Origin of the sequence: Staphylococcus sp. HMSC069D12, assembly GCF_001810405.1 — a bacterium.
In the GTDB taxonomy this organism is placed as follows: Bacteria; Bacillota; Bacilli; order Staphylococcales; family Staphylococcaceae; genus Staphylococcus; species Staphylococcus haemolyticus.
In genome coordinates this window covers 39,747-97,417 of sequence record NZ_KV801114.1, presented here as the reverse complement: position 1 = coordinate 97,417, position 57,671 = coordinate 39,747, and the positions used below count along the sequence as shown (strand labels likewise).

General features: G+C 34.3%; 52 protein-coding genes, 1 pseudogene and 1 riboswitch (1 of these 54 only partly in view). Of the genes and pseudogenes, 22 read left to right on the top strand and 31 right to left on the bottom strand.

Features of this window, described 5'->3' with window-relative positions; translation table 11 throughout:
* The 4 genes from HMPREF2737_RS08955 to HMPREF2737_RS08940 all read right to left on the bottom strand — a co-directional run.
* A protein-coding gene (locus tag HMPREF2737_RS08955; RefSeq protein WP_037550345.1) for an NAD-dependent epimerase/dehydratase family protein crosses the window boundary here: on the bottom strand, positions 1–469 show its 5' portion. The gene continues 386 nt to the left of window position 1, outside the view; the window shows 469 of its 855 coding nt (coding positions 1–469); it begins with the start codon at positions 467–469; the stop codon falls past the left edge of the window.
* A gap of 52 nt (positions 470–521) precedes the next feature.
* Positions 522–995, bottom strand: a complete 474-nt coding sequence (locus tag HMPREF2737_RS08950) for a DUF1440 domain-containing protein (RefSeq protein WP_037550159.1) — start codon at positions 993–995, stop codon at positions 522–524.
* Between the two features lie 284 nt (positions 996–1,279).
* On the bottom strand, positions 1,280–2,212 hold the full coding sequence (locus tag HMPREF2737_RS08945) for a 2-dehydropantoate 2-reductase (RefSeq protein WP_037550162.1): 933 nt from the start codon (positions 2,210–2,212) through the stop codon (positions 1,280–1,282).
* A gap of 186 nt (positions 2,213–2,398) precedes the next feature.
* The gene (locus HMPREF2737_RS08940; RefSeq protein ID WP_037550165.1) at positions 2,399–3,793 is read right to left on the bottom strand and encodes an MFS transporter; all 1,395 of its coding nucleotides are present in this window, start codon (positions 3,791–3,793) and stop codon (positions 2,399–2,401) included.
* Between the two features lie 433 nt (positions 3,794–4,226).
* Here HMPREF2737_RS08940 and HMPREF2737_RS08935 point away from each other — a divergent pair, with 433 nt between their 5' ends.
* The 4 genes from HMPREF2737_RS08935 to lrgB all read left to right on the top strand — a co-directional run bounded on the left by HMPREF2737_RS08935 (position 4,227) and on the right by lrgB (position 8,176).
* Complete coding sequence (locus HMPREF2737_RS08935) at positions 4,227–5,981, top strand: sensor histidine kinase (RefSeq protein WP_037550169.1); 1,755 nt, start codon at positions 4,227–4,229, stop codon at positions 5,979–5,981.
* Positions 5,982–6,752, top strand: a complete 771-nt coding sequence (locus tag HMPREF2737_RS08930; RefSeq protein WP_037550171.1) for a response regulator transcription factor LytR — start codon at positions 5,982–5,984, stop codon at positions 6,750–6,752.
* Between the two features lie 267 nt (positions 6,753–7,019).
* The gene (gene lrgA, locus HMPREF2737_RS08925) at positions 7,020–7,475 is read left to right on the top strand and encodes an antiholin-like murein hydrolase modulator LrgA (protein ID WP_037550173.1); all 456 of its coding nucleotides are present in this window, start codon (positions 7,020–7,022) and stop codon (positions 7,473–7,475) included.
* Positions 7,475–8,176 carry an antiholin-like protein LrgB gene (lrgB, locus tag HMPREF2737_RS08920; RefSeq protein WP_037550175.1) on the top strand — a complete coding sequence of 234 codons (702 nt, stop codon included), beginning with the start codon at positions 7,475–7,477 and terminating at the stop codon, positions 8,174–8,176. Before lrgA ends, lrgB begins: the two co-directional genes overlap by 1 nt.
* Positions 8,177–8,235: 59 nt before the next feature.
* On the opposite strand, the gene HMPREF2737_RS08915 is transcribed toward lrgB, so the two are convergent.
* From HMPREF2737_RS08915 to HMPREF2737_RS08900, 4 genes are read right to left on the bottom strand one after another with little or no spacing between them, the layout of a single operon-like run.
* A complete protein-coding gene (locus HMPREF2737_RS08915; protein WP_037550177.1) occupies positions 8,236–8,922 on the bottom strand; it encodes an ABC transporter permease in 687 nt (228 codons plus the stop codon).
* Positions 8,922–9,869: an osmoprotectant ABC transporter substrate-binding protein gene (locus HMPREF2737_RS08910; protein WP_037550179.1), complete on the bottom strand. Its 948-nt coding sequence runs from the start codon at positions 9,867–9,869 to the stop codon at positions 8,922–8,924. Before HMPREF2737_RS08910 ends, HMPREF2737_RS08915 begins: the two co-directional genes overlap by 1 nt.
* 24 nt (positions 9,870–9,893) lie before the next feature.
* Positions 9,894–10,529: an ABC transporter permease gene (locus HMPREF2737_RS08905; RefSeq protein WP_037550181.1), complete on the bottom strand. Its 636-nt coding sequence runs from the start codon at positions 10,527–10,529 to the stop codon at positions 9,894–9,896.
* On the bottom strand, positions 10,529–11,836 hold the full coding sequence (locus HMPREF2737_RS08900) for a betaine/proline/choline family ABC transporter ATP-binding protein (RefSeq protein WP_037550184.1): 1,308 nt from the start codon (positions 11,834–11,836) through the stop codon (positions 10,529–10,531). The genes HMPREF2737_RS08905 and HMPREF2737_RS08900 overlap by 1 nt, the downstream gene beginning before the upstream one ends.
* Positions 11,837–12,266: 430 nt before the next feature.
* Here HMPREF2737_RS08900 and HMPREF2737_RS08895 point away from each other — a divergent pair, with 430 nt between their 5' ends.
* Positions 12,267–13,310 (top strand): 2,3-butanediol dehydrogenase, encoded by a 1,044-nt coding sequence (locus HMPREF2737_RS08895; RefSeq protein ID WP_037550187.1) that lies wholly within the window; start codon positions 12,267–12,269, stop codon positions 13,308–13,310.
* A 96-nt stretch (positions 13,311–13,406) separates the two neighbouring features.
* On the opposite strand, the gene HMPREF2737_RS08890 is transcribed toward HMPREF2737_RS08895, so the two are convergent.
* Positions 13,407–14,006 (bottom strand): YdeI/OmpD-associated family protein, encoded by a 600-nt coding sequence (locus HMPREF2737_RS08890; protein ID WP_037550192.1) that lies wholly within the window; start codon positions 14,004–14,006, stop codon positions 13,407–13,409.
* Positions 14,007–14,191: 185 nt separating this feature from the next.
* On the opposite strand from HMPREF2737_RS08890, the gene HMPREF2737_RS08885 reads away from it, so the two are divergent.
* Positions 14,192–15,856, top strand: a complete 1,665-nt coding sequence (locus HMPREF2737_RS08885) for an APC family permease (protein WP_037550195.1) — start codon at positions 14,192–14,194, stop codon at positions 15,854–15,856.
* 315 nt (positions 15,857–16,171) lie between these two features.
* On the top strand, positions 16,172–17,521 hold the full coding sequence (locus tag HMPREF2737_RS08880) for a carboxylesterase family protein (protein WP_037550198.1): 1,350 nt from the start codon (positions 16,172–16,174) through the stop codon (positions 17,519–17,521).
* 56 nt (positions 17,522–17,577) lie between these two features.
* Here the strand turns inward: HMPREF2737_RS08880 and HMPREF2737_RS08875 are convergent, their stop codons facing one another.
* Positions 17,578–18,753 (bottom strand): MFS transporter, encoded by a 1,176-nt coding sequence (locus HMPREF2737_RS08875; protein ID WP_037550202.1) that lies wholly within the window; start codon positions 18,751–18,753, stop codon positions 17,578–17,580.
* 117 nt (positions 18,754–18,870) lie between these two features.
* Entirely contained in the window at positions 18,871–19,101 is a 231-nt protein-coding gene (locus tag HMPREF2737_RS08870) for a hypothetical protein (RefSeq protein ID WP_052071612.1), read from the bottom strand.
* Positions 19,102–19,252: 151 nt separating this feature from the next.
* Between HMPREF2737_RS08870 and HMPREF2737_RS08865 the strand changes: the two genes are divergently transcribed.
* Together HMPREF2737_RS08865 and HMPREF2737_RS08860 are read left to right on the top strand one after the other, a co-directional pair.
* Positions 19,253–19,933, top strand: a complete 681-nt coding sequence (locus HMPREF2737_RS08865) for a response regulator transcription factor (protein ID WP_037550205.1) — start codon at positions 19,253–19,255, stop codon at positions 19,931–19,933.
* Positions 19,923–21,389, top strand: a complete 1,467-nt coding sequence (locus HMPREF2737_RS08860; protein ID WP_037550208.1) for a sensor histidine kinase — start codon at positions 19,923–19,925, stop codon at positions 21,387–21,389. Before HMPREF2737_RS08865 ends, HMPREF2737_RS08860 begins: the two co-directional genes overlap by 11 nt.
* Positions 21,390–21,443: 54 nt before the next feature.
* On the opposite strand, the gene fetB is transcribed toward HMPREF2737_RS08860, so the two are convergent.
* From fetB to lnsB, 4 genes are all read right to left on the bottom strand, one after another.
* Positions 21,444–22,238, bottom strand: coding sequence for an ABC transporter permease (gene fetB / locus HMPREF2737_RS08855; RefSeq protein WP_037550211.1), 795 nt, complete (start codon positions 22,236–22,238; stop codon positions 21,444–21,446).
* Positions 22,231–22,893 (bottom strand): ABC transporter ATP-binding protein, encoded by a 663-nt coding sequence (locus tag HMPREF2737_RS08850; protein ID WP_037550214.1) that lies wholly within the window; start codon positions 22,891–22,893, stop codon positions 22,231–22,233. Before HMPREF2737_RS08850 ends, fetB begins: the two co-directional genes overlap by 8 nt.
* A 175-nt stretch (positions 22,894–23,068) precedes the next feature.
* The gene (locus HMPREF2737_RS08845) at positions 23,069–23,869 is read right to left on the bottom strand and encodes a CPBP family intramembrane glutamic endopeptidase (protein ID WP_037550217.1); all 801 of its coding nucleotides are present in this window, start codon (positions 23,867–23,869) and stop codon (positions 23,069–23,071) included.
* Between the two features lie 55 nt (positions 23,870–23,924).
* On the bottom strand, positions 23,925–24,707 hold the full coding sequence (gene lnsB, locus HMPREF2737_RS08840) for a CPBP family lipoprotein N-acylation protein LnsB (protein ID WP_037550220.1): 783 nt from the start codon (positions 24,705–24,707) through the stop codon (positions 23,925–23,927).
* A 188-nt stretch (positions 24,708–24,895) separates the two neighbouring features.
* Here lnsB and HMPREF2737_RS08835 point away from each other — a divergent pair, with 188 nt between their 5' ends.
* Positions 24,896–26,473, top strand: a complete 1,578-nt coding sequence (locus HMPREF2737_RS08835; RefSeq protein WP_141745586.1) for an FMN-binding glutamate synthase family protein — start codon at positions 24,896–24,898, stop codon at positions 26,471–26,473.
* Between the two features lie 274 nt (positions 26,474–26,747).
* Positions 26,748–28,034: a homocysteine synthase gene (locus tag HMPREF2737_RS08830; RefSeq protein ID WP_037550226.1), complete on the top strand. Its 1,287-nt coding sequence runs from the start codon at positions 26,748–26,750 to the stop codon at positions 28,032–28,034.
* A 77-nt stretch (positions 28,035–28,111) separates the two neighbouring features.
* On the opposite strand, the gene HMPREF2737_RS08825 is transcribed toward HMPREF2737_RS08830, so the two are convergent.
* On the bottom strand, positions 28,112–28,573 hold the full coding sequence (locus tag HMPREF2737_RS08825) for a YehR family lipoprotein (protein ID WP_037550231.1): 462 nt from the start codon (positions 28,571–28,573) through the stop codon (positions 28,112–28,114).
* Between the two features lie 167 nt (positions 28,574–28,740).
* Here HMPREF2737_RS08825 and HMPREF2737_RS08820 point away from each other — a divergent pair, with 167 nt between their 5' ends.
* Positions 28,741–29,817 carry a M42 family metallopeptidase gene (locus tag HMPREF2737_RS08820; RefSeq protein WP_037550233.1) on the top strand — a complete coding sequence of 359 codons (1,077 nt, stop codon included), beginning with the start codon at positions 28,741–28,743 and terminating at the stop codon, positions 29,815–29,817.
* A gap of 193 nt (positions 29,818–30,010) precedes the next feature.
* Here the strand turns inward: HMPREF2737_RS08820 and HMPREF2737_RS08815 are convergent, their stop codons facing one another.
* Positions 30,011–30,829 (bottom strand): SDR family oxidoreductase, encoded by an 819-nt coding sequence (locus HMPREF2737_RS08815; protein ID WP_037550235.1) that lies wholly within the window; start codon positions 30,827–30,829, stop codon positions 30,011–30,013.
* Positions 30,830–31,097: 268 nt separating this feature from the next.
* On the opposite strand from HMPREF2737_RS08815, the gene HMPREF2737_RS08810 reads away from it, so the two are divergent.
* From HMPREF2737_RS08810 to HMPREF2737_RS08800, 3 genes are all read left to right on the top strand, one after another.
* The gene (locus HMPREF2737_RS08810; protein WP_037550237.1) at positions 31,098–32,642 is read left to right on the top strand and encodes an AbgT family transporter; all 1,545 of its coding nucleotides are present in this window, start codon (positions 31,098–31,100) and stop codon (positions 32,640–32,642) included.
* Positions 32,643–32,855: 213 nt separating this feature from the next.
* Positions 32,856–34,397, top strand: a complete 1,542-nt coding sequence (gene ppx, locus HMPREF2737_RS08805; RefSeq protein ID WP_037550239.1) for an exopolyphosphatase — start codon at positions 32,856–32,858, stop codon at positions 34,395–34,397.
* 96 nt (positions 34,398–34,493) lie between these two features.
* Positions 34,494–36,659, top strand: coding sequence for an RNA degradosome polyphosphate kinase (locus HMPREF2737_RS08800; RefSeq protein ID WP_037550241.1), 2,166 nt, complete (start codon positions 34,494–34,496; stop codon positions 36,657–36,659).
* A 56-nt stretch (positions 36,660–36,715) separates the two neighbouring features.
* On the opposite strand, the gene HMPREF2737_RS08795 is transcribed toward HMPREF2737_RS08800, so the two are convergent.
* Together HMPREF2737_RS08795 and HMPREF2737_RS08790 are read right to left on the bottom strand one after the other, a co-directional pair.
* Positions 36,716–37,948, bottom strand: a complete 1,233-nt coding sequence (locus HMPREF2737_RS08795; RefSeq protein ID WP_037550243.1) for an acetylornithine deacetylase — start codon at positions 37,946–37,948, stop codon at positions 36,716–36,718.
* A gap of 117 nt (positions 37,949–38,065) precedes the next feature.
* On the bottom strand, positions 38,066–38,761 hold the full coding sequence (locus tag HMPREF2737_RS08790) for an SDR family oxidoreductase (RefSeq protein ID WP_037550247.1): 696 nt from the start codon (positions 38,759–38,761) through the stop codon (positions 38,066–38,068).
* Between the two features lie 189 nt (positions 38,762–38,950).
* Here HMPREF2737_RS08790 and HMPREF2737_RS08785 point away from each other — a divergent pair, with 189 nt between their 5' ends.
* Positions 38,951–39,217 carry a DUF1413 domain-containing protein gene (locus HMPREF2737_RS08785; protein WP_037535652.1) on the top strand — a complete coding sequence of 89 codons (267 nt, stop codon included), beginning with the start codon at positions 38,951–38,953 and terminating at the stop codon, positions 39,215–39,217.
* A gap of 151 nt (positions 39,218–39,368) precedes the next feature.
* On the opposite strand, the gene HMPREF2737_RS08780 is transcribed toward HMPREF2737_RS08785, so the two are convergent.
* The 12 genes from HMPREF2737_RS08780 to HMPREF2737_RS08725 form a co-directional block, all read right to left on the bottom strand.
* On the bottom strand, positions 39,369–39,560 hold the full coding sequence (locus HMPREF2737_RS08780; protein ID WP_011274908.1) for a hypothetical protein: 192 nt from the start codon (positions 39,558–39,560) through the stop codon (positions 39,369–39,371).
* Between the two features lie 1,110 nt (positions 39,561–40,670).
* Positions 40,671–41,537, bottom strand: a complete 867-nt coding sequence (gene galU / locus HMPREF2737_RS08775) for a UTP--glucose-1-phosphate uridylyltransferase GalU (RefSeq protein WP_011274904.1) — start codon at positions 41,535–41,537, stop codon at positions 40,671–40,673.
* Between the two features lie 253 nt (positions 41,538–41,790).
* A complete protein-coding gene (locus HMPREF2737_RS08770; protein WP_037550250.1) occupies positions 41,791–43,149 on the bottom strand; it encodes a gluconate:H+ symporter in 1,359 nt (452 codons plus the stop codon).
* A gap of 40 nt (positions 43,150–43,189) precedes the next feature.
* Positions 43,190–44,728: a gluconokinase gene (gene gntK / locus HMPREF2737_RS08765; RefSeq protein WP_037550253.1), complete on the bottom strand. Its 1,539-nt coding sequence runs from the start codon at positions 44,726–44,728 to the stop codon at positions 43,190–43,192.
* A 21-nt stretch (positions 44,729–44,749) separates the two neighbouring features.
* Positions 44,750–45,430, bottom strand: coding sequence for a GntR family transcriptional regulator (locus HMPREF2737_RS08760; RefSeq protein WP_037550256.1), 681 nt, complete (start codon positions 45,428–45,430; stop codon positions 44,750–44,752).
* A 137-nt stretch (positions 45,431–45,567) separates the two neighbouring features.
* On the bottom strand, positions 45,568–46,290 hold the full coding sequence (locus HMPREF2737_RS08755) for a MerR family transcriptional regulator (RefSeq protein ID WP_037550259.1): 723 nt from the start codon (positions 46,288–46,290) through the stop codon (positions 45,568–45,570).
* A 92-nt stretch (positions 46,291–46,382) separates the two neighbouring features.
* Entirely contained in the window at positions 46,383–47,258 is an 876-nt protein-coding gene (locus HMPREF2737_RS08750) for an alpha/beta fold hydrolase (protein WP_037550261.1), read from the bottom strand.
* Positions 47,259–47,399: 141 nt separating this feature from the next.
* A complete protein-coding gene (locus tag HMPREF2737_RS08745) occupies positions 47,400–48,098 on the bottom strand; it encodes a GTP pyrophosphokinase (protein ID WP_037550264.1) in 699 nt (232 codons plus the stop codon).
* Between the two features lie 163 nt (positions 48,099–48,261).
* Entirely contained in the window at positions 48,262–48,681 is a 420-nt protein-coding gene (locus HMPREF2737_RS08740; RefSeq protein ID WP_037550267.1) for a DUF2188 domain-containing protein, read from the bottom strand.
* Between the two features lie 71 nt (positions 48,682–48,752).
* Positions 48,753–50,690: an FUSC family protein gene (locus HMPREF2737_RS08735; protein WP_037550269.1), complete on the bottom strand. Its 1,938-nt coding sequence runs from the start codon at positions 50,688–50,690 to the stop codon at positions 48,753–48,755.
* 168 nt (positions 50,691–50,858) lie between these two features.
* Positions 50,859–51,143, bottom strand: coding sequence for a putative quinol monooxygenase (locus tag HMPREF2737_RS08730; RefSeq protein WP_037550272.1), 285 nt, complete (start codon positions 51,141–51,143; stop codon positions 50,859–50,861).
* A 241-nt stretch (positions 51,144–51,384) separates the two neighbouring features.
* A complete protein-coding gene (locus HMPREF2737_RS08725; RefSeq protein ID WP_037550275.1) occupies positions 51,385–52,665 on the bottom strand; it encodes a pyruvate MFS transporter in 1,281 nt (426 codons plus the stop codon).
* Positions 52,666–53,004: 339 nt separating this feature from the next.
* A riboswitch (TPP riboswitch) is annotated at positions 53,005–53,114 on the top strand.
* 63 nt (positions 53,115–53,177) lie between these two features.
* On the opposite strand from HMPREF2737_RS08725, the gene HMPREF2737_RS08720 reads away from it, so the two are divergent.
* The 6 genes and pseudogenes from HMPREF2737_RS08720 to HMPREF2737_RS08695 all read left to right on the top strand — a co-directional run bounded on the left by HMPREF2737_RS08720 (position 53,178) and on the right by HMPREF2737_RS08695 (position 57,529).
* A complete protein-coding gene (locus HMPREF2737_RS08720; protein ID WP_037550350.1) occupies positions 53,178–53,768 on the top strand; it encodes a thiamine phosphate synthase in 591 nt (196 codons plus the stop codon).
* The gene (gene thiO / locus HMPREF2737_RS08715) at positions 53,761–54,876 is read left to right on the top strand and encodes a glycine oxidase ThiO (protein WP_037550278.1); all 1,116 of its coding nucleotides are present in this window, start codon (positions 53,761–53,763) and stop codon (positions 54,874–54,876) included. Before HMPREF2737_RS08720 ends, thiO begins: the two co-directional genes overlap by 8 nt.
* A complete protein-coding gene (thiS, locus tag HMPREF2737_RS08710) occupies positions 54,860–55,060 on the top strand; it encodes a sulfur carrier protein ThiS (RefSeq protein ID WP_037550281.1) in 201 nt (66 codons plus the stop codon). The genes thiO and thiS overlap by 17 nt, the downstream gene beginning before the upstream one ends.
* A gap of 1 nt (position 55,061) precedes the next feature.
* The gene (locus HMPREF2737_RS08705) at positions 55,062–55,829 is read left to right on the top strand and encodes a thiazole synthase (RefSeq protein WP_037550284.1); all 768 of its coding nucleotides are present in this window, start codon (positions 55,062–55,064) and stop codon (positions 55,827–55,829) included.
* A complete protein-coding gene (locus tag HMPREF2737_RS08700) occupies positions 55,829–56,827 on the top strand; it encodes a ThiF family adenylyltransferase (RefSeq protein WP_037550287.1) in 999 nt (332 codons plus the stop codon). The genes HMPREF2737_RS08705 and HMPREF2737_RS08700 overlap by 1 nt, the downstream gene beginning before the upstream one ends.
* Positions 56,828–56,940: 113 nt before the next feature.
* Positions 56,941–57,529 (top strand): annotated as a pseudogene (locus HMPREF2737_RS08695) (DedA family protein).
* The last annotated feature ends 142 nt before the right edge of the window (positions 57,530–57,671 follow it).

Genomic DNA, 57,671 nt, shown 5'->3' with positions numbered 1-57,671 from the left:
TACGAGCGGTTTCTTTTTCAAGTCCAATCACGCCATCTACCGTAATTTTTCTGTCACCATCTGAATGATTATCTAATGGTGTTTCTTCAGTAGCAAGTCCTTCTCCTGGTTCATACATGAAACCAATACTTTGAGCTACTACTTTTTTAACATCATATTTAAGTGCCGCATCAGTTAGGTTTTTACCGCCCTCTATACGCACTTTTGAGTTTGCTACCATATCAACATTTTTTAAATCTGTAATTTGATTAATGATAATTTCAGGACGAAAGTCATCAATTGCTGCATCAATAGTATCCGCTTTTAAGATATCGCCAATATACGCTTTAGCGTTTAGTCCTTCTAATTTCTCTTTACCTCTCTCAGATGTAGTAAATCCGGCAACCTCGTGTCCTTCTTCAATCAAACGTTGTGTTAATCTTGTTCCGATTAATCCTGTTGCGCCTGTAATAAATATTTTAGTCTTTATTGTACTCACCTTTCTATTTCTCTTTTTCTGAAAATGAATATCTCAATCTAACCTACTTACTTGAATCTCTAATCATATCAATAGTATTCATCCAAACAATATGACCGAACAACTCTGAAAATCGTTCTTCATAAGGTAAGTCTTTAACCTGAGGTGTCAAATTCAACTTTGGCAATAAATATTCATGAAATGCAATATGTATAGCAACGCCAAATAATGATCCTTTCAATGCTGTGATTCTTGGGAATTTTTCAGCTAATAAGCCATATGCTAAAGCATTTGCTACAGAGAAGCCATAATGAATACCCATAACCGTTATTGGAATATCATTACCATTATAGTGATAGGTTGCTTTTTTGATCGAATCTGGTAAACCCACCTGATTCAATAATGTCATTGGAGGGGTTTCTTTCTCACGGTCAGGTGTTCTAGGCGGAACGATAGCTTCCCAACCAATCTTAACTGCACCACTTAGCAATCCACCTACAATACTCGTAATGATGACACGTTTCGTTGAACGATTCATTCTAATAACAGCTCCTTCAAATTCACTTAACTTTCTTCTACCCTTTTATGAAAAATTTAAAATCATTCATATTAAATTAAGGATTTAGCGTATCAATTTTAGTCACAAAGATATAATTATTCGACTCAAAATGGAGTGAGATGTTGAATTCAATTTGAATTCAACATCTCACTCCAAGCCTTATATATTAAATTGGTTTCATATTTGAATCTTAAGTCACAACTAACATACTTTGTATTAGCATATTAGATGAAAACATGTCCTTCACACCTTCTAAGTGGACATTATTTTGCATGTCGTTGTTGTTCTTTCGCATGTACCAGATTCGCTACAAATTGGTTAACTGGAGCATCTATATGATGTTCTTTACCTAATTGAGCAACTGCTCCATTAATATAATCAATTTCTGTAAGTCGATTATTGTTAATCAAATCTTGATACATTGATGGATAATGTGGGCCTACCTTTTCATTTAAATCGATGAGATAATTGTAAACTTCATCTCCATTTAAATGTACGCCATCTACCGTTGCTACTTGTACAATTTCCTGTGTAATCTTGTAAATAAGCTGTTTCGCATAATCACTCTCATTCAAATTTGATAAACGACATTCTAAAATCGTACAAAGTGCATTAGCAGTACCATTCACACAAATTTTCTTCCAAATTGATTGTTGCAACTGCTCACTTTTATATGGATTAAGACCAGATTGATCTAACAGTTCATACACGACATCAACATTAGCTTGACCTTCAGGTACAAGTGCACCAATTTCAACCGGACCTGCACCCATTAAATGCGTATGTCCAGGAGATTCTAATCCTGCAGTCCATGTAGTAACACCGCGCACAATTCGTGATTCATCAACATAATGTTGAATTAAACGCTCGTGTTTCAAACCATTCATAGTACAAACCATAATTGTATTGTCATGAATGTGTGCTTTAATATGTTCCAGCATATCTTGTAACTGCATCGCTTTAGTAAATAAAAAGATAACATCAAATTGAGCATCTTGAGGAATATCGTTATGTTGATACATCGTCATGGTAAGATGATGATTTTCACCATTGATGTCTATATGTAAACCTTCTTGTTTAACTGCTTTCGCTTGTGGCTCCCATCCATCAATTAACGTTACATCATAACCTTGACGGTATAACATCGCACCAAATCCGCTTCCTAACGCGCCAGAACCTGCAATTGCTATTTTCATAAATCACGACCCCTTTTTTCTAATGATGTTTTTAAAATACTACTTTAAATTTGTAGAGTCAATATTGTAAACGGAATATTCACAATTTTAAGATAATTAAATATAAATTGTTCTTTAATTTATTAAAAAAGATATCGAACTCTTATTGAATTCGATATCTCTATCTTTTAAAAACTAATATTTATATTAATCTGTTCTTAATTTCTTAGGAACTAAAATCAAGATAACTATAAATGCGGTTAAAGCAATTCCGGCATTGAATAATACACCAGCAGCGCCACCTAGTTGTAAATTCATTAATGATGCGCCAAAACCATAAATGGTACTAGACATCGCAACACCAAAGGCATTACCTAAAGATGATGCCATTTTATACAATCCAGATGCTACCCCTACTTTGTCGTCAGGCGCTTCCGCAACCGCTGTATCAGTAGAAGGTGTGGCATATGTACCTAAACCAATACCAAATAATAAGTAACCTATAATACTTGAAATAATATAAGCAACATTTGGTAAAAATGTTAAAGATAATAGTAATAATCCTAAGAATGCAAATCCACTACCTATTAGTAATGGCTTTTTAGCACCAAGTTTTTGTAACAATTTTTCACCAACACGAATCATGACTAGCACAGCTACAAGGTACGTAATTGAAATTAAACCTGCTTGTAGTGAACTAAAGCCTAATTGACTTTGATAATACGTATTAACAACAATAAGTGTACCACCGGCAACACCATTTAACATAAAGTTTGATAATGTCGCACCGCTGTAACCCTTATTTTTGAAAATATGAAAATCAACTAACGGGTTCTCTACTTTTAATTCTCTAATAATAAACAGGATACCCGCAACTAAGAATACAGCACCAAGTGATAAAATCATTGGTGAGAACAGTCCACGATCTGCAGCTTGCGTAACCATCACGTTAACACTCAATAGTGTAATAACTAATAGTATTAAACCAGTAATGTCAAATTTAGTTTTAGTTTCATTCGCATTCGGTTCAACTTTAGTCTCGGGTGTATGTTTAATTAAGAAAAAGGCTAAAATTGAAAGTGCAATTGAAACAATAAAAATCCACTGCCATCCGATCGTTGAGGCCATGAAACCACCAAATAATGAACAAATACCACTACCGCCCCAAGAACCTATAGACCAGTAACTGACAGCGCGTTGCCTTTCTTTTCCTATGTAATATTCATTTATTATTGCAAGTGTAGACGGCATAATTAAAGCACCAGATAAACCTTGTAACGCACGACCTACTAATAACAACCATGCGACAGGTGCGATGATTAAACATAATGATCCAATAATATTTAATGCTAAGCCGATATATGTCATTTTTACTCGGCCTAATTTGTCTGCAATATCTCCTGCCCCTACAATAAATAGTCCAGAGAACAATGCAGTTAAACTAATGGCAATATTAATCGTACCCATGTCTGTGTTAAATGAAGACTGTAACGTTGGAACAACGTTCACTAATGATTGTGCAAATAACCAGAACGTAAGTACCCCGATTATAATACCAATTAGTAATTTATTATCTCCCCTAAATTGTTTTGAAGACTCCATCTCGAAAAATTCCTCCTAAATTACCCTAAAACTAATCTACTCAAGTTGATATACGTCATAATGAAGCAACCATAATAAGTGTCATACCTTTTATGTCTATGACTTTAATCAATTAGTCCCTTATTTCTATAATTTATTAACATGTGCATCATGACTTACATTATTTGACGTTTGCTTATGTTTGATACGACACTCACTTAGAAATTCGTTTACATTGAAAACCTTATCATAATTAAGAAGAAATGACTTAATAATATACTCTAACTTTTTCAATAAATATTTTTAACAACATACTCAAAAGTGCAATAAATCAATAATTAGATACCTACAAATTATAAGTTTTAATTTTAAACTATTAAGTTAAAATTATCCATATTATAATTAAAGAAAGGATAATTATTTTAACTGAAACTACATTGAATAGGTGCTTACTATGTTTAATTTATTTATATTATTGCTTGAACGTGTAGGGTTAATCATTATTATCGCCTATATGTTAATGAATATTAATCACTTTAAAACGATGATGGGTGAACGCGAAAAATTGCGTTCTCAATGGCAATTAACAATTTTGTTCGCTCTATTTGCTATAACTTCAAATTTCACTGGAATTGAAATTGAAAATGGACATATTGTAACTAGTAACATTTATTACCACCTTAATGACGATGCATCTATGGCAAATACACGTGTATTAACAATAGGGATGTCTGGTTTAATTGGCGGACCTTTCGTCGCAATTATAGTAGGCATTGTATCAGGGTTGTCACGCCTTTATATTGGCGGTGCAAATGCATACACCTATCTCATTTCATCTATTTTCATCGCACTCATATCAGGGTTTTATGGTTATCGTACAATGCGTCTCTATACTTACCCAACCGTTTTAATGGGTGCCATTATTGGTGCACTTAATGAAGCAATTCAAATGGCATGCATTCTCTTCTTTGCCAACGATACAGCGTCTGCATGGTCGCTTGTTCAATTCATCGCTTTACCTATGATTTTAATCAATAGTATTGGGACAGCTATCTTCTTATCTATAATACTTTCAACATTAAAACAAGAAGAGCAAACCCGTGCTATTCAAACGCATGATGTTTTCGAAATAGCGAATAAAACGTTGCCGTATCTTAGGTCTGGTTTAACTGAACAGTCTGCACGTTCCGTTGCTGAAATCATTCTGAAATTGATGAACGTATCGGCAGTTGCTATCACAAACAGAACAGATATTTTAACGCATGTAGGTGCTGCAAGTGACCATCATGTTGCAAAAAAAGCGATCATTACTGATTTATCAAAAGATGTTATAAAAACTGGTCAATTAAAAGAGGCACACTCTAAAGAAGAAATCGGATGCAACAATCCAAATTGTACTTTAACATCTGCAATCGTCATTCCTTTAATGATTAATCAAGAAGTAGCCGGCACATTAAAATTTTATTTTACAAATGAATATGATAATACGACATCAACGAAACAACTCGCACGTGGCTTAGCAGATATCTTCTCAAGTCAATTAGAATTGGGTCAGGCCGAAATGCAAAGTAAACTTTTAAAAGATGCTGAAATCAAATCATTACAAGCACAAGTTAATCCGCACTTCTTCTTTAATGCGATTAATACCATTTCAGCCCTCGTACGTATTGATAGTGAAAAGGCAAGAAAGTTATTATTGCAGTTAAGCCAATTCTTTAGATCAAATCTGCAAGGTGCTCGAAATAACACCATTACTTTGGAGAAAGAGTTGCAACAAGTTGAGGCCTACTTAGCATTAGAACAAGCACGCTTCCCTGATCGATTCACAATTGAATATCATATTGATTCATCTTGTAAACATGTGCTCATCCCACCTTTCGTCATTCAAATCCTAGTTGAGAATGCTATTAAACACGCCTTTAAACATCGCCGTAAAGATAATATTATTGATGTGACTGCACATCATGACAACGAAGAATTAACACTAACCGTTCGTGATAATGGAAGTGGAATTGATGATGATAAGTTACCATTGATTGGACAAATGAGTGTTGATTCAGAGACAGGAACTGGTAGTGCCTTAGAAAATTTAAACAGACGGTTAATAGGACTTTACGGCACTAAGGCCGCTTTACATTTTGAATCAACAGAAATAGGAACGACGGTAAGTTGTCATATACCATCATATACAATAAAGGAGGATATTTAGGTGAAGACGTTAATCGTTGATGATGAACCATTAGCTCGAAATGAGCTTCATTACTTATTAAATGAGATCTCAGGATTTAACGTAATTGATGAGGCCGAAAACATTGAAGAAACGTTAGAAAGACTTTTATCAGAAACATATGATTTAGTCTTTTTAGATATCAATCTTATGGATGAAAGTGGTATAGATTTAGCACAAAAGATAAAGAAAATGAAACAGCCACCACATATTATTTTTGCCACTGCACACGATACATTTGCAGTTAAAGCCTTTGAACTTGATGCAATTGATTATATACTCAAGCCTTTTGAACTTGAGCGTATAGAGCAAGCAGTAAATAAAGTTAAGCATCAACTATCTAATAGTAATGAGATAGATCATGCACCAAGTGAATCATCTACTCAATCAATGCAACGAGATGAACGTCATGATAACGGAGACCAAACCGTACTGCCAATTGAAATGAATGAACGTATCTATGTAATCCAAAAAGACGACATCACGGCAGTTTCAGTCAACAATGGGATAACAACGATAAATACTATCAACCGCACTTACCAAACAAATGAACCACTTAACTATTATGAAAAGAAATTATCGAATAACACATTTATTAAAATCCATCGTGCGACTATTATTAATAAAACGCATATCGATAGCGTTGAACATTGGTTCAATTATACTTATCAAGTAACCATGACTTCTGGAGACAAATTTCAAGTCAGTCGTTCATTTATGAAAGCATTTAAACATGAAATTGGCCTTGCATAAACGAACGAATAATTAACTTATATATAATTTCATTAATGAGTATTTAGCCACTTGCTAATAACATTTTTCGTTATGCAAGTTTAGGTTAAATACTTTTTATTTATAGAAAAACGCCGTACCATTTGCTATTATTTTGTCTATTTGATTTTCAACTTGAATATATTGTAACTCACGTCCTAATTTTTGTAAGTCACAGACAAAACTCACAATAGTAAGCGTTTCCATAATATTCTATTTGTAAGGGAAAGAGAAAGGGAGCGTTAAAATATGGCAAATAAACAATCACAAAGTAATGCTCATAAAGGAAATCATAAGTTAGCAAAAACGTATAATTTCTTTCAGCAAGCATTAACGATTGCTATCGTACTATTTATATCTAAAATTATTGAAAGTTTCATACCATTTCCTATGCCAGCGTCAGTAATAGGACTCGTATTACTATTCATCCTATTATGTACTGGTGTTGTCAAATTGGGTCAAGTTGAAGGTGTCGGCACAGCATTAACGAATAATATTAGTTTCTTATTCGTACCGGCCGGAATTTCGGTTATCAATTCTTTACCAATATTAAGCCAACACCCAATTTTAATATTGTTATTAATTATTATTTCAACGTTATTACTACTTATCTGTGTAGGATTTGTCTCACAATTGTTCGTAACAAAAACATTATTCCCATCTAAAGAACAAAATGAACAAACTAAACTTGGGGAGGGTAACTAATGGTAGATCATTTAGGAATTACAACACCGTATTTTGGTATATTAGTCTCATTAATACCATTTGTCATTGCACAATATTTCTATAAAAAAACGAACGGTTTCTTCTTACTAGCACCACTTTTTGTAGCAATGATTGCGGGGATCGTATTTTTAAAAGTAACAGGTATTAGTTATGAAAATTACAAAATAGGTGGAGACATTATTAACTTCTTCTTAGAGCCAGCAACAATTAGTTTCGCCATCCCTTTATATAAAAAACGTGATGTACTCAAAAAATATTGGCTACAAATTTTTGGTGGTATCGCAATTGGAACGTTAATCGCACTTATCTTAATTTACTTAGTAGCTATTGTATTCCAATTAGGCAATCAAATTGGTGCTTCAATGCTACCACAAGCTGCTACAACTGCGATCGCCCTTCCAGTATCACAAGGTATTGGCGGCGTTAAAGAGTTAACGTCATTAGCCGTTATTCTAAATGCCGTTGTTATTTCTGCATTAGGCACTAAAATTGTTAAGTGGTTTAAAATTTCAAATCCAATTGCTCGTGGTTTAGCACTTGGTACGAGTGGACATACACTTGGCGTAGCTTCAGCCAAAGAACTTGGTGAAACTGAAGAGTCAATGGGTAGTATCGCCGTTGTTATCGTTGGCGTAATTATCGTTGCCATTGTTCCACCATTAGCTTCAATTTTATTCTAAACATTTTAAAAAGAACCTGAACACAATGTTGTGTTCAGGTTCTTTTCGGTTTGCAACCATTAATTGATGCTTTGAACTTTATTGTCTCGCTTCTTACTATTACTTGTTGGATCAAGTTTCTTTTCTAAGAAGCGTAATCCTAAATCTATAATAATCGCAATTAACGCAATAGGAATGGCACCAGCAAGTATATAAACCGTACCATCAGTAGAGTTTGTACCACGTATAATAATATCCCCTAGTGTTGAAGCTCCAATAAATGAGCCAATTGCCACGATACCAATCGCTACAACTAGAGCAATACGGATACCACCAATAATCACTGATAATGACAATGGCAATTCAATCATACGCATGACTTGATTCTTAGTCATTCCCATCCCCTTGCCTGCATCTTTAATATTGTAGTCTACTTCGGTAATGCCAGTGTACGTATTCTTAATAATTGGAAGTAACGCATATAAGAATACTGCAAACACTACAGTATTAGGACCTAACCCAAGTGCTAGCATAAGTATTGCTAACATTGCGATTGCTGGAACTGTCTGGATAATATTCGCGATAGTAATAATAGGCCATGATAACTTCGTATATCTTGAAATTAATATCCCTATCGGAATGCCAATAATACAAGCGAATAACACACCATAAATAGACATTAATAAATGTTTGAAAAAGAGTTCCATCAGATAGCCAAAGTTCAAGGTATAGTATTCATAAAGTGAGCTTAACAAGTTACCTTTCATTATTTTTGACCACCTTTCTTACTGTCATCTTCAAAATAATTATGTTTCTTCAAATATTCTTCTGCAATAACGGCAGGTTCTTTACCTTTTCCATCCGCTTCATAGTTTAATTTCTGCATTTCTTTAGTACTAATTTGTCCCTGTAATTTTTTCAGTGCTTTATCAATTTCAGGGTGATCTTTGATTAATTTTTCAGTGGCTAATGGACTTCCATCATATGGTGGGAAGAATTTACGATCATCTTTTAAGATTTTCAAATCGTAAGCAGCGATACGTCCATCTGTTGAATAACCAACAGCAACATCTAATTTTTTATTTTTCAAAGCATCGTACACCAAACCAATTTGCATTGGGCGTGCACTCGCAAATTTAAACCCATAGTCTTTTTGGAAAGCTGGATATCCATCACCAGCACGGTTCATCCATTGTGTATCCATACCTAAACGTAATTCATCTTTATATCTTTTTAAGTCTGAAACTTTTTCTAAATGATATTTCTCAGCTATTTCTTTAGTAACCATGAATGCATACGTATTTTCAAACCCAAATGAGTCATAATATTTCTGATTATATTTTTCTTTAAATAATCTTTGTGACTCTGACATTGCTTTTTTAGTATCTTTTGTTGGTGGGGCATCAAGTACACTCGTCAATTCTGTTCCAGTATATCTTACTGCTGACATATTCACATCTCCACGTTGTAATGCATTATGTTGAATAATACTGGAACCTAAATTACCAACAATAGTAGGTTTAATTTTGCCATTTGTATAATGTTCTATCATTAATTTTTCAATATTTGCCATAATTTTTGTTTCACTAGTTTCTGTGGCAGTAATTTTCACACTATCTTTACCGTCACCATCGCCTAAACCTGGTAAACTACATCCAGATAATACGATGAGAGACATAGCAAGAAGTATGAAAGTAAGTTTTAACTTTTTCATAATTTTAAAATCCTCCCGTTGTATTTATCTAGATACTTTAAGCCCTTTAGGCACGGCCCACTTTTCAATAAAAGAAAGTATGAAATCGACAAGTAAAGCTAGACACGTTACAAGAATTGCAGCACTAATAATCATTGGTGGCTGATATAAATTTAATCCGTTAAAGACTAAATCACCGAGTCCACCAGCGCCAACGTAACTAGCTAATGTAGCCCAGCTGATTACGTATACACTTGATAAACGTATACCACTAATTATAAGTGGTAAGGCTAATGGCAATTCGACATCTTTCATTAACTGCATCTTTGTCATACCCATACTTGTTCCAGCTTGGATGATATTCTTATCAATATTTTGTACTCCTAGAACTGTGTTGTTTAAAATTGGTAACAATACATAAATGAACAATGCGACAATCGCTGGCGTCTTACCTACACCAAAGATTGGAATCATAATGGCTAATACTGCTAACGTCGGAATCGTTTGAAGCACACCCGCTATCGTTAACACTACATTTGCAGTACGTTTCGTCTTAGATAATAAAATGCCTAACGGAACCGCAACTACAATCGCAATTAATAACGCGATAATTGATATGTAAAAGTGTTCTATCGTTTTCGATACAAGTTGGCTTCCATATTCTTGGAAAAATTGGCGCATTAACGATCAACTCCCGAATGATCAGAATTCTTCACATCATGCGTATCTAATCTATCTGTAACATCTTTTTGCTTTGTTATAGCGTCATTTGGACGGTCTTCGGCATGTTCATTTTTTTCGATGTTACCTAACTCATTTTCACATTCGACATCATTCATGTACGAATCAGACAATGTCATCTCATCATCTTCTTCACCCCAAATAGAGTCATAGACAATGTCGACAAGATTAGCACGTGTAATTAGACCTATAAGCGCGTTGTCATTATCAACGACTGGTACGTTTCTAACATTTCTCTTTAATATCGTACGTACGGAGTCTTGTAATTTAGAATCAATATGGACTTTGTAAACATCTCGTTGCATTGTATCGATTAATTCCTTACGTTGACGTAACCCTTGGTTAATATCTTCAATATCTAGGAATCCAAGTAAATGATGATGATTGTTAACAACAAATATTGTGTCGACACGTCTTTGTCGCATAACGTTGACTGCGTCATTGAGTGTGTCGTTGGCATTTACCGTAACAGGCTTAATCATCGCATCTTCAACCGTTCTCATATTCGGACGATCTTGAATCAATCTATTTTGTCCAATAAATTCTCTAACGAAATCATTGGCAGGATTTCTAAGAATATTATCCGGTGTATCGTATTGAACAACTTTCCCTTTAGACATGATACAAATTCGGTCTGCGAGCTTTATGGCTTCGTCCATATCATGTGTCACGAAAATAAATGTTTTTCCTAATTTCTTTTGAAGATCTTTAACTAAATCCTGTAAAGTGTCTCTCGTAATTGGATCCAATGCACCAAAAGGTTCATCCATTAAGATGATATCTTGCTCTGCAGCTAATGCACGCACAACACCAATACGTTGTTGTTGACCACCTGATAATTCTGATGGATAACGATCTAAATAGTCTTCAGGTAAGTCTACTAACTTGATTAATTCTTTTGCTTTAGCATCCTTCTTCTCTTTAGACCATTTAAGCAACTTTGGTACCAAGACAATATTTTCTCTAATGGTCATATGAGGCATCAATCCAATTTGTTGAATAACATAGCCAATACTTCTACGTAATTCAACTGGATTCATATTTCGAACATTCTTCCCATTCATTTCAATTGTGCCGTCAGTGGCTTCAATCATTCGGTTAATCATTCGTAAAGCTGTCGTTTTACCGCTACCGCTTGTCCCAATAAAGGCAATAAATTCACCAGATTCAATATCTAATGAAATGTTATCTACTGCTTTTTTATTGCCAGAGTATATTTTTGTTAAGTTTTTAATACTTAGCGTCATTAGATTGCTCCTTCCTATTGTTGCCAGATAAAAAAGCTCATAAAACAAAAAGGCCAGTAGCCCCATTGTTAAACAAATACGTAATAAGTTAAACAAGAGCCTCATGGCCTTTGCTTCATAAAATTTTAATAAATTCAATTTCAATATAATTCAAACTTTTTTCATCTTTTATATCTATATACCCTATATAATTTTTTGAAACATTTCTTATATAAAAAGATTAAAAAAATTCACAATTACAATTTTTTTAAGATGTTTCAAGCATGATCAAGTTAAAAACTGTCGAAAATAAAGTTGCTAACAATAAAATCCATGAAATTGTCAAACTTTTCTAAATAAATATTATAAAGCTGAATTCAAAATTGCATTACGAAATTAATAGTATTAGTCTATAGGTGTAATAAGTATTTATTGAAGGGGTGTTGTAATAATGAAAGCAGCAGTATGGTATGGTCAAAAAGATGTTCGCGTGGAAGATCGTGAACCTAAGCAATTAAAAGACAATGAAGTAAAAGTAAAAGTTTCATGGGCAGGTATTTGCGGAACTGATTTACATGAATACTTAGAAGGACCAGTCTTCATCTCTACAGATAAACCTGATCCACTACTTGGACAAAAAGCACCTGTTACTTTAGGTCATGAGTTTGCTGGTGTTGTTGAAGAAGTTGGTAAAGACGTTACTAAATATAAAAAAGGTGACCGTGTAGTTGTTAACCCAACTGTATCTAAACATGAGAAAGATGAAAGTGTTGACTTATATGATGGTTATTCATTTATCGGTTTAGGTTCTGATGGTGGCTTTGCAGAATTTACAAATGCACCAGAAGAAAATGTATATGCATTACCTGAAAGTGTATCCGATAAAGAAGGCGCTTTAGTAGAACCAACTGCAGTTGCGGTTCAAGCAGTTAAAGAAGGTAAATTATTATTTGGTGATACAGTAGCAGTATTTGGTGCTGGTCCAATTGGTTTATTAACAATTGTTGCAGCTAAAGCAGCTGGTGCAAGTAAAATCTTCGTATTTGATTTATCTGAAGAGCGTTTAGCTAAAGCTAAAGAAGTCGGCGCTACACATGTAGTTAACTCTGGTAATACAAATCCTGTAGACTTTATTAACGAACATACTGAAAATGGTGTAGATGTTACATTTGAAGTTGCTGGTGTTGGCGTAACATTATCTCAATCAGTACAAGTTACGCGTCCAAGAGGTACAGTTGTCATCGTATCAATCTTTGCTCATGCAGTAGATTTCGACCCAATGTTATTAACTAACTCAGGTGTTCAATTAACATCTACAATTGCATACTCACCTACTACATTCCAACAAACAATTGATTTAATTGCGAACAGTAGCTTAGATGTTAAGAGCGTAGTAACAGATGAAATTGAATTGGAAAACATTGTTGAATCTGGATTCGAACAATTAGTAAACGATAAATCTCAAGCTAAAATTTTAGTTAAATTAAATGGCTAATTTGAATTAACACATCGATACATTTTAACTTGATTTAAATAAAAGCTTTTAATCGACATCTCTACAGATGAAGATTAAAAGCTTTTTTCTTAACATTTATTTATCATACATGCCTTTACCATCAAGAATATGGTCAATATATTTTTCAACTCTGCTTTGTCTTGTTTGACTGCGCTTTGCTTGTGAAATGTGATATATGTACTGATGCTGTCTACCAGGTGTTAATTTGTAAAATGCCTCTTCTAACTTAGGATTATCATTGAATGCTTGCTGTAATTCTTCAGGTATTTCATAGTCCTCTGTCTTCTTCATTTCAACTTTCTTGCCGGCCTTTTCAACTTCAATGGCTTCATTAATATAATATAAAATTTCATCTCGACGCGCTTTAATTTCATCCAGTGTTTTAAAGCGTAATTGTCTTGCTGCTTGAACTCGCTCTGTTTGTTGAATTAGCGTTTTATATCTATCTTCTAAAATTGCACCTTTATGAAATAGTAACGCTACATAATGTTTAAAACCATGAATCGTTATAACATTTTTATCATTAATGGTATATGTTGGATGCATCCATTTATATACTTCTTCTAATTCTGACTCATCAAATATTAAATTTCTTAAATATTGATAAGATTCCTTCCATTGACTTTCTTTTTCTAAAAAAGCTAATACCTGTTTATCGGATTGTTTCTCTGGCACCTTGGTCACCTCATATCGTTAGTTTGATAACAATATAATCATTATATTATTTAAGTCAATAAATAACTATTAATTACACAATCATTTGTAAATTTACAAAAGCATAAATTGACTAATGAAATGATAAGCGTATAATTATAACGTATCATTTTTGATGAATATTAAAATAACATAAAGGAGTATTTATGGGACAAAATCATAACGAAGGTAAAATCAGTCTGGTACAACTTGTATTATTAGGACTAGGAAGTTTAATTGGTTCAGGTTGGTTATTTGGTGCATGGGAAGCTTCTTCTGCAGCTGGTCCTGCAGCCATTTTATCTTGGATTATCGGGTTTATAGTTATAGGAACGATTTCTTATAACTATATTGAAATAGGAACAATGTTTCCGCAATCTGGTGGTATGAGTAACTATGCTCAATACTCACACGGTTCATTGTTAGGGTTTATTGCCGCATGGGCAAACTGGGTATCATTAGTTACTATCATTCCAATTGAAGCAGTATCCGCTGTACAATACATCAGTTCATGGCCCTGGGATTGGGCCAAACCAACTTCTGCATTAATGCATAATGGTTCAATCAGTACGACAGGATTATTCGCTGTCTATGTCATTATCATTATTTTTTCTTTATTAAACTATTGGTCAGTTAAATTATTAACGTCTTTCACTAGTTTAATTTCGTTCTTTAAATTAGGTGTACCGTTACTAACAATCATCATGTTAATGCTTTCAGGTTTCGACACTAGTAACTACGGTTCATCTATTGGCGAATTTATGCCGTACGGTAGTGCACCAATCTTTGCAGCAACAACAACATCAGGAATCATCTTCTCATTTAATGCATTCCAAACAATCATTAATATGGGATCTGAAATTAAAAATCCTGAAAAGAATATTGCACGTGGCATTGCAATTTCATTAACGTTGAGCGCAATTCTGTACATCATACTACAAAGTACATTTATTACATCAATGCCACAATCAATGATTCATGAGCATGGTTGGAGTGGTATCAACTTCAATTCACCATTCGCAGACATGGCAATCTTATTAGGCATCAACTGGTTAGCTATTTTGCTATACATCGAAGCAGTTGTTTCACCATTTGGTACAGGCGTTTCATTTGTTGCGATTACTGGTCGTGTATTAAATGCAATGGAACGTAATGGTCATATTCCTAAGTTCTTAGGTAAAATTAATACAACTTATAACATTCCACGTGTAGCCATCGTATTTAATGCGATCATCAGTATGGTCATGGTGACGTTATTCCGTGATTGGGGTGTATTAGCCGCTGTTATTTCAACAGCAACATTAGTCGCATACCTAACAGGACCAACTACGGTAATGTCGTTACGTGAAATGGGACCTAAATTACACAGACCATTCCGAGGCACGATGTTAAAAGTAATGGCACCATTATCATTTGTACTTGCTTCATTAGCAATTTATTGGGCGATGTGGCCAACCACAGCTGAAGTTATATTGATTATTATTTTAGGATTACCAATTTATTTCTTCTATGAGTATAAAACGAATTGGAAAAACACTAAAAAACAAATTGGCGGAAGTATATGGATTATTGTCTACTTAATCTTATTAGCTTGTATGTCATTTATCGGTAGTAAAGAGTTTAAAGGTATTAACTTAATACACTACCCTTACGATTTCTTAGTTATAATTGTTTTAGCACTTGTCTTTTATAGAATTGGTATTACAAGTCACTTCAAGAGTGTATATTACAAACGCGCTAAGAAGATTAATAAACAAATGAAAGAAGATACAATGGAAGCAGAACAAGAGGAAGCTGATAGAAAAGAAGCAATCCAACAACATAATGATTAATATTTTAGGGAGTGGGACAGAAATAATATTTTCCAAAATTTATTTCGTTGTATCCCCAGCTTGCTTAGCTTGTAGAATTTCTTAATGAAATTCTCTTTGCTGGGGCCCCGCCCACCAGGCAAGGTTGACTAGAATTAAAAAAAGCTTGTTAAAAGTGCATTTTTAAATCATTCAACTACTGCCAATATATATTTGTAGCCTGAGTCATTGAATTATGTCACAGGCTCTTTTTAGAATAGAACAGCATTCAATATCTTTCAACTTATAAAATAATGCTATAGTTAAAGTAATTGATAAATGTTGGGTGATGATCTGATGGTAATAATTAATACGAAGTATGGTGCTTTTGAAGGTTTGACACATAAGAATTTAGATTTATTTCTAGGCATTCCTTATGCATATCCCCCTATTGGACATCGTCGTTTTAAACACGCTAGTCCTATCTATAGTTATGATACATTGGTTGATGCTACACAATTCAAAGCAATCCCTCTACAACCATTCAATAAATTAGAAACGTTCTTTTCAACTACGAAACAGAAATTTCAACTTAATGAAGATTGCCTACATTTAAACATTTGGCGTCAATCGACTGGCAAAGCAAAGAAACCTGTAATCATTTACTTTTATGGTGGTGGCTTTATAAATGGTCATGGTTCAGCAGAATTATATACTCCAGAACATATTGTTGAGCTACATGATGTCATTATGATTACGTTCAACTATCGATTAGGTGCATTAGGATTTCTAGATTGGTCTTACTTTAACACGCACTACGATAAAAATAACGGTCTATCTGATCAAATTGCGGTATTAAAGTGGGTTGCACATTTTATTGAGTATTTTGGTGGAGATTCTAACAATGTTACATTATGGGGTCAATCAGCAGGCAGTATGAGTATTCAAGCATTGATGCAGCAACCACAACTTGACCACTATTATAATCAAGTCATGTTATTAAGTGGCATATTGCAGTTAGATTCAGCAGAAACTGGCATGATGAAAGCACAACATTTTGATGATTTAATGCAACAACACTTTTCCGGAAAAAGTATAAACGATTTAGATAATCAAGCCATTCTACAATTAATGGCATATGACGAGAAAGCACGTGGCAAATCTAAAGGCTTAGAATTAATATATCAACCGATTAAAGATAGCAAGATGTATAGACCTCTATCTGAATTCAACAAACCGATTGTATTAAGCTATACGAAAGATGAAGGCGATTGTTATATCCGAAATGAATCACGTAAACTGAGTCCTCAACGTTTCGTTGATGTCATGAAATTAAATCATATCCACGTCGATTTCAGTCGTGTTCAAACTGGAAAACAACAAGCACATGTCGTGACGGAGTTATATTTTAAACAGCCAACATTTATGTTACTTCAACAAATGAGTAATAATTCTTATCGTTGGTTGTTACGCTTTGATTGGGCTCGACCTGAACATGTTCATTTTGCAAGTGCTTATCATATTTTAGATTTAGTCTTCTGGTTCGGTAAGATGGATATATTACAAGGTCACTCTATTAAAATTTCAAACAATGAGTTCGAATTAAGCAAACGTATGATAAGTGACTTAATTCATTACGCTAGAACAGGCACCATGCCCTACGAACCTTACTCGATAAATCGCATAGAACCACGTGTATATAAATAAGGAAAACCCGTGATAGATGCACGCATCCATCACGGGTTTAAAATGGTTATATGATATTAACTTTTAGCATAATGTACGTTCTTTAATGTAAGTACAATAATCAGTCCTAATAAACCTATAAAGGCACTTACAAACGTGACCGCTTCAACATTCATATTTGAAACAACAAGGCCTCCGATAATACCACCTAAACCAATACCTGCATTAAGACAAGACATATTCCAACTCATAACTTGACTTGTGTCACCTTCAACATGTTCGATAATACCACTTTGAATCGCAGGGTTCGTACTCCATTGCACGATATTCCAAATAAAGAGTCCAACTAATAATAGTATTGTTGTAGATAAAATTAAATTAATGGCTAACATAACTATAATAAATACTGTGAAAGCAATAATTAACCATCGCTTACTAGTCAACTTATCAGCTAGCACACCACCCATTGATGTACCAACAACACCGGCAACACCATTAACGAGTAGTGCTAATGATACATAGCCCATGGAGTGACCATTCTCTAAAATAAGTGGATTGATAAATACAAACGTCACTGAATTAGCGATTAGAATAAGCAATGTAATTGCTAAAAACTTAACGATCTCAACTGGTCGAACAATATGAGTTGTAACTTGATTATCATCGGAAACGTTATTATACATTCTATTGGCTTGATTGAGTTCCGTAGTGGTTGGAAGATATTTCAACATTAATAAGCCGGCAATAAGACTAATAACAATAATAAATACGAATGTGAAACGCCAACCAATCCAATCACCAATCATCGTACCGATTGGCACGCCAAAGACATTTGCACCACTAAATCCAGTATAGACAACGCCAATCATCTTACCTCTGTTCTTAGGTATCGTTAGCATTGCTGTTAGTGCTAAGACTTTGACGATAATTAATGATGCAGCGGCTGATGATAATATACGTCCGATGACTAAAATCGTAAAGTTAGGCGCTACGGCGATAATGCCATTCCCTACTATAAAGATGACTAAAGTCCATAGTAATACGGGACGTGCAGGGTATCGATTGGTTAATTTAACAAGTATAGGTCCACATATTGCAAAGGTTAATGCATAAAGCGTGACAAGTTGTCCAATAATCGCTTCTGAAACACCTAAGTCATCACTCATTAAATTCATGATACCAGCGACCATCATTTCAACCATACCTACAATAAATACGCTGATGATAAATGTGGCTATCCGCATAACAGACATCATTCATACCCCTTTCATTTAATCATTTTTACATAAAAAAACAGCTACGCACTGTTCTTCAAGTTTCGTAACTGTTCCATTATATAATATTCACTTATATTTTTCTTCCCCAATGTTTTAAAAGAGACTTTCATTATTGTTGTATTGATGTTCGATAAGTTCTTGTAGAAATGCTGAAAGAACAAGTAATGCAATTGCACCGTAAGTCACATAATTATTATGCAATACAAAATCAAAACCAAAATTCATATTAAAATAACTTTCAACTAGGCTTATTAAAAATCTAAGTATATTGAATAGTGCAAGTAGTGTAATCATAATTCCAAGCAGATGGGATATAACTTTCATATAATTTGCTCCTTCGTTCAATGATTTAGTTATATAGTAAAATTTTCAAATTAAATACTACTTAGTTTAATCTTAATTTTTCCTTAAATAATTATTATCGGAATAGTTAAATGTTAAAAAGTTATATAAGATAGATATTGAGGTGGTTTAAATGAACGGCGAAGTACTTATTATTGAAGATGATAAAGATATTAATGAGTTAATGAAATTATCTTTAAGTACAAAAGGGATACAACACATTAAATCCGTTGATAATATTAAAGATGCAAAATTTGAATTATTGAACTTCAATTTTCAAGTTATATTATTAGATTTAAATTTAAAGTCTGAAGATGGTTATCAGTTATTGAAATATATTGATTTAAATGATACAGCCGTTATCGTAGTTACTGCTAAAACAACACATTTAGATGTTTATAAAGGCTTCGAACAAGGTGCAGTTGATTATATTAAGAAACCCTTTGATCCTATGGAGTTATATTATAGAGTGTCTTTACATTTAAATAATAAAGATCAGTCGATGTATCGTTATAATGATTTAACTATTAACTTCAATAGTATGGAGGTGTGTATTAATGATAAACCAATCAACCTTACCAATCGTGAATATAATTTATTAGCGTATCTTGTTAAAAATAAGAACCAAGTACTTACGAAAGATCAGCTTTACGCTAAAGTATGGGGATACGATACAGGTGTCGATGATAACACTTTGATGGTACATATTAGAACTTTGCGTAAGAAGATTGAAGCGACTCCTTATTCACCTAAGATGATTAAAACTGTACGCAGCAAAGGATACATATTCAAGGAAGATAGCAATGATCAATAAATTTACATTAAAGTTTCTTAAATATATGACTATATTTGTACTTCTAAATTTCACTATCACGTGTGTATTAATAATTATATTGTTTTTCAAAGTTTTGCCTAATATTTATTGGGATATTAACGAAATTGAACCAACCTATTTAGAAACATACGGAGTTACCAAAGAACCAAATGACAATCTTAAATCGTTAGCCAAGAAGAGTAACGTTGATTTATATTTCGTCCGTAAAAATGGTGACATTCTCTACCCAAAATCGAAACGTAATTCAAATATAAAACCAACGCTAATAAAAAACATAAATAACGCGAATTCTGTTGTATCAAAAGAAGGCACGTATCTTGTTTATATCTATAGAAATAAAATGAAACAACCTAAAATAGCAAATAGCGAAGAAATCAAAACATCACAACTACTTGATAGTTTATCATCTTTAGATTTCAATCATTACAACTATTTGATTTCAAACAATGAACTTCAATTTGTGAAGAATCCAGGTCAAAGAACTATACTGTGGAATGATAACTTTGGCAAAGCCTTTAATGATAGCAAGAATACGTATATTGTACTTTTTATCACGTTCATCGTTGCTAACATCATCTTAATTGCTTTAACGGCCATTCTAATTTCAAAACGTCTTACAAGACCGTTATCCTTTTACATTGATTGGATTGGCAATTTGTCTTTAGGTAAACTACATCAGCCTACGTCGAAACGTAAGCGATTTAAGAATCGTCGAACATATCCGGAACTGGACGCATCTTTGTCGAAATTGAATGAACAAATGTTGTCTGATAAGTTTTATCATAATCAAATGTCATATTATAAATCGAAGTGGATTAGTCAAATCTCTCATGATCTAAAATCACCACTTACAACGATTTATGGTTACTCTAAACTAATACAAGCTGATGAAGCGTCACAATCTTATGTTCAACTTATTTCGGAGAAAGCAACGTTTATGAGTGATTTGATTGATAGCTTGAATCAAACGTTTGATATGGAAACCAATCAGATGAAGCATGATAAAGAGAACTTTCCTATTCAATCAACAGTTAATCGAATTGCTCAAATTATTGGTTACCAATCTCTAACATGTGACTTTCATCTTGAAGATGAATCAACGTTTTATGGGAATAAATTGTATTTCGAGAGACTTCTGATAAATTTAATCAATAATAGTATTGATCATAATGAGATCAACCCTAGCATAAAGATAACTATTTCTAAAATTGAAAATAACTTGATGATTGATTATATGGATGATGGTCAAGGTTTGCCTCATGCCAATATTGATGCATTATTTAGACAGTCGTATACGTCTAAAGAGAATAAAGCTCACCATGGTATCGGTTTATCTATCATAAAAGACGCTGTTAATTATCATCATGGTTCAATTACACTATTACCATCTAAGCAAGGTGTACATTTCCATATCGTATTGGTGGATACAGCATAGTAAATTAAAAGTCAGCTTTCATTTGGAGAATCAAGTGAAAGCTGACTTTTTAATTTAATTATCTTTCGCTTCTTCATCGGGTGCATTGAGTGCACTATTACGCGCCACTAATTGATGACGCACGTTAAAGAATTGATTATAGCTTAAATATGTCGCAATTAAAGCTGACATTATCGTGGCTGTGGTATGGATAAATACGACAAGTAATTGGAATTTAATCGCTTGTAGTGGTGGTACGCCACCAATAATCAAGCCTGTCATCATCCCTGGAATAGAAACTAGGCCATATGTTTTTACCGAGTCTATCGTAGGTACGATAGCAAGTCGTATACTCTCTCTAATTGATGCTTTAGAAGCCAATTTAGGTGTGGCCGCTAATGTAAGCTTAGATTCAATATCGGTAATATCTTTAACAAATGCTCGATCTAAATTCTGGTAAGCCAAATTAATCGCGATAAGGCCATTATTCGCTAACATACCACCTATTGGGATAACTTCATTTGCTTTGAAATCAATTGCTCCAGCTAATACAGTAGCAGTTAGTGGTAAAGCAGTTCCAATAAATATAGCGATAAATGAAATCCAAAAGACATGATGCATAACAGGAGAAGCACGGTTAATTGTGTTCCACGATGCATTTATAATAATAATTAACACTGCTAACATTAATATCCATGCTTGATCTATTTTGAAAATATAGTGCAATATAAAACCTAATATGATTAACTGTACAACTGCACGTACGGAAGCTACTACTAAATCTTTAATAATATGTAACCCTTCTTTATACGAAATAAAGATTGGAATTAATAATAATAATGCAGTTAAACAAAGGGCTGTATTACTCATTCTGATTTAACGCCTCCTCTTTCGTTATCTCACCATCACTAATTGTTATTCTTCTATGAAAATGTCTCATACTCTGGTCATCACTATGCGTAATCCATAAGACTGCGACACCTTCTTTAACCATGTCAAAAATCATTTGTTCAATAATGTGCTTATTTTGCGTGTCGAGTGCACTTGTAGATTCATCTAGCAATAATATATCCGGACGATACATAAGTTGACGTGCAATCGTAATCCTTTGACGTTCACCTCCGGATAGATGTTCAATCTTAGAGTTTAAATCATACTGACCTAAGTTCACTTTCTTCAATAAATCGAGTGCCTTTTCCTTATCAAAGTGCGCTTCACGAGCTAACGCTGGAAATGACATGTTATCCCCAATCGTCTCACCAAAAAGTTGACTCTGTTGCATGAGATAACTTATCTTCATACGCAATTTTTCAGGAGGATAGTCATTGAATGGCTTATCTTTGAAATAAAGTTCCCCATCTGTCGGGCTAATTAGATTATTAATCTGTTTTAAAAATGTACTCTTCCCACTACCAGATGGACCAATGATTGCTACTGCCTCACCTTCATTTAATTGAAAGTTGATATTTTTGAGTATCATACGTCTATCCGCTTTATATGATAAATTTTTGATGTTTAATAACATCTGTTACTAACCTCCTCTTAACTATTACTTTTATTGAAAAATAAATTAAAATACTTTTTATTTAATCTGTTCTAGCATCATTCATATCTATAATAACAAAAAAAGAAGTAAGATAAGCGAATTCAAGTTAACATTTCTTGATTCACTGTATCTCACTTCAATCCGAATAAATCGATTACCAAATAATCGAAATAATAATAGAAAAATATGAAATTAAGTTATTTATCATATGCAACGTAATGGTGATTGCTAAGTTACGACCACTATAGTGATACGCAACTACAAATCCAATTGCCATAATTAAATATGGCCCAACTTCAAATGGAGATGATGCGCTTAGTACGTGTAATCCAGCAAAGAATAATACTGATACAACGTACATTGCACCATATGTTAATTTCTTACCGAGTTCATGAATAATGAGATGTCTAAAGAGTAATTCTTCAACGATTGGCGTAACGATTACTATATCTAAAAATAATATTGGCCAAATCCATCTCGTCTTAAAGAGTTCCTCAATTTGTTTATTATTTTCAGTATTATTAAACTGATATTTTTCAGGTAGCAATTCTATTAAGTTTCCGTATAAAAATTGTGCTAAATACATCGCAATGAGAACAACAATAATCAGTATGATATGTTTTTTCAAATCTTTAAAGCGTTGAATTGCTAATGGAATAAGTGATTTACGATGCATTAAATAAAATAATAGTAATAACAGACACTGTCCTAATAAGACAAAAATTTGATTAATCCCCATTAATTGTTTTATAAAAGGATCTTGTGAGGTCTGACCCGTAATAGCTACAATCGTAATCATTACAACTATTGTTAATATCAATGGCAGAACAATATTAATAATTAAGTAGCCTGGTATAAGCCAGAAATCACGTTTAACAATTCGTTTTGATGCAAATTCATTGTTTAGTTGTGAATGCTTAGATGTTTCTTGCGAATGTTCATATTCATTTGTCATAAGTCTCTCCCTATCTATTCTTTTTGAATATGTAAATTTCAACTATTATCAAAAATTAAAATAACTTCTCTACCATTGTAGTAATAAATATCACCAAATGTACAGAGCTATGATAAAGATATGATGCTGCTAAATTCTTTCCACTTCTTATGTAAATAATGATAGAGCCAATTGATAATATTAAATACGGTATCACTTCCATGATGGATATCAAGTCATATACCTGTACACTTACTTCTATCACTATACTCAATACAATAACTACCATCAAATTCAGCTTTTTTCCGAGTTCATGAATGATTAAATGTCGATAAATTAATTCTTGAATTAAAGGTTGTAATACAACCACTGTAATAAAAGAAAACACAATTGCAATTGGATGATTGAATAGACCTTCAAGACGAAGTTGCGCTTGAGTTACATCATAACTTAAAGGTTTAGGTAGTTTCTGCGCTACAGAATTAAAAGTATAATATAGCAATAATGCACTGATACTCACAGTAACTATTAATGGTAAGTAATTACGTTTAACAATGCAAAATTGTCTAAATGCCACATCAGCAATATAAAGTTTATGTAATGCAAAAAATGACACAATAACAATAAATTGCGCTATAACGAAACTGACGCTCAACATCAAATTATATAAATAGAGTGGTGGTGGATCTTGCGTTATCATCGCATGAACACCTAGAACACCGAATACAATAATAATTGGCATTAAAATTTGAAAAGCGATGTAAATGGGTATTAATAAGAAATCTTTTTTTACTACTTCAGAACTTCCCCATTGATTTCTTAAACCCTCTTGTGTCAATGACTTTTCCTCTTTATACATAGGTCACCTCTTACATCTTGTACATCATACTTCATCAACGAAATACATGTATGTCATATATCATTTTTTATTCTATCAGATTATTAATATTAAGGAATTGAAAATTTCTTCCTATTTTAAATTGTAAAAGATTTACATTGATGTATGATTTAAATTGTAGAAAGTTCAAAGGGGGAGAAATAAAATTGATTTCTATACTTACAGTTATGCAATTTATTGTTAACATCATGATATTTATTGTGATTCTTTCAATAATCGGCTTAGTACTTGTGTTGCTATTTAAAGATAAAGGGCAGAATCAACACAGTGTCTTACGTAATTATCCTGTTCTAGGACGTGTACGTTACTTTGCAGAAAAGATTGGACCAGAATTACGTCAATACTTATTTGCAAATGATACAGAGGGGAAACCATTTTCAAGAAATCAGTACACAAATATTGTGCTAGCAGGTAAATACAACTCTCGAATGTCTAGTTTTGGAACACAACGAGAGTATAAGGATGGTTTTTACATACGAAATACAATGTTTCCTTTACAACGTAATGAATTACAAATTGATAATCAAACTATGATTTCAACATTTGTCTATAAAGTGGACAATGAACGCTTATTTCAACGTGATGAACATCGATATCAAACAGCTATTGATCCGTACTACTTAACAAACGATAATGCTATTATTCTCGGAAACAATTTAGAACATCCTTTTAAAATCAAACGACTCGTTGGTCAATCAGGAATGAGCTACGGTGCACTTGGTGGTCGTGCAATCACTGCATTATCACAAGGGTTAGCCCGTGCAGGCACATGGATGAATACAGGTGAAGGTGGATTGTCAGAATATCACCTTAAAGGTGGAGGCGACATTATCTTCCAAATCGGACCTGGTCTCTTTGGTGTTCGTGATAAAGATGGTAACTTTAGCGACGATCAATTTCTGAAGACGGCAAATCATAAAGAGGTCAAAGCATTTGAAATTAAGCTCGCACAAGGTGCCAAAACTCGCGGTGGTCATATGGAGGGCAATAAAGTTACAGAAGAAATTGCCAAAATCAGAAACATTGAACCTTATAAAACCGTGAACTCACCTAATCGCTTTGATTTTATAGATTCACCTGAAGACTTATTACAATTTGTAGATAAATTACGTCAACTAGGTCAAAAACCAGTCGGCTTTAAAATTGTAGTGAGTAAAGTTGAAGAAATTGAAGCATTAGTTCAATCAATGATTGATATGAATATTTATCCTGATTTCATCACAATTGATGGCGGTGAAGGTGGTACAGGAGCGACATTCCAAGAGTTACAAGATGGTGTCGGTCTACCATTATTTACAGCACTACCTATCGTAACTGGTATGTTAGAGCAACATCAAATTAGAGATAAAATGAAAATCTTTGCCTCAGATAAATTAATTACTCCAGATAAAGTAGCAATTGCTTTAGGATTAGGTGCAGATTTAATTAATATTGCTCGTGGCATGATGATTAGTGTAGGTTGTATTATGAGTCAACAGTGTCACTTAAATACATGTCCTGTGGGTGTTGCGACGACTGATCCTAAGAAGGAAAAAGCATTAATTGTCGATGAAAAGCAATATCGAGTAACGAACTATATTACAAGTTTACATGAGGGACTATTTAACATTGCGGCCGCAGCTGGTGTCAAAAGTCCAAATGAAATTACAACTGACCATATTGTAATCAAACGCATTGATGGTTCAATAGAAAATATCATTGACTATAAATTGAAATTAATAAGTTAACTCGATGGCAAAGAGAGTTAAGGTTGGATAAAAATAATACTTTGAAGCTATATCACAAACTCGTAATAGCTGACTAGTAAGAGAAGGTACTCATATCAAGTACCTTCTCTTTTTTGTAATTTCTTGAGTTAAGCGAGCACCAGTTAAATATCCTCTCGGAAATTCTATCCCCTACCTTTTAATTCTTACTAATTCAGTTTGATTTCATTTTAAAGTGCTGTATAATAATTAAAAATAAATAATCAGAATATTCTATTAATTGGAGGTCATATTTATGACAGACAATCATCCAAATTGGAAATTTGAAACACAAACGATTCATGCTGGACAAGTTATCGATGAATTCTCAAAATCACGTGCTGTGCCTATTTACCAAACATCAAGTTATGTCTTTGATGATACGCAACATGCGCAAGACCTATTCTCTCTGGCTAAACCAGGTAATATTTACACACGAATTATGAACCCAACTCAGAATGTCTTTGAAGCTCGTATCACACAATTAGAAGGTGGTGTTGGTGCATTAGCTACCTCTTCAGGTCAAGCTGCTATCACATTGGCATTACTTAATATTGTGGAAACTGGTTCAGAGATTGTAGCATCGTCTAACCTATATGGCGGTTCTTATAACTTATTAAACATCACCTTTGCAAAACTAGGTATTAAAGTTCACTTTGTTGACCCTAGCGATCCTAACAACTTTAAAGCAGCAATTAATGATAAAACAAGAGCGATTTATGCTGAAACAATCGGTAATCCAGCTATAGATGTATTAGATATTGAAGCGGTAGCACAAATTGCACACGATAATGGTTTACCGCTTGTCATTGATAATACATTTGCTTCTCCTTATTTATGTCGTCCATTTGAACATGGTGCTGATATTGTTATCCATTCAGCTACTAAATTTATAGGGGGCCATGGTACATCAATAGGAGGCATTATAGTAGATAGCGGTAAGTTTAATTGGGATAACGGTAAGTTCCCTGGACTAGTCGAACCTGATCCAAGTTATCATGGCATTTCATATACGAATGATGTCGGTGAAGCTGCATACATCACTAAAGCACGTGTTCAATTATTACGTGATTTAGGTTCAGCTGTGTCGCCTTATAATGTTCATGAATTTTTAATTGGTTTAGAAACATTACATCTACGTATGGAACGTCACTCTGAAAATGCCTTAAAAGTTGCTCAATTTTTAGCTCAACACCCTAAAGTCACTTGGGTAAATTATCCTGGTCTTGAAAACAACAAATATCATAACTTAGCTAAAAAATATCTACCAAAAGGTCAAGGTGCAATCCTGACATTTGGCGTAGACGGATCAGTTGATGACATCGCTCGCTTCGTCGATAAATTGCAACTATTCTCATTACTCGCAAATGTAGGAGACTCCAAATCACTCGTCATCCATCCTGCAAGTACAACGCATCAACAATTGACTGAAGCGGAACAACGTCAATCAGGTGTACTTCCAGAAATGGTTCGTCTATCTATAGGTACTGAAAATGCTGAAGATATTATTAACGACTTAAATGATGCACTTAGCATTATTTAAATGATATAAAAATAAGCTGTAACGGATCTTGAGACATTAATTTATGTCCTCGGCTCCGTTACAGCTTTTCTAGTTCATTATTCATCTGTCATATTACTTTTTTGTTTTAAGCCTAATTTTTTTAATTCTCTAACGGTCCCTTCCATATTGACCTTCTTATCATTTTTAGATGTTGACATTAAAGAGAAATACTTCTCGACTTCTTTAATATCTGCTTTTTTATAGTTTATATCGATAGTTTCAACCCATTTTTCATGATTATTTTCTAAGCTATAAGATACACCTTTAAGGTCTTTCAATTGATGATGATCTTGGAACGTCTTCTTAGCTTCTTTCCTGGACATACCGAAATCATTATACTTCAATGTTGTTATAGTTGATTGTTTTACTACTTTATTCTTTTTATAAGACAATGTCGTTAATACATGCTTCCCTTCCATGTCCCCTTCATATGTCTTAGAGCGTTCCTTACTACACGCGCCTAATATACTTACACTTAACACCATTAATATCGTCAATACAAAGAACTTTTTCATCATACTCATCTACTTCCCACTGTGTCATTTATCTATTAAATTATAGCATTTACTTTATCTTATTATGTATATCATTACCAGATAATTTTGATTAGAAACAATTTTTTCAGAAAAACAAAAATCTACATGCTACAATGTTAGTAAATAATGACGTTAGGAAGTGTGTGTATATGAAAGAATCAATTGAATTATTAAAATCATTGACTGATGTGAATGGCATTGCTGGTTATGAACGCAATGTAAAGGCAAAGATGAAAGAATGTTTAGAGCCTGTAAGTGATGAAATTATAGAAGATGGTTTGGGTGGCATATTTGGTAAAAAAGCAAGTGACAATGGAACAAAATCACTTATGGTAGCTGGCCACTTAGATGAAATTGGCTTTATCGTGACTAAAATCGATAATAATGGATTTATTAAATTCCAACCTATTGGCGGTTGGTGGAACCAAGTCATGTTATCTCAAAAAGTAACTATCACAACGGATGACGGCACTGAAATTCGTGGTCTTATCGGTTCAAAACCGCCACACGTACTTGACCCAGAGGAACGTAAGAAGCCTGTCCAAATTAAAGATATGTACATTGATATCGGTGTTCGAAGTAAAGAAGATGCTGAGAATCACGGTATCGAAGTTGGCAATATGATTACACCTTATAGTGAATTTGAAGAATTAGCGAATGGCAAATATTTAACTGCTAAGGCATTCGATAATCGCTACGGTTGTGCACTTGCGATTGATGTATTAAAAAGACTTAAAGATGAACAAATCGGTGTAGATTTATATGCAGGGGCAACTGTGCAAGAAGAAGTTGGCTTGCGTGGTGCTAAAGTTGCTGCTAATAAAATCAAACCTGACCTCGCTATTGCAGTGGATGTTGCAGTCGCATACGATACACCAGGAATGAACAACCTTGGAAGTGAGACGACTTTAGGAAATGGGCCTGTGGTAATCTTAATGGATGCATCTAATGTTGCACATCAAGGCTTACGTCAACATATTAAAGAAGTTGCAAGAAGACATTATATTACTGTGCAATGGGATACAACAGCTGGCGGTGGTACAGATGCAGGAAGTATCCATGTTGCAAATGAAGGTATACCTACAATTTCTATTGGCGTTGCCTTACGTTATATGCATTCAAATGTGTCAGTACTCCACACAGATGATTATGAAAATTCAGTGCGCCTTGTAACTGAAATCGTTCGTTCACTAAACGATGACGCTTACGAGAGAATAAAATGGTAATTTACTAGTTAAAATATTATGAAGTTGATAGTTTAATTCATATCATCTAAATATCGCATTTTCACACTAGTGTGTGGTGTGCTTAATATAATGAAGGTTAATGTCATTTGACGTCACTAAACCCCAGTCTACTGCCATAGACTGGGGTTATAATATTAACCTTCATTTTAATTTTAAATCTTACAATTAATTGCTATTCTACTGAATTTTTCCAACTATCATCACTTAACATTTCTCCAGGCCAAGTATAAGCCATAACACCACCATCAATTCGAACCGTTTCACCAGTAATAAATGAACTATCGTCAGATGCTAGAAATGCAACAAGCTTACCTACTTCTTCAGCTTTACCTAGTCGACCTAATGGAGTGACCCATTTTTGATTATTGCGGAATGTTTTACCCGCTTCATCTTCTGAAGTACCAGCTAAATTGTCTACTAATGGTGTTTCAATTGTTCCTGGTGCAATAGCATTCGCACGAATATTCTCACGACCATATTCAATAGCAATAGATTTCGTAAAGTTAATGACTGCACCTTTGGCAGCGTTATATCCAGAACGATATAAGTCGGCAGCTTGTCCTGAGAATGATGCCGTATTAATAATAGAACCGCCTTGTTCCATCATTAACGGTAATAAGAATTTGGTTACTAAGAACGTACCTCTCATATCCACTGCCATAATTTTATCGAATACTTCAACAGGATACTCGTGGATTCGGCCTGCGCCATTATCTACACCCGCATTATTAAAGATAACATCTACACGCCCATACTCATCTCTAGCTTTATCCGCAAAGTCTTGGACTTGTTTATCATCTGAGATATCTACTTTATACGCAGTAGCTTTACCTCCATTACGATTTATTTCTTCAACCGTTTTTTCTAATTCATCCGAAATATCAAGTGCGAGTACATGTGCACCTTCATTAGCCAAGGCTTTTGCTGATGCTTGGCCGATACCTGTACTTGCACCAGTGATGACTGCAATTTTATTTTCTAAACGTTTCATAACGGATTTCACTCCTATTTTCAAATTTCTTTAATGAAATTTAACTCATCTATACAATGTTTATCTTCCACACTTCAAACACCCTCAAACCTTATTCTCATAATGATAGCCCTTCATCACACAATTTAATTTCAATCTTATTTAATAAGTAATTATTATTGTACTTATCACATTAATAACCAATTCTTATACTTAAATTTCTGAAAATTGCTATATTTTAAAAATCAGTTTGTTATACTTTGAGTTAACTAACAAAGGGGGCCATTTTATGACCACTAATACAAAAGAAAGAACATCTTTAGTTAACAAATTTCTAAATGGTGTTGAAAAAGCTGGTAATAAATTACCAGATCCTGCAATACTTTTCTTCTTAATGTGTATTGGCTTAGCTGTTATCACTTGGATTGTGTCTCTTTTTGACGTGTCAGTGAAACATCCAGGAAATGGAGAAACTATACATATAAAGAGTATTCTTAGTACTGAAGGTATCGCTATGATTATGAATGATGCCGTTAAGAACTTCTCTGAATTTCCTGCGCTAGGACTTGTATTAGCAGTGATGATTGGTGTCGGTGCTGCTGAGAAATCAGGATATTTTGATAAGTTAATGATTTCAGTTGTTAACCGAGCTTCAAAGCGAATCATTGTACCTACAATCATTTTAATTGGGATATTAGGAAGTCTAGCTGGGGATGCAGCAACAGTCATTTTACCCCCACTAGCAGCAATGATCTTTATTAAGATTGGCTATCACCCAATCGCCGGTCTTGCAATGGCCTATGCTTCTTCATTAGGTGGTTTTGGTGCAAACTTTTTAATTGGTATGCAAGATGCATTAGTCTATGCATTTACGGAACCAGCGACGAAGATTGTTTCAGATAGCGTCAAGATTAATGTGGCTATGAACTGGTACTTTATTGCCGCAAGTGTCATCTTAGTACTTCCTGTTATCTATTTCACTACAACAAAGGTTGTTATACCACGTTTAGGTGAATATGATGCGAGTCAAGCAAATTATGATGAAGACGAGGAAACATCATCTCATATTACACCAACTGAAAATAAAGCATTATTCTGGGCGAACATGTCATTTCTTTTACTGATTGTTGCCCTAATCATTTGTTGTATTCCAGAAGGAAGTTGGTTAAGAAATGCTAAAACAGGCAGTCTCATAGACGATTCACCCTTAATTAATGGTGTTGGTTTAGTAATTCTTGTTATTTTCTTAATTCCTGGGATGGTCTATGGCATTTTGAGTAAACAAATCAAGAACTCGAAAGATTTAGGTAGTATGATTAGTGACTCTCTTGGTTCAATGGGATCTTTCATATTAATCGTATTCTTTGCAGCTCAATTATTAGCATTCTTGCAATGGAGCAATCTTGGTATTATTGTATCAGTCTATGGCGCCAAATTACTTCAACATCAAAATGGTATAGTGCTTATTATAGGCATCATTATTCTTAGTAGTTTGATTAACTTAATTATAGGTAGTGCATCGGCTAAGTGGGGTATTCTGGCTCCAATCTTCGTACCGATGATGATTTTACTAGGTTATCATCCTGCATTTACTCAAATGATTTATCGTGTAGGTGATTCAATTACAAACCCAATCACACCGATGATGCCTTATATGCCACTTATTCTATCTTACGCGCAAAAGTATGATAAAAATATGAAACTAGGTTCCCTACTTTCAAGTTTAATGCCATACACCTTTGCGTTAGGTGTCGTATGGACATTATTCGTTATCGCTTGGTACTTACTAGGCATTCCATTAGGACCAGGTGGACCTGTTAAAATTCCGAAATAATATAATAATTAAACATAATATTTTAGACATGTAGATGTGCACAAACCTCCTCTATCTCCGAGGAGGTTTATTTGTATGTAATCCCTTACAAATTTTTTACTAATTACTAAATATTTATCGCAGTCTCCCTTTTTCAAAGTGTTATATTACGGTAAAATAAAGGTATAGAAGTGTATTTTAATCAACATTATTCTAGTCATTTAGGAGGACACGATGGAAGAACGAATAGGTTTAGTAGATATTGGATCAAATACTATCAGATTAGTTATTTTTAACTTTACTAAAGAATCAGGAATTAATGAATTGCTCAACATTAAGACGCCTGCACGACTAAGCCAATATCTCACTAAAGATAATAAAATGAGTAAAGAAGGCATAAAAGTACTCATTGATGCATTACACAGCTTTAAATCTGTGTCTGATAAATTCAATGTAACTGAATTACATCCGATTGCTACTGCCGCAATCCGTCAATCTAAAAACAATGATGAAATTGTCAATGAAGTTAAAAATGAAGTTGGTATTGATATTAAAATCGTACCCGAAGAAGACGAAGCTTACTATGGTTACTACGCAATTACTCACACTACTGAAATTAAAAACGGAGTATCCGTCGACATCGGTGGCGGTTCAACTGAAGTAACGTTATTTAAAGATAAAGAGTTATTTGAATCACATAGTTTCCCTTTCGGTGTCGTAACACTTAAAAGAAAGTTCTTCAACGACAAAGATCATAACGACAAAGGCGCCATTAAAGATATGGAGAAATTCCTATCTCAACAATTTGAATCGTTAGAGTGGTTGAAAGATCAAGAGGTTGCACTTGTAGGTGTCGGTGGTTCCGCACGAAATGTAGCTCGTATCCATCAAGCCGAACATTCATACCCTATTGGCGGTGTACACAATTATACAATGACGAATAAAGATATTGATGAAGTCTTTGATATCATTCGTAAAAGTGATCGCGATGATTTAACCAACCTTGACGGCCTAAGTCGTGACCGAGTAGATATCATCTTACCAGCTGTATCAGTGTTTAAAACGTTATATAAAATTGTAGACGCTAAACAATTCACATTCTCTAGAAATGGTTTACGTGAGGGATATGTCATGAAGCAAGTACGTGAACGCTACCCTGATGTCTTCGATAAAAATAATGTACGTAAAGAATCTATTCATTTCTTAGCCCGTGAATATAAGATTGAAGATGTTAGTTCACAAGCACGTCTTAAATTAGCTAAATCCTTATTATCACAATTAATTGATATCGCTGATTTAGACATCAGTGATAACGATCAACGTCTATTTGAAGAAGGCGCTTATATTTACTACCTAGGTAGCTTTATCGATTCAGATTCAAGTTCTCCACACACGTACTACATCATTGCTAACTCTATGATTAACGGTTATACACATAAAGACCGTGTTAAATTAGCGCTACTCGCCAGTTTCAAAAATAAATCACTATTGAAATTCTATTGCAAAGAAACAGATTGGTTTAGCAATAAAGAAGTAGATACGGTTCAAGCACTCGGTGGCATCATTAAATTTATCAACGCTTTAAATATTTCTCAAACAAGCTTCGTAGTCGATGTTGAATTGAAGAAAATGAAAAAAGGCGACAAGGACTATCAATTAACTGTTTTTTATACTGAAGGCGAGCCTATTGCAGAAGAATATCAAGCAAACAGACAGAAAAAACATATTGAAAAGATACTTAAAGGAACTGTTTCCATTATCTTTACAAAATCTTAAAACAAGTATGCTATCTTAAACTTAGGATGTTATGCCTTTTACTTACTAATTGAAAAGAACAACGCATATTTGAGGAAATGACGAGGTGTATTTGGAATGCAAACTCAATTGGGAGAAAATGATATTAGCTTACCGCAATACTACAACAACCGCGAACTAAGTTGGCTTGATTTCAACTATCGCGTACTTCAAGAAGCATATGACAAAAATAATCCGCTACTAGAGAAATTAAACTTTATATCTATTTTTAGTTCTAACTTAGATGAATTCTTCATGGTTCGCGTTGCAGGTTTAAAAGACCAAGTTAAGATGGGCTACGACAAACCAGAAAACAAAGCACAAATGACACCACAAGAACAAGTTGATGCCATCCAAGAAAAAGCTAAAAAATATGTTGATACACAATATGAACGTTATAACGAATTAATGACTGAACTTCAAGATTATGAAATAGTGATGTGTGAACCGCATGAATTATCTGAACCTTTATTAAACAAATTAGAAAGAGATTTTAAACTAACGATTCTGCCAACTTTAACACCACTTGGCATTGATGCGTATCATCCTTTCCCTAAACTTAATAATAAAAGTTTAAACATCTTCGTAGACATTGATACTGAAGATGCGATTAATTCAGCAATTGTTCAAATCCCGTCACTCATTCCAAGATTCTTAACTTATAATGAAGGTGCTAAACAATATGTGGTTATGGTTGAAGATGTTATCACATATTTTATCAATTATTTATTTACTGGTTATGATGTATTAAATACCTTCACATTCAGAATCACAAGAAATGCCGATTTGACGATACATGAGGATGGCGCTGAAGACTTACTTATCGAAATCGAACGTTTCCTTAAAGAACGTAAGAGTGGTTCAGCTGTACGTTTGGAAGTTGATGGTCGTACTGCAAATCCAGATGATTTAGACTGGCTTATCGAAACATTGGAAGTTGATAAGCAAGATGTTTATTTCTTAAATGGACCATTAGACTTAACATTTATTTTCGGCTTAGTCGATCACCTATCTCATAAATTAAACTATTTAACTTATGAAAAATATTCACCACAGATTCCACGTTCTTTAGGCAATAATAATTTATATGAACTTGCATTAAAACGTGATATTTTCTTCCATCACCCATACGAATCTTTCGAACCGATTGTTGACTTTATTCGCGAAGCTGCGGACGATCCAAATACAATAGCGATTAAACAGACATTGTATCGCGTTAGTAAAGATTCACCTATTATTAATAGTTTAAAAGAAGCTGCTGAAAAAGGTAAACAAGTAACCGTACTTGTAGAATTGAAAGCACGTTTCGATGAAGAAAACAACGTACACTGGGCACGCATGTTAGAAGATGCAGGTTGTCACGTTATATATGGTATGACACATCTTAAGACACACAGTAAAATCGCTTTAGTCGTTAAACGTATCGGTGGAGAATTAACATCATTCGTTCACTTAGGAACAGGTAACTATAATGACAAGACTGCGAAACTCTATACAGATATGGGTATTATCACTACAAATGAACAAATTGCAGAAGATGCCATTAACTTCTTCAATTATTTAAGTGGGTACTCAGTAAAACCAGAATACAATAAATTAATCGTAGCACCATTTGATATTCGTGATGTCTTTATCGATCGAATTGATAAAGAGATTAGCAGTCACCTTCAACATGGCAATGGTAAGATTATGATGAAGATGAACTCACTTACGGATAAAGCCATCATTGAAAAGTTATTCGAAGCATCACAAGCCGGTGTGAAGATTCAACTCATTATTCGTGGTATCTGTTGCTTAAAACCAGGTATTCCTGGCATAAGTGAGAATATTGAAGTGGTAAGTATCGTTGGTCGTTTACTAGAGCACTCTCGTATTTATTACTTCCATAACAATGGAGATGAACGCATCTATTTATCATCAGCTGATGTAATGACACGTAACATGATTAAACGTGTAGAAATCTTATTCCCAGTTGAAGATAAAGAAATTGGAAAACGTCTAGTCGACTTCATGGATTTACAATTATCTGATAATCAAAAAGGACGCTACCAAGATGAACATGGTCATTATCACTATGTGGAAAATAACTTATCACCATTAAATTCACAAGTCTATTTAATGCAAGAAGCAATTAAATACGGACAAGAACTTAAGAAACGTTCAGCTCAACCATCAGGTATGCCAGTTGTATCTAAACGTCGTGCCAATTGGATGAATCGTATCCGTCGTTCTCTAAAGAAATAACATATAAAATAGGCAATGGTCGCTCATGACCATTGCCTTTATTTTTGTAAACAATTTTATTTCTCAGGGTGATCGTACCAATGATTTAAGAATTGGTAGAGAACATCACTATAGGTTTGTAGTTCTGATGCTTCTATCTTCTCATCGACGCTATGTGCCTCTTCTAAACTACCAGGTCCATATAAAATAGTTGGTATACCAAAGTGTGCTGTCCAACCACCATCAGTTACAGTCGTACTCATACCATGCTTTAAATCAGTTCCATGAACAGTTTGATGCGCTGACTGTAATTGTTTAAATCCAGGATGTTCAGTAGGTATGGTGAAGCTAGGGAAGATTTCGCCTTTGTCTTCAATCATTGATTCACCGCCCCATTCAAACTTCAATGGATTCTCCCGAAGCCAAATATCAGCCTCAGCCACACGATTCAAGTAATCTTCTATTTCTGCAACTACATCTTCATATCGCTCGTTTGGCAAATAATGAACCGTTATCCATAAACGACATTCATCTGCAACAAATGCCGGATGCCGTCCACCTTCAATCACTGCCGGGTTAATGGTATTTGCACCTGGAGGCATACCTGGACTATGTTTCATTACAGCCCAGTGCTGTTCTAATTCGTTTAGTGCGTGAATAATTTTTGTCATTTTTTCAATGGCACTCGCACTAAATAGCCCACCACCAGCATGGATGGTTTGACTACGCGCACCGTCATGAATGGTATTCTTACTTTTCACCGTAATCCAGCCGGTAATCACACCACCTTGACCAAGCGCCATATTCTCACTGGTATCTAACACAAGTGCTAGATCAGCTTTAGGTCCAATTTCACAAGCAAGTTTCGTACCTGCTTCACCTACTTCTTCTCCTACAACCGATTGCACAATAATATCGCCTTTCGGTTGCCGTTCTTCTTGATGTAACTTTTCAAGAACATAAAATAATGACGCCATACCACCTTTCATATCACTTACCCCACGACCATAAAGCCAGTCATCCACTTGGGTTAATTCAAATGGCGGATACGTCCAGTTTGAATCATCATCTACTGATGCCACATCTACATGGCCATTTAATATAAGTTTAGGTGCGGAAGGGTCACTCCCCTTCAAAGTCGCGACAATGACACTATCATCCTTATATAGTTGTTCCCGTTGAATACTAAATCCAAGTGCTTTTACTAATTCTTCAATCTCATCTTGCAAAGGGTTTGTATTACGTCCAGGTGGACTCTCCGTATTATAGCTAACTAATAATTCTAATAAGTTATAAAGACGTTTCTCCATCTTTGTCACTCCTCCAAATCTTAGTTATCCCCACTATCATCCTTCATTATCAGTGTACCATTATAATATAATTTTACACTATATAAGTACTTAATGTCCTAATCTCTCTATAATCTACTACACTGGTCGTACTGTCACTTCGTTCACATTAACATGTGCAGGTTGTGTTAATGCGTAAATAATCGCATCTGCAATATTTTCAGGATCTAGTTTCTTACGACCACCAAAGTCACTGCGTTCTGTCATTGGTGTATCTACCATTCCTGGTAATATGCTTGTTGTTTTAATCCCCGTTTTTGCTAATTCTTTTTCTAAACCATTAAAAATCATCAGTACAGCAGATTTTGTAGCACTATATAATGCACTTTCTTTAGATACTTCATTCGCAGATATAGATGCTAAATTTACCACATGTCCTGACCCCTGTGTTTCAAACTTAGGTAATATCGCATTGAGACTGTATAGAAGTCCTTTAATATTCGTATCAACCATTGAATCCCATGACTCAACTTGATAGTCTGTGATTTTAGATGAACGCATTACACCTGCACAATTTACGAAGATATCCACATGTCCAAATACATCGATGGCTTTTGCTACTAATGCATCTACTTCTGCTTGGTTTGTCACATCTGTAGGCACATTATGTATATTGTCTTCATTCATATCTTTCGCTACCGTATTCAATTTATCATGACTACGTCCTGCTAGTACGACTTTAACACCTTGCTTCTCAAGTGCTTTTGCTGTTGCTGCTCCGATACCACTACTTGCACCGGTAATAATTGCTACGCGTCCGTTTAATTCTGTCATTTCACTTCATCCTTTATTTTAGATTCATAAAATACATTACCTTATTTAAAATGCATTAAACCTTTAAGACAATTTCCAGGAAATATTATTATGAAAATACTAAGATGAATTGTAATCTTTATGAAAACGTATTAAAGTTAATATATGTAATTAAATCATTGGGCATATAGAAAGATAGGAGGATACACAATGACATTTGATGAACGTATTCAAGCGTTACGGGCTGAAAAGAGTAGAACAAGTTTCTCGTTTCATTTCATCGATTTATATAGTGAAGAAGAATGGATGAATATGAGTGTGAAGCAACGTACACGCCAAGAGAGAGAATTTATCGCACAATTGGATCAAATTCCACGTGTAAGAATGCCATTCTCTAGTCAAGAAGGCTACAAGTTTAAGTTATATAATCAAGAATATCAATATAATGAAGTTAAGAAGAATTTCAAAGATTTATAATACACTGAAGCCCGTATCTCTATGGTAAGATACGGGCTTTCAACACATTATTCCAGAATGATTAGGGGTATATTTATGGTATGCCTTCGACTGCTCACCAACGAAGGCATATAAGGTTCTTGAATGTTAATAGGAGGCCATTCAATTTGTATTAATTTGTAACGAGTGTTTTACGTTCGAGTCCATAGTAATATAGTCGTTCTGCATCAATATATGGAATTGAATCGATAGTCAAGTAGCCATCTTTAATATCACCGATCATTCCTTGATTAACACCAGTTTTCAAATAAATGTCGTAACTGCCTTCATCAGAAAAAACAACTTCTTCAATTACTTTTCTCATCAGTATCACTTCCCATTACTTATTCCTTACAATTCTTATCATACACCCTTTTAAAAATTTTTAAAGTATTTTGTGATACTTTTCACAAATAGTTCACTTTTTTGAAAATGAAAGTAATTGAAGGGATTTATGTATGTGGAATATACATGGATTTATAAGTAAAAATTTTAATTAGTAAAATACTCCAATATGTTAGAGGGATATGTCAAATATTTATTCCAATCTTTATTAAGAAGAGCAATGATTCGAAAGCTTCCTTATTCTAGAATGAATATAACTTGGGAGAATATAGTCAAATTAAGAGATGAAGAATATTCCTATAAAAAAATATGGTAGGCACCGAGCTTATCATAATCTTTCTTTTACTCAATTGATGCTAAATGATTTAGAAAATTATAATCAATCAATTTTTGATACTTTCTGTCCATCTTTTGATAACGGCTGCGTTTATATTTGCTTTATAATTAACTCACATTAGATTGATCTGATGTATGAGGGGGATAATAAGCTCTCAACTGATAAAATTCGTTAGAGACGCATCTTAACTGGAGAGTAAGATGGGTCTCTTTCTTTTCATTAAATTTTAAATGAAGTAAAAAGATTGATACTTTTAGCTAAAGATTTGATATTGCGACAGGTATTCTATCTGAATAATATATTGTACAATTTAAGTGTATTAGATATACATCTAATACATAGAGTTTTAGAGGAGGTTGGGAAGTATAACCATTACATATTATATTTCCCAAAAAGCTCATCTTAGCGGAAAATGAGATGAGTGGAATTTATACTTCTTGAAATATATGTTCATAATGCTCGTGACAAGTCAGTCAACGCAACATGAATCAAACAGCCAAGATTACGTAATCCAAAGAAGAACCCATAATTCTTTACCATATGTCAAGTGTTTTATGAACTATATTTTTAGGAAAAAAGCTATTACAAAATTTTTAATTAATACTTACTCTCTGATGCTTTAACTAAGTATTAATTAAGTCGAAATGTCTCTAAAGAAGTATAGGTGCGATGTTTTTCACATCAAAGATGAACCCCATAAACATTTAAGCTGATCACTTAAGTGTCTATGGGGTCTTCTTTTGTATCATTATATTAAAATCCTAATTCTTTAATAAACTTAATGAGTTCATCTTTCATCTTTGGATCTTTAAGTGCATATTCAATCGTTGTTTTAACGAAACCTAATTTTTCTCCAACATCGTAACGATCACCATCAAAGTCGTATGCATAAACTGGAATATCACTATTCATACGTTCAATCGCATCAGTGAGCTGAATTTCATTTCCAGCGCCTTCTTTTTGTGTTTCAAGGTAGTCAAATATCTCAGGTGTTAAGATGTAACGTCCCATGATGGCTAGATTTGAAGGCGCTGTACCTTGTTTCGGTTTCTCAACAAATTGTTTTACCTCGTAACGACGACCTTCTTTTTCTAATGGATCAATAATACCATATCTATGAGTAACGCTCTCTGGTACTTCTTGAACACCAATGACTGAATGACCTGTTTCTTCGTAAACGTTCATCAATTGTTTGATAGCTGGTGTCTCTGATTCAACGATGTCATCACCTAACAAGACTGCAAATGGTTCATTTCCAATAAATTGACGAGCTGTATGTATCGCATGTCCTAATCCTTTTTGTTCTTTTTGTCGAACGTAGAAGATGTTTGCTAAGTCCGTAGAATATTGTACTTTCTCAAGTAGGTCATCTTTTCCTTTTTCTTCAAGAACCATTTCTAATTCTTTTTGATTATCAAAATGATCTTCAATTGCGCGTTTATGTTTACCAGTTACGATGATAATATCTTCAATTCCTGCACGAGAAGCCTCTTCCACTATGTATTGAATTGTAGGTTTGTCTAGAATAGGAAGCATTTCTTTAGGCATCGCTTTAGTAGCTGGTAAGAATCGCGTCCCTAAACCAGCAGCAGGTATGATTGCTTTTTTTATCTGTTTCAAACTCAAGTAACTCCTTTGCACATTCTGTCTTTTATATCATTTGTTAGTTTATCACTCTTTTGATTTCTTTCCTAGCAATAGCCTATTAATTTAACTATGGGTGGTACAGGCACTACACTTGTGGTGCCATTTAAGTATGCAAATTTTTATTAATATATTCATTTTCAAACTGTTGAAAATTGTTAGTAGAAAACCTATTTGTTGAACTAAAAAACACTCACCATTTTGCAGTGAGTGCTTTTATAAAAGATTCTTATACAAATAAGCTAATAAATAATATAAAGATGATACCTGATACAGAGATGATTGTCTCAAGTAGTGACCAAGTTAGGAATGTTTCTTTGACGGTTAATCCGAAGTATTCTTTAAACATCCAGAATCCTGCATCATTTACGTGAGATAGAATAACGCTTCCTGCTCCTATTGCAAGTACAACGAGTGCAACGTTAACATCTGAGTGTTGTAATAATGGTAAAACGATACCTGTTGTAGAGATGGCAGCTACTGTAGCTGAACCTAATGCAATTCGTAATACTGCTGCTACTATCCAAGCAAGTAAGATAGGTGACATTGTAGAACCTTCGAACATTTTTGCGATTGTATCACCCACGCCACCATCAATTAATACTTGCTTGAATGTCCCACCACCGCCAATGATTAAGATCATCATACCAATTGGATAGATGGCATTTGTAACTGACTTCATAATGTCGTCCATCTTTCTACCACGGTTCAAGCCCATTGAGAAGATAGCGAAGATAACTGAAATTAACATTGCAGTACCAGCCGTACCTATGAAGTAAACAATTTGTTCAAATAAATTTTTAGCTTCCTCGTGGCCACTGATTAATTGAACAATAGTTGAAATTAACATTAAGATCACTGGCAATATTGCTGTAAATAAACTTAATCCAAAACCTGGCATTTCAGATTCTTTAAATTCTTTTTGAGAACCCAATGCTGAGATATCACCTTCACGAGTGTATGCTGAAGGGATAATTTTTTGTGCAATTTTATTAAATACAGGTCCAGCAATAATCGTTACTGGAATTGCAATGATGATTCCAAACAGTAATACTTCTCCCAAATTCGCTTTTAGTTCTTTAGAGATAACGACCGGTCCAGGATGTGGCGGTAAGAAACCATGTGTTACTGATAAAGCTGTCACCATTGGTAAACCAATTTTTAAAGGTGATACTTTTGCACGTTTAGCAATCGTAAACACTAACGGAATTAATAAGACTAAACCTACTTCGAAGAATAATGCGATACCCACGATAAATGCTGCAATCAACATTGCCCATTGCACGTGTTTAGGTCCAAATTTAGCAATCAATGTGTCGGCAATTCGATTGGCACCGCCACCATCTGCAAGTAATTTACCAAGCATTGCCCCTAATCCAAAGATTAATGCAATGTGGCCAAGCGTACTTCCCATTCCCGCTTCTATAGTTTCCATTATTTTATTTAATGGCATACCTAGTAGTATAGCAGTCACGACAGAAGTGACGATTAATGAAATAAATGTATTCAATTTCAAGAATATAATTAAGGATAGTAGTAATAAAATCCCGATAACAACACTGATAAGTGGCCAAATATCTCCAAACATAGTAAATCCTCCCAATGTTTTCTTTTTTTAATTAATTGATTTACTCCATGTGCTTACGTTGAAAATCTGCAATTTCTGCATAACGTTCTTCTAATGAGCGACTTAAATTAATAAAGATTGATACTAACTGTTGATACACTTGAACGGTTTCTGAATCAGGTTGATGTGCATTCGTTGTCCCGACCATTTCTTCAATAATTGAGAAGTCATCAATTTCCCCTAATGCTTTCAAACCTAATACACAAGCGCCTAAACAAGAACTTTCATAGCTTTCAGGCACGATAAGGTCTGTGTCGAAGATATCTGCCATCATTTGACGCCATACTTCACTCTTAGCAAATCCTCCTGTCGCTTTGATTGTGCTTGGTGTTTCGTTCATTACTTTTATAAGCGCAAGATAAACTGTATAAAGATTATAGAGTACACCTTCTAAAGCAGCACGAATCATATGTTCCTTTTGATGCGAGAGTGTAAGACCGAAGAATGAACCACGTGCATCGGCGTTCCATAATGGTGCACGTTCACCTGCAAGGTACGGATGGAAGATGAGACCTTCTGCACCTGGTTTAACCCGACTTGCGATTTTAGTCAGTACATCATATGGATCAACGCCTAAACGTTTGGCAGTTTCAACTTCACTTGCAAGGAGTTCATCTCTTAGCCATCTCAGAACAACTCCACCGTTGTTTACTGGTCCGCCAATGACATAATGTTCTTCGTCTAGTACGTAACAGAAGATACGTCCTTTATAATCGGTGCGAGGTTTATTAATGACTGTTCGAATCGCGCCAGATGTACCGATTGTGACAGCGACTTCGCCTTTTTTATAACTATTCACTCCTAAGTTAGAAAGAACACCATCACTTGCACCTACAATAATAGGTGTATTCTCATCTATGCCCATTAAAGTTGCATAGCGTTTCTTCATACCTTTAAGAATGTGTGTGGTAGGTACCAGTTGTGGTAGTTGTGCTTCAGTGATACCCAACAATTCAAGTGCCTCTTTATCCCAGTCAAGTTCTTCAAGATTGAACATGCCAGTAGCTGACGCCATTGAGTAATCGATGACATATTTTTCAAATAATTGGTAGAATATGTAAGTTTTTATATCTGCGAACATGGCAGTTTGTTTATAAATATCTGATTGTTCATGCTTCATCCAGAATATCTTAGATAATGGTGACATCGGATGAATTGGTGTTCCTGTGCGTTGATATATGTCTGAGCCATGATGTTCCTTATTAATTAGTTCTGCGTATTTACTCGCGCGATTGTCTGCCCATGTAATACTTTCAGTTAAACGATGATGTTGTGCATCGAGTGCAATCAGACTATGCATTTGTGAGCTAAATGAAATTAGTTTGATGTCTTCTTTTTTTATATTTGCTTCTCTAACAACATATTTCACAGTCATTAGTACTGCATCAAACAATTCGTCAGGATTCTCTTCAGAAACATCTACATTGGGGGTATGTAAGGGGTAACCAATGTTGTGTTTCATTATGAATTGTCCATTTTCATCGTATAATACTGATTTCGTACTTGTTGTCCCTATGTCAACACCAATCATGTATTTCATATTATTCCTTCTTTCTTCTATCTATCTTAGCCAGAAACTTTCAATGTCTTCGCCAACATCATCGAAATTTAAGTGGAAGGCTTCTCTTAATTTTGTAGAGTCATAGTGTTCTACCGCTTCAATAAACACCTCATGGTTACTATGAATGCGTTCAAAATCTTCTTTATCTTGCTCCATGCGATGTCTCATAGATAGTAATACGAGTGTTTCGATTACGGGTTTCAAATGATTCCAGAATGTTTGTAAATATTGATGGTTGGATGCGATAATCATGGCTTCATGAAATTGAATGTCATGTTGTGTAAATGCTTCAGCATCTTCGAATTTAACTGCTACTTTCATCATTTCAAGGTGCTTACGCATCTCTTTAGTTATAGGTGCTCTATCAGTGTGTTTGATCTTAGAGAAGGCAAATGACTCTAACATTAAACGTAAATCATAGAGTTCTTTCTTTTCTTGATCACCAAACTGTAAAACTTTAGCTCCCATGCGTTCTAATTGTATAAGTTGATCCGTCTGTAATAATTTGAATGCATCTCTAACAGGGGAACGACTAACATCAAATTGTTTTGCGACTTGATTCTCAGTAAGTAGCGTATCTACTTCGATTTCCCGACTCACAATTTGCAATCGTATTTCTGCTGCGACACCTTCTCCTTTAGACATGCCACCAAGCCATTGTTCTGGATAACCTTCTTTCACATCTTTCACTCCTATTGACTCAATTACAACTTGTATACAAGTATATTAATATATAAGTTACGTTTTTGCAAACGCTTTCTTTTTATAAATTTAAAAAACCCGGCCACTGATGGACCGGGAAAAACATGATTAAAATTCTATTTCTTCTCTTCAGAAACTTCGATGCAGTAATGTGTTTCGTGACACTTAGGGCATTCTAATTTACGTGTCTGCATAGTATGTCGGGCCAAAATAAACTGTTTCAATGATGGCTTAAACGTATATTGGCAATTGGGACACAGATATGAAATATTTTTATAATAATATGTTGTTAATCCAACGGCATAGGTTATTAAGATAGGCACTATCGCAATAAATGGTTTACTCGAACTTCTCAATAAACTTGCGATTAACCCTGTGTATTGAATAATGCCAATGACACCTGCGCTAATCCATACTTTACTTTTAAAGGATTTCAATGTAGTAGATTGTTTCATTGCTTTATCTATGTCAGATAAATGATTTATTGGAGCGCTTGATTGACTTGAAATATATTGGTCAACGTTGTTCAAATGTTTTAGTGTTTTTGTTTGATCATATATACTTGTCTCTAATTCTTTCTTATGCAGTTGCAACATTGCTTTAAGCGTCTGCATATCGCTATCCTCGTAAAGTAGCGTTTTAATTTCATCCAATGTACAACCAAATTGCTTCAACAAAACTATCAACTGTAGTTGTTGTATATGATCATCATTGTAATATCTACGATTTGATTCTGATGCACGTTCAGCTGTCAATAAGCCTTTACAATCATAATATTGTAGTGTTCGAACTGTAACTCCTAAATGATTGGCTAGCTCTCCAACTGTATAATGTGACATAGTGTCCACCTCCTACATTGAATCTACCTCATGACGCTACGTCACGAGCAAGACATTTTTACACATATCTTAAAGTAAGTCTGAAGGATGTCTTATTTGTCTTCTATCCAATCTTTAATATGATCGACAATGCCTACCGTACCATTTGGTAATTGTTCAAGGACAGAAGGAAAGTCCATATGGCCGATACCTGGATAGACGATTTCTTTCGTTTCTCCTCCATAGCGTTTATACTGCTCCATTGTGCTTTGTGAATCAGTATACGGAATGATTTCATCATCTTTGCCAGAGATAAATAATAACTTAGGAAATTGTTCAATTTCTTCAATATCTGGAAGATAATTAGCTTTAATTGTATATATTAAGTCTGTAATGATTGTTTTAATTGGGGCGACGAATGATAAGATATCTAGTCCGTTTTCTTTTCGTGCGTAGACCGTCTTTTTTAAAATATATTGTGGCAAATTTTTAATTGCAGTAATTTCATCTTTAAAGTGATCACGTTTACTATCTGTAGAGAACAAACGTGCTAGCATACTTGTATTTGGTGTAATTTTAGCTGCGCTGCTTAAATAAACAAGGTGCGATATAGGCAATGTATTAAATTTCAACAAACGTGTGCCAATCATACCACCCATCGAGTAACCAATGACCATGACCTTTTCAAGATATTGTGACGAAACAATTTGTTCCAAAACGTCTTCAATTCGTTCAGAGTAATCATCTAATGTGTGATTATTGCGATCGATACTTGAGCTTTTGCCACGGCTTGGACAGTTAATAAAGATCATCTTATATTCTCTAAAGTACGGTTCAAACATCGTCATAATGCGGTAGGTCATGATTGCCCCATGTAAGAAGACAATTGCCCTATTTGAAGTTTGATTCCCGGCAAATGCTACTTCGACTTGTTCGTTATGATAATTTTTCAATTGATAAATTTGTGTTTTGAAATGTTTTCTGTTCATAATCAACCTCAAAAATTGCTATATTACTAAATTATTATTTTATCACAAAATTATCAAAACAGAGACAAATTAAAAAGTATAACTTATAGAATTGTTGCAAGTTACGTACAATTCATCAAGTTATACTTTAAACTAATCGTTTTAGTTATTATCTGAAATAGCAGAATGAATCGATTGCATTTTAGATTCTACATCTGCAATTTCAAGTGCACAGTCTTTTAACATATCACTATAATCATCCGTACTCGCATTATTTTTATAGCGAATTTTATGCTCTAGACTTGCCCACATATCCATACCAATGGTTCTAATTTGAATCTCCACTGGAAGCTTTTCAACTTTATTTGATAAGAATACTGGGATAGACACAACAATATGTAAACTTCGATAGCCGTTGTCTTTTGGATTTTTAATATAGTCTTTACGTTTAAGAAGTTTGACATCCTCTTGTTTTAATAGCATTTTTTCAATGACATAAATATCCTCTAAATAGTTACAAACAACGCGAATACCTGCAATATCTAATATATGTTTACGAGCACTTTCTGCACTAATATCTAGTTGTTTGCGGTGCAACTTTTTAATTAAGCTGTTCATTTCTTTCACACGGCGTTCCATATGGTGAATAGGGTTGTGTTTATAAACGTGATTAAAGTTGTCATCTAGAATATCTAATTTTGTACTGATTTCTTTTAAGGCTGAGGAGTATAAGTGGTCCAGTTCTACGAAGCCAATAAGTCTATCAAAGGCTTCGTCTCCATCTTTAAAATGATGTAAGTTATCTTTAAATTCACTTCGTAATTCTTCTATATACAATGATGGTTTTCTTTCTACATACATAGTATTTCCTCCTTAATCATCACTGTATATTATAGCGAATTGCAAAATGAACTAAAAATAATACTCTTTGATTTCACATTATTTTTAACAGTTAAATTATAATTAAAAATGCAAACCTTTATATTGAACAATACGTCCAGACATAAAGGTTTGCAACTATTAATTATGATGATTCATTCTTATTATGTTCGATGACTTTTGTACCACGATTATCAGCGATGTCTTGTGCGCGTTTAGTGGCCTCTGCTTTCATCTCAAACGTATCAGACGCTTGTTTCGCACCTTTTGTTTTCACTTTCCATTCATCATCTTCGAAATAGACATGTACATTTTCGTCATTTAGTTTTGGGTTTGCGGATTGATCTTTTTTGTGTTGGGTAATGTGTTTATGTTTTAATTCATCTAGCTCATCTTTCGTCGCATCTTTATACCAATCTTTAGCTTGCTGTGTAGCAATCGGTATAACATCCCCTTCTTTATAACCATCTTTTAACATAGCATTACCAATATCAATTGCTTTCTTACGTTCTAATTCATCGAAGTTCTTCCACGTATTCGGATAATCATTCATTGTCCAAGGCATCCTATCAAACTCCTTTTTAACTTGATAGTTTGCTTTACCACTATCGTTTAGAGTGAAACTTGCTTATTGGACTATGCTTTAATCGCCACACCATTTTCAACATCATCTATATCTTTACGTGTATGCACACAATTATTTTGTAGTCTCATTAATGCCGATTTAATGTAATTATATTGAGGTAAATCGGAGAGTTCATTAATTTCAAGTCGGCTTTGAAGTTCGAAATGTTTCGCTAAATTTTCAAAAGTAACTAGGTATTCTCCCATTTGCTGATCTGAAATACGTTGACGTTGATGATCTTGCATCGCACGCATTAACATAAAGTTAATCTCTTCCAAGGCAAATATACTTGGATAATAATAACGAATCACTTCTTGATTAGAGAACAATTCACCACTTGCTGAATTGTTGATTTGAATCATGTTACTCATTTTCACTGAAAGTGCTAAACTTTCATCTCTTTCACGTAAATCATCTTGGTAGTGATTCTCTGAGAATAAATATTGGAAGATTACCGCTTCCTTACGAACCACTTCTGCAATCGTTCGTGGTAACATGGCAGACGCTGTTTGACGGTTAATAAGAAGAATGCCGACAACTGCAATTGCTATACCGATTAATACATCAAAGATACGTGTATAGGCAATTGAAATTGAAAGGTTATCTGATGCTAAACCATTTAATAATATAACTTGGATCGTGATAAATATAACTGCGAACGCATAGTTTGAACCTACAAATGTTTCAGTGACCATCGCTGCAATACCCATTATGATAACGGCAATGATTAAGTGTGGATTGAAATACAATATAGCTGATAAGACAAGTGTTCCTAAGATAGTACCTAGTCCACGAGCAACAGAACGGTCTAACATACGTCGAGTTGTCATGCCTAATAAGACTGTATGTGCTGTTAATGGTATCCAGTAAGATTTTTGGATATTAAAGGCTAATGAAATAAAGATTGCTACTGCCATAATGACGGCGTAAATTAATGTATTTCGAAATACAATCGAATCTAATGTTAAATTATGAATGATACGTTGACTATATAACGGTTTACGAACACTTGCTTCATGTTCAATTTGACTTGAATCTAAGTTCGTAATTTCATCAATTTTCAAGATATATTGTAATAAATCATCAAACGCCTCATCTACATGAACTTCTTTTGTCCACTTTTCACGAGAGGCTGTTGTTCGATATGCATTTCGTATCGCAACATCCATCATTTCAACTAATTCGTTTGGTATAGGGCGTATACCTTTTTCATGTAGTTCCAATAACTCTGAATATAACCCCTGTGCCGATGTGTGGAGTAATAACAGCCTTTGAAAGCGCGGACTCAATTTCTGGTTCACTCCAGCCGTAGCAGTGATTAACAATTCATCTGAATTTTTAAACCGTGTTACCGCTGTTTTTGTACTTTCTTTAAATTTATCGATATCATTATAATTGTGCATTAATTCTTTAATCATGTTAAAGTCCGAATTAATCGCTCTATTTTCGATTTTTTGTTTTTGGAAAAGTATTGTCAAGATGACTACTAATGTAGCAATCGCACCACCAACAAGAATTGCTAAACCACGGTATAACGCTTCATTTGGTGCTATTGGCAAGTTACTTGGTAAACAAAACGTTACAAGAAAGAATGTTGAAGATGGTCCTGCAATCTTCAACGCACTGAAGATGTAATATGGGATGACTGTAACTAATAATAATGTTACGCCATATAATATCGGCTCAGTAACTGTAAGTGTGCCCAGTATCATACATACTGCAAATGACAATGAGCATAAGATGACAGTTCTAATCATTGAGCGGTGTGAACTTTTGAACACATAGATATGCGCCAACGTCCCAGTCGATACAAGCAATCCTAATGCAAAATTGCCTAGGAAATAACCTAATAGTGCTGGGATAATTAATAACAAGCCTTGTCTTACACCCTTCATCAGGTCAACTTTACTTGTGTCAAATGTGATAAGTGAGTTTAAAACATTTCCCAATGTTATCTTTCCTTTCTATAAAACATACATATTCAATGGTAACACTTTTTATTAAGTTATATGATGATCATTGCCTAATTTACAAAAAAGGTAGGATTGAAATCATATCTGTGACATAGATTTCAAATCCTACCTTAGTAATATATATTATTATGAAAATTTCTTTAATTATTTGGCTTCCGCAACATCGATGACTGGTTTTTCTGTAATATATTTGCCGATATTTTCGCTGAACACTTTAAAATGGTCTGAGTGGTTGTGTGCTTCAACCGCATCTTGATCTTTATAGTTTTCTACGACTACGAATGTATTTCGTTCAGTTACATCTTCATAGTGGCTATAAAATGTATTTCCTTCCTCTTCACGTGCATGTTTAACTAAGTTCGTCATTAAATCTAAATAGGCTTCACGATGTTCTTCACTTACTTTAAGTTTGGCATTAATAATAATCATACATTTCACCCTCAATTTTGTGATTAATTTAATATTATCTTATCATTTTCATTCATACATAAAACAGTAATGTGACTTTAAGCTTTAAACACATTTTATTATATTTCCTCAAAATAGACATTTAGTAAATCTATGTTCCAAAGCACTTAGCAAGTAATGTAATTAAATAGGCCAGTAAATGAATTAATTAAAATCCACTTACTGGCTAGATTCTAGGAATGATTTCCTAGCTTATATGAAATTATTTTAATTCACGACTTTCATCTTTAATCAATGGTTTGTCTGGTGATACAAACAACCATAAAATTGCTGCGATGACTGCTGGAATAATTAATAATTGGAAAGTCATTGTCCAACCAAGTGATGCAACCAACGCACCAGCTAAGAATGGACTTAACAATGCACCAATGTTACCCCATAAGTTCATCCAACCAGATACTGTACCGGCAAAGTTTCTACCAATGTCATTAGCTGCTGCCCAGCTCATACCCATTGATACACCCATACCACCTAAACCAAGTGATAACCAGAAAATCGTTACGTATAAATTCTCAGTATGTACTGCAAAGAAAATGGAAATTGCAAATACGATGAAACCAACAATGGCAATTAAACCTCTTGAAACGAATCTTGATTGTCCGCTGCGTAAAATTTTATCTGAAATCGCACCAGCAGACAAAATTAAAATAAACATTATAAACCAAGGTAATGAACTAATCGTCATGTCTTTAAATTCAACATGATATTGTTCAGTTAAATAAGTTGGTAACCAAATTAAGAATAATGAAATAACGAATTGTACTACAAAGTATTGACCTGCAATAGCATAGAAACTTACACTACGGAAGAATTGATTCCAAGGTGGTAGTGATTTACTTGTTTGAACAAGGTCACGATTCTCCATAATGAAATGTTTCTCAGCGTCATTAACCATACGGTGTTGCTCTGGTAAGTCTTTCGCAATGATTCCCCATAGTATTGCAATTAAAATACCTACAGCACCGAAGATGTAAAATACAGCTTGCCAATTAAATGCATTTACAATAGCAATAGTAATCACAGGCGCTAATACAGGTCCAAAATAAGAACCAGCGAGTAACATACTAGATGCTCTACCTTTCTCATCTTTAGAGAACCAGTTTGCATTAAACACAGCGTTTGATGGATACATTGGCGCTTCACCAACACCGAATAAGAAACGCACTAAATATAATAAACCGTGATGTTTAATCATACCTGTAAAGATAGTGAATGCACTCCACCATACTAAAGCGATTGTAATCATCTTACGAGGTCCAAATTTCTCAGCTAACATACCAGAAGGTACTTGCATTAACGCGTAACCTAATGAGAAGAATGAAGCTAATAGACCAAATTGTTGCTTTGTCATATGTAAATCTTCCATCATTTGTGGGGCAATATATGAGATGTTAGATCTATCCATGTAGGCAATAACACCTATGATAAAAAATGCTAATGCGAAAAACCAACGAACACTACTTTTCTTTTGTCTTTGTACCATATCCTCTTTTTCCTACTTCCTTTAATTTGTTGATTCTAAATATGTTATCTAATATAATCACGAGACTCCCTATTTGTAAAAATAACTCCCTTAAAACCCTTACCATCATAAGGTTTCAGCATTTATTTTTAATAATATTACCAGTTTTTGAAATCGTTTTCAACATCTTGTTTAAAAGTTCTTTTATTAAATTGTACATCGTTGGTTACTTTATTCACTAAATTAGTATTTACGCTTTGCAATCTCAATATTCATTAAAATTTGAACTCCATTTAAAAAAATTGTAGAATAAACATGAAATGAAACGCGACTCATCATTATTTAAAATTAAATAGATAATTTATCCACTGGAAGTGCCTTTGTTTAAGGCTGAGAGTAAAGAAAGAACTTTATAATTCCTGGAACCTGATCCAGTTTGTACTGGCGTAGGAAAGTGGCTTACACATATCGTTACATAGATACTAACGCTATTTCCTACTAAGGAGATAGCGTTTTTTCATTTATTAGGGGTGATAGACATCTTTATTGCGATAACAACTTATAAACATTTAACAGAAGCAGACTTACAACACTTCATTGAAATTAATAAAGGCATCGATGGTTTACTCTTTCGTACGCCTATGTCTAGTGATGATTTATTTTCCTTTTTAAAAAAATTAATCGCTGCTAGCTTTCCAAGAAACAAAATTATTATCCATAGTGATGTTGACTTATTAGAATCCTTAAAACTTAAACGCTTGCACTGTCGTGAAATGGACACATTAGCGTTCGATTATAAAGCACAACATCCTGATGTTGAAGTAAGCATGTCAACGCACACTATTAACTCGGTGAAACAAGCTTATCAACATCAATTAGATTATGTCTTTTATGGTCATATCTTTACCACGGCTTCTAAGCCAAATCAGCAGCCTAGATTAATGTCTGAAATCAAAGCCGTGTTACAAGTTCCGATTCCAGTCTATGCCATAGGAGGTATTACTGAAGATACGATACAACGGCTTCCAAATGGCTTTGCAGGAATTTGTGCAATTTCTTATTTTATGAGCGCATCTTTACAACAAATTCAACATCTACGAAAGGAGTGGTTGAAAGATGTATGACATACTTATTGTTGGTTCTGGTGTTATCGGAATGTCCATTGCGAGACACCTAAGTCATACGCAACTCTACATTGCAATTGTCGACCGTGATATACCTGGTAAACATGCTTCATATAAAGCTGGAGGCATGTTAGGTGCACAAAATGAATTTACAGAAGACAGTGACTTATTTCGTCTCGCTCTAGAGTCACGTGAATGCTTTCCTGAATTATGCGAAACACTCCAAGATGAAACTGGAATAGATATTCAATATCAATCATCTGGATTGATTAAAATCGCAAATCAAATTGAAGATGTTGAGCATTTGCGCTCACAATTTCAATTCTTACACGCCTTAGATGACAATGTAATTGAACTATCAGACGATGAATTAGCAGATTTAACCGATGGTAGTGTGGTTGCATCTGAAATGGCAATCCACATTCCAAATGATGGACAAATCAATGCAAATCATTATACGAAAGCATTATTTAAATCCTTACAACAGCGTCGTATTTCGCGCTACTTCAATACAAATGTAACAGATATTATTCGCCAGAACGGTTACTATCAAATCGTTTCATCTCAAGGTGATTTATATGCGAAGAATGTCATTGTCGCAGGTGGTGCATGGTCATCTCAATTGTTAAAACAATATCAATTGCCTCGTGAGGTTGTCGGCGTTAAAGGTGAAGTGCTTCTAATGGAACATGACGATTTAAACTTACAGCAAACAGTATTTATGACTAATGGATGCTATATAGTTCCGAAAGCGCCTAATCGTTACTTAATTGGTGCTACTAGCGAATTTGATAATTATTCTGTAGGTAATACGGATCAAGGCGTCTCATGGTTAAAACACTATGCGATAGAACGTATACCTGAACTTGCAAACGCACGTATCATGAAGAAATGGTCTGGCGTACGTCCATATACCAATGGCGAATTACCAATTATGGACCGAGTTGACGATGGATTATATGTCATTACCGGCCATTATCGAAACGGTATTTTATTGTCCCCTGTTATTGGTCGTGACATTGCAAATTGGCTATTAACTGGAGTCAAACCATCTCGCTATGAATCTTTCAATGTCTCAAGGAGGTTAAATCATGAAATGCATTATTAATGGCGATGCATTCACATTCGACACTGAGCAATCAATTCATCAAGTGCTCATCTCTCTAGAATTAGACCCAGAACGTGTCATTGTTGAACATAATAAAACATTAATTAAACAAGAAGATTATCATCAACACACGGTACGTGAAGATGACCAATTAGAATTATTAGAATTTGTTGGAGGCGGATAAAATGTTTAAAATTGGAAATTTAGAATTACAATCTCGTTTATTACTAGGTACAGGAAAGTTTGAAAATGAAGACATACAAACAGAAGCGATTAAAGCTGCAGAAACAAATGTACTTACTTTCGCAGTAAGACGTATGAATTTGTATGACAAGAATTTACCTAATCCACTCGCAAACATTAATTTAAAAGACTTTATAACTTTTCCAAATACTGCTGGCGCAAAAACTGCTGAAGAAGCCATTCGTATTGCAGAAATCGCTAAACATGCAGGTGTATGTGACATGATTAAAGTAGAAGTTATCGGTGATGATGAAACATTATTACCTGATCCATTTGAAACATATAAAGCTTGTAAAGTATTGCTAGAGCGTGGCTACATTGTATGTCCATATATTTCTAATGACGTCGTTTTAGCTAAACGTTTAGAAGAATTAGGTGTGCATGCCGTTATGCCATTAGCATCTCCAATAGGAACAGGTCGTGGCATAAACAACCAACTTAATTTAAGTTACATTATTAAAAACTCAAATGTGCCAGTTATCGTTGATGCTGGTATTGGTTCTCCGAAAGATGCATGTCATGCGATGGAATTAGGGGCTGACGGTATTCTACTCAATACAGCAGTATCAGGTGCTAAAGATCCTGTGAAGATGGCAGAAGCAATGAAATTAGGTATTCATGCTGGTCGCTTGTCTTATGAAGCAGGACGAATCCCAGTAAAATATACTGCCCAAGCATCAAGCCCAACTGAAGGTTTAGGTTTCTTATAATGCAACGTTACAATCGTCAAATGAGATTCTCTCCTTTTGGTGAACAAGGACAGCATGCCCTTTCTAATGCACAGTTACTTATTCTAGGTGCCGGCGCATTAGGTAGTCATGTTGCCGAGCTTCTTGCTCGAATGGGGGCACATCACATCACAATTGTTGATATGGATATAGTTGAAACGTCTAATCTACATCGACAAGCGCTTTATACTGAAGATGACGCTCAAAATATGGTACCAAAAGTACACGCAATAAAAGAACATATTGCACATATCAATCATCATGTAGACGTACAAACGTATTACAAAGAAATAACTTCAAACAATATTGAAGATATATTAAATGAAGTTAAACCAGATATCGTTATCGATGGGATGGATCATTTTAAAATTCGTTATCTCATCAATGAAGTGTGTCACAAACATCAAATTCCTTGGGTATATGGTGCTGCTGTCGGCAATAAAGGAACAGTTTATGGCATTGATTTCAAAGGACCATGTCTAAAATGCCTCCTAAAACAAATGCCATCAAGTGGCGAAAGTTGTGCAATTAATGGCGTACTACCAACTATTATTACGCAAGTAGCAAGTTATGAAGTTGCAGAAGTACTTCGTTACCTATCTGGGGAAGGCTTTTCAAAGAAACTAATCACTATTGATACGTGGCATATCGATTATAAAGCGATGAACGTCGATATATTGAAAGATCACGCGTGTGAGGTATGTGCGAATCAACACTACTCACTCTTAGAAACGAAACACCAGCAGCATATTGAAAGCTTATGTGGACGTACATATCTCTTTAGATATCAGCCAAGTATATTTGAACACGCACACCACCTTCCCTGTGAAATTGTGAAATCCACTTCTTTCGCAAAATTAATTAAAGATGACGATTATGAAATTACCTTATTTAAAGATGGACGTATGAATGTTTATGGCATCGAAGATGATAAAGAAGCAATTAAGTTGTATCATTCTTATTTAAAAGCGCTAAAATAAAAATACACATAGGTTTATACAAGCAATTCATAGTAAATTTTATTATAATAAATTTACTATGAATTTTTAATTTCACAAATAATGCTTTTAATAAAAGGAGTTCTTGAATATAAATGGAACAATTAATCACTGATTTTATAAGTAAGTGGGGTTATACAGCAATCTTTATTCTCATCTTATTAGAGAATGTTTTACCTGTTGTCCCTTCTGAAATAATTCTTACCTTTGCTGGTTTAATGTCAGTAAAGTCGGGTTTATCAATACCTATTTTATTCCTTATATCAACAATCGCATTATTTATGCCGTTTAATTAACGAAGAAAGTATTTATCGTTTTGTAGATAAACATGGTAAATGGTTTAAACTTAAAGGTAAAGATGTAAGGCGCGCAAATGACTGGTTTAAGCGTTATGGTGCATGGGCAGTATTACTATGTCGCTTTATTCCAGTATTACGTGTATTAATCACAATTCCTGCAGGTATCAATAAAATGAATGTCGTTACGTTCGCAGTATTATCATTACTAGGTACTACAATTTGGAACTTCGCCCTAATCCTATTAGGCCGTATGCTAAGTGGTAGTTTCGATGCCCTAATGGCTGGTTTACACACTTATTCATATATTATGTATGTCATTATTATTCTTGCAGTACTTTACTTACTTTATAGAATATTCTTTAAAAACAGAAACCGAGTTAAATAACAGTTAAGGGAGTGGGACAGAAATAATATTTCCAAAATTTATTTCGTTGTCCCACCCCGGCAAGGTTGACTAGAATTAAAAAAAGCTTGTTACAAGTGCATTTTTAAATCAGTCAACTACTGCCAATATATATTTGTAGCCT

Coding starts and splice junctions, on each gene's coding strand:
- HMPREF2737_RS08915 (WP_037550177.1), bottom strand. CDS start 8,922: ATGAAAGGTAACTTGTTAAGCTCACTTTATGAATACTATACCTTGAAC.
- HMPREF2737_RS08880 (WP_037550198.1), top strand. CDS start 16,172: ATGGTAATAATTAATACGAAGTATGGTGCTTTTGAAGGTTTGACACAT.
- HMPREF2737_RS08845 (WP_037550217.1), bottom strand. CDS start 23,869: ATGACAAATGAATATGAACATTCGCAAGAAACATCTAAGCATTCACAA.
- lnsB (WP_037550220.1), bottom strand. CDS start 24,707: ATGTATAAAGAGGAAAAGTCATTGACACAAGAGGGTTTAAGAAATCAA.
- HMPREF2737_RS08800 (WP_037550241.1), top strand. CDS start 34,494: ATGCAAACTCAATTGGGAGAAAATGATATTAGCTTACCGCAATACTAC.
- HMPREF2737_RS08825 (WP_037550231.1), bottom strand. CDS start 28,573: ATGATGAAAAAGTTCTTTGTATTGACGATATTAATGGTGTTAAGTGTA.
- HMPREF2737_RS08870 (WP_052071612.1), bottom strand. CDS start 19,101: ATGAAAGTTATATCCCATCTGCTTGGAATTATGATTACACTACTTGCA.
- HMPREF2737_RS08795 (WP_037550243.1), bottom strand. CDS start 37,948: ATGGAGAAACGTCTTTATAACTTATTAGAATTATTAGTTAGCTATAAT.
- thiO (WP_037550278.1), top strand. CDS start 53,761: ATGTATGACATACTTATTGTTGGTTCTGGTGTTATCGGAATGTCCATT.
- HMPREF2737_RS08850 (WP_037550214.1), bottom strand. CDS start 22,893: ATGTTATTAAACATCAAAAATTTATCATATAAAGCGGATAGACGTATG.
- thiS (WP_037550281.1), top strand. CDS start 54,860: ATGAAATGCATTATTAATGGCGATGCATTCACATTCGACACTGAGCAA.
- HMPREF2737_RS08780 (WP_011274908.1), bottom strand. CDS start 39,560: ATGAGAAAAGTAATTGAAGAAGTTGTTTTTTCTGATGAAGGCAGTTAC.
- HMPREF2737_RS08810 (WP_037550237.1), top strand. CDS start 31,098: ATGACCACTAATACAAAAGAAAGAACATCTTTAGTTAACAAATTTCTA.
- HMPREF2737_RS08940 (WP_037550165.1), bottom strand. CDS start 3,793: ATGGAGTCTTCAAAACAATTTAGGGGAGATAATAAATTACTAATTGGT.
- HMPREF2737_RS08820 (WP_037550233.1), top strand. CDS start 28,741: ATGAAAGAATCAATTGAATTATTAAAATCATTGACTGATGTGAATGGC.
- HMPREF2737_RS08895 (WP_037550187.1), top strand. CDS start 12,267: ATGAAAGCAGCAGTATGGTATGGTCAAAAAGATGTTCGCGTGGAAGAT.
- gntK (WP_037550253.1), bottom strand. CDS start 44,728: ATGAAATACATGATTGGTGTTGACATAGGGACAACAAGTACGAAATCA.
- HMPREF2737_RS08755 (WP_037550259.1), bottom strand. CDS start 46,290: ATGTCACATTATACAGTTGGAGAGCTAGCCAATCATTTAGGAGTTACA.
- HMPREF2737_RS08725 (WP_037550275.1), bottom strand. CDS start 52,665: ATGGTACAAAGACAAAAGAAAAGTAGTGTTCGTTGGTTTTTCGCATTA.
- HMPREF2737_RS08905 (WP_037550181.1), bottom strand. CDS start 10,529: ATGCGCCAATTTTTCCAAGAATATGGAAGCCAACTTGTATCGAAAACG.
- HMPREF2737_RS08790 (WP_037550247.1), bottom strand. CDS start 38,761: ATGACAGAATTAAACGGACGCGTAGCAATTATTACCGGTGCAAGTAGT.
- HMPREF2737_RS08815 (WP_037550235.1), bottom strand. CDS start 30,829: ATGAAACGTTTAGAAAATAAAATTGCAGTCATCACTGGTGCAAGTACA.
- lrgA (WP_037550173.1), top strand. CDS start 7,020: ATGGCAAATAAACAATCACAAAGTAATGCTCATAAAGGAAATCATAAG.
- fetB (WP_037550211.1), bottom strand. CDS start 22,238: ATGAGTAATACAGCCCTTTGTTTAACTGCATTATTATTATTAATTCCA.
- HMPREF2737_RS08830 (WP_037550226.1), top strand. CDS start 26,748: ATGACAGACAATCATCCAAATTGGAAATTTGAAACACAAACGATTCAT.
- HMPREF2737_RS08740 (WP_037550267.1), bottom strand. CDS start 48,681: ATGCCTTGGACAATGAATGATTATCCGAATACGTGGAAGAACTTCGAT.
- lrgB (WP_037550175.1), top strand. CDS start 7,475: ATGGTAGATCATTTAGGAATTACAACACCGTATTTTGGTATATTAGTC.
- HMPREF2737_RS08700 (WP_037550287.1), top strand. CDS start 55,829: ATGCAACGTTACAATCGTCAAATGAGATTCTCTCCTTTTGGTGAACAA.
- HMPREF2737_RS08730 (WP_037550272.1), bottom strand. CDS start 51,143: ATGATTATTATTAATGCCAAACTTAAAGTAAGTGAAGAACATCGTGAA.
- HMPREF2737_RS08875 (WP_037550202.1), bottom strand. CDS start 18,753: ATGTCTGTTATGCGGATAGCCACATTTATCATCAGCGTATTTATTGTA.
- HMPREF2737_RS08770 (WP_037550250.1), bottom strand. CDS start 43,149: ATGTTTGGAGATATTTGGCCACTTATCAGTGTTGTTATCGGGATTTTA.
- HMPREF2737_RS08885 (WP_037550195.1), top strand. CDS start 14,192: ATGGGACAAAATCATAACGAAGGTAAAATCAGTCTGGTACAACTTGTA.
- HMPREF2737_RS08945 (WP_037550162.1), bottom strand. CDS start 2,212: ATGAAAATAGCAATTGCAGGTTCTGGCGCGTTAGGAAGCGGATTTGGT.
- HMPREF2737_RS08900 (WP_037550184.1), bottom strand. CDS start 11,836: ATGACGCTAAGTATTAAAAACTTAACAAAAATATACTCTGGCAATAAA.
- ppx (WP_037550239.1), top strand. CDS start 32,856: ATGGAAGAACGAATAGGTTTAGTAGATATTGGATCAAATACTATCAGA.
- HMPREF2737_RS08705 (WP_037550284.1), top strand. CDS start 55,062: ATGTTTAAAATTGGAAATTTAGAATTACAATCTCGTTTATTACTAGGT.
- HMPREF2737_RS08935 (WP_037550169.1), top strand. CDS start 4,227: ATGTTTAATTTATTTATATTATTGCTTGAACGTGTAGGGTTAATCATT.
- HMPREF2737_RS08950 (WP_037550159.1), bottom strand. CDS start 995: ATGAATCGTTCAACGAAACGTGTCATCATTACGAGTATTGTAGGTGGA.
- HMPREF2737_RS08910 (WP_037550179.1), bottom strand. CDS start 9,869: ATGAAAAAGTTAAAACTTACTTTCATACTTCTTGCTATGTCTCTCATC.
- HMPREF2737_RS08745 (WP_037550264.1), bottom strand. CDS start 48,098: ATGTATGTAGAAAGAAAACCATCATTGTATATAGAAGAATTACGAAGT.
- HMPREF2737_RS08865 (WP_037550205.1), top strand. CDS start 19,253: ATGAACGGCGAAGTACTTATTATTGAAGATGATAAAGATATTAATGAG.
- HMPREF2737_RS08860 (WP_037550208.1), top strand. CDS start 19,923: ATGATCAATAAATTTACATTAAAGTTTCTTAAATATATGACTATATTT.
- HMPREF2737_RS08750 (WP_037550261.1), bottom strand. CDS start 47,258: ATGAACAGAAAACATTTCAAAACACAAATTTATCAATTGAAAAATTAT.
- HMPREF2737_RS08785 (WP_037535652.1), top strand. CDS start 38,951: ATGACATTTGATGAACGTATTCAAGCGTTACGGGCTGAAAAGAGTAGA.